60 protein-coding genes, 1 tRNA gene and 1 other annotated feature (1 of these 62 running past the window's edge) are annotated in these 54,869 nt (G+C 60.9%); of the genes, 28 read left to right on the forward strand and 33 right to left on the reverse strand.

Annotation, left to right across the window (positions count from 1 at the left end; translation table 11 throughout):
• The 5 genes from AC13F2_RS10020 to AC13F2_RS10040 form a co-directional block, all read left to right on the forward strand.
• On the forward strand, positions 1–211 hold a 211-nt coding region (locus AC13F2_RS10020; RefSeq protein ID WP_482964524.1), incomplete at its 5' end, for a helix-turn-helix domain-containing protein.
• Between the two features lie 314 nt (positions 212–525).
• Positions 526–579: a sequence feature (sul1 is cis-regulatory element that is thought to sense ions involved in sulfur or methionine metabolism; They are found in Alphaproteobacteria), on the forward strand.
• Between the two features lie 92 nt (positions 580–671).
• Positions 672–2,156, forward strand: a complete 1,485-nt coding sequence (locus AC13F2_RS10025; RefSeq protein WP_103024581.1) for a SulP family inorganic anion transporter — start codon at positions 672–674, stop codon at positions 2,154–2,156.
• On the forward strand, positions 2,156–3,022 hold the full coding sequence (locus AC13F2_RS10030) for a universal stress protein (RefSeq protein ID WP_233457382.1): 867 nt from the start codon (positions 2,156–2,158) through the stop codon (positions 3,020–3,022). The genes AC13F2_RS10025 and AC13F2_RS10030 overlap by 1 nt, the downstream gene beginning before the upstream one ends.
• Before the next feature lies 1 nt (position 3,023).
• Positions 3,024–3,365 carry a TraR/DksA family transcriptional regulator gene (locus AC13F2_RS10035; RefSeq protein WP_103024580.1) on the forward strand — a complete coding sequence of 114 codons (342 nt, stop codon included), beginning with the start codon at positions 3,024–3,026 and terminating at the stop codon, positions 3,363–3,365.
• A 49-nt stretch (positions 3,366–3,414) separates the two neighbouring features.
• Positions 3,415–3,885, forward strand: a complete 471-nt coding sequence (locus AC13F2_RS10040; protein WP_103024579.1) for an NUDIX domain-containing protein — start codon at positions 3,415–3,417, stop codon at positions 3,883–3,885.
• Positions 3,886–3,994: 109 nt separating this feature from the next.
• Here the strand turns inward: AC13F2_RS10040 and AC13F2_RS10045 are convergent, their stop codons facing one another.
• From AC13F2_RS10045 to AC13F2_RS10075, 7 genes are all read right to left on the reverse strand, one after another.
• Positions 3,995–5,296 (reverse strand): APC family permease, encoded by a 1,302-nt coding sequence (locus tag AC13F2_RS10045; protein ID WP_482964525.1) that lies wholly within the window; start codon positions 5,294–5,296, stop codon positions 3,995–3,997.
• 153 nt (positions 5,297–5,449) lie between these two features.
• Positions 5,450–6,199, reverse strand: a complete 750-nt coding sequence (gene arsH, locus AC13F2_RS10050) for an arsenical resistance protein ArsH (protein ID WP_119593915.1) — start codon at positions 6,197–6,199, stop codon at positions 5,450–5,452.
• 16 nt (positions 6,200–6,215) lie between these two features.
• A complete protein-coding gene (locus AC13F2_RS10055) occupies positions 6,216–7,502 on the reverse strand; it encodes an arsenic transporter (RefSeq protein WP_103024576.1) in 1,287 nt (428 codons plus the stop codon).
• Positions 7,502–7,930 carry an arsenate reductase (glutaredoxin) gene (gene arsC, locus AC13F2_RS10060; RefSeq protein WP_103024575.1) on the reverse strand — a complete coding sequence of 143 codons (429 nt, stop codon included), beginning with the start codon at positions 7,928–7,930 and terminating at the stop codon, positions 7,502–7,504. Before arsC ends, AC13F2_RS10055 begins: the two co-directional genes overlap by 1 nt.
• Positions 7,931–8,461 carry an arsenate reductase ArsC gene (locus AC13F2_RS10065; protein WP_103024607.1) on the reverse strand — a complete coding sequence of 177 codons (531 nt, stop codon included), beginning with the start codon at positions 8,459–8,461 and terminating at the stop codon, positions 7,931–7,933.
• Positions 8,461–8,793, reverse strand: a complete 333-nt coding sequence (locus AC13F2_RS10070) for an ArsR/SmtB family transcription factor (protein WP_103024574.1) — start codon at positions 8,791–8,793, stop codon at positions 8,461–8,463. The genes AC13F2_RS10065 and AC13F2_RS10070 overlap by 1 nt, the downstream gene beginning before the upstream one ends.
• Positions 8,794–9,294: 501 nt before the next feature.
• A complete protein-coding gene (locus AC13F2_RS10075; RefSeq protein ID WP_482964526.1) occupies positions 9,295–11,199 on the reverse strand; it encodes a M1 family metallopeptidase in 1,905 nt (634 codons plus the stop codon).
• 180 nt (positions 11,200–11,379) lie between these two features.
• Between AC13F2_RS10075 and AC13F2_RS10080 the strand changes: the two genes are divergently transcribed.
• The 4 genes from AC13F2_RS10080 to AC13F2_RS10095 all read left to right on the forward strand — a co-directional run bounded on the left by AC13F2_RS10080 (position 11,380) and on the right by AC13F2_RS10095 (position 14,880).
• The gene (locus AC13F2_RS10080) at positions 11,380–12,243 is read left to right on the forward strand and encodes a glycoside hydrolase family 16 protein (RefSeq protein ID WP_482964527.1); all 864 of its coding nucleotides are present in this window, start codon (positions 11,380–11,382) and stop codon (positions 12,241–12,243) included.
• A gap of 75 nt (positions 12,244–12,318) precedes the next feature.
• Positions 12,319–13,776 carry a cytochrome ubiquinol oxidase subunit I gene (locus tag AC13F2_RS10085; RefSeq protein WP_375246232.1) on the forward strand — a complete coding sequence of 486 codons (1,458 nt, stop codon included), beginning with the start codon at positions 12,319–12,321 and terminating at the stop codon, positions 13,774–13,776.
• Positions 13,766–14,773: a cytochrome d ubiquinol oxidase subunit II gene (gene cydB / locus AC13F2_RS10090; protein WP_221597387.1), complete on the forward strand. Its 1,008-nt coding sequence runs from the start codon at positions 13,766–13,768 to the stop codon at positions 14,771–14,773. The genes AC13F2_RS10085 and cydB overlap by 11 nt, the downstream gene beginning before the upstream one ends.
• Entirely contained in the window at positions 14,770–14,880 is a 111-nt protein-coding gene (locus AC13F2_RS10095; RefSeq protein WP_234003235.1) for a DUF2474 family protein, read from the forward strand. Before cydB ends, AC13F2_RS10095 begins: the two co-directional genes overlap by 4 nt.
• On the opposite strand, the gene hemF is transcribed toward AC13F2_RS10095, so the two are convergent.
• Positions 14,881–15,738, reverse strand: coding sequence for an oxygen-dependent coproporphyrinogen oxidase (hemF, locus tag AC13F2_RS10100; protein ID WP_482964528.1), 858 nt, complete (start codon positions 15,736–15,738; stop codon positions 14,881–14,883). It abuts the gene before it with no gap.
• Positions 15,739–15,783: 45 nt separating this feature from the next.
• On the opposite strand from hemF, the gene pdeM reads away from it, so the two are divergent.
• The 5 genes from pdeM to AC13F2_RS10125 all read left to right on the forward strand — a co-directional run bounded on the left by pdeM (position 15,784) and on the right by AC13F2_RS10125 (position 20,196).
• Positions 15,784–16,488, forward strand: a complete 705-nt coding sequence (gene pdeM, locus AC13F2_RS10105; protein ID WP_482964529.1) for a ligase-associated DNA damage response endonuclease PdeM — start codon at positions 15,784–15,786, stop codon at positions 16,486–16,488.
• 135 nt (positions 16,489–16,623) lie between these two features.
• The gene (gene infC / locus AC13F2_RS10110) at positions 16,624–17,142 is read left to right on the forward strand and encodes a translation initiation factor IF-3 (protein WP_103024566.1); all 519 of its coding nucleotides are present in this window, start codon (positions 16,624–16,626) and stop codon (positions 17,140–17,142) included.
• Positions 17,143–17,211: 69 nt separating this feature from the next.
• Positions 17,212–17,796 (forward strand): hypothetical protein, encoded by a 585-nt coding sequence (locus tag AC13F2_RS10115; RefSeq protein WP_482964530.1) that lies wholly within the window; start codon positions 17,212–17,214, stop codon positions 17,794–17,796.
• Positions 17,797–17,992: 196 nt separating this feature from the next.
• Positions 17,993–19,300 carry a cystathionine gamma-synthase family protein gene (locus AC13F2_RS10120; RefSeq protein WP_301641630.1) on the forward strand — a complete coding sequence of 436 codons (1,308 nt, stop codon included), beginning with the start codon at positions 17,993–17,995 and terminating at the stop codon, positions 19,298–19,300.
• 113 nt (positions 19,301–19,413) lie between these two features.
• Positions 19,414–20,196, forward strand: a complete 783-nt coding sequence (locus AC13F2_RS10125; RefSeq protein WP_482964531.1) for an ATP-grasp domain-containing protein — start codon at positions 19,414–19,416, stop codon at positions 20,194–20,196.
• 80 nt (positions 20,197–20,276) lie between these two features.
• On the opposite strand, the gene AC13F2_RS10130 is transcribed toward AC13F2_RS10125, so the two are convergent.
• Positions 20,277–20,810 (reverse strand): J domain-containing protein, encoded by a 534-nt coding sequence (locus AC13F2_RS10130; protein WP_482964532.1) that lies wholly within the window; start codon positions 20,808–20,810, stop codon positions 20,277–20,279.
• Positions 20,811–20,965: 155 nt separating this feature from the next.
• Between AC13F2_RS10130 and AC13F2_RS10135 the strand changes: the two genes are divergently transcribed.
• Entirely contained in the window at positions 20,966–21,115 is a 150-nt protein-coding gene (locus AC13F2_RS10135) for a hypothetical protein (protein ID WP_482964533.1), read from the forward strand.
• 62 nt (positions 21,116–21,177) lie between these two features.
• Here the strand turns inward: AC13F2_RS10135 and pal are convergent, their stop codons facing one another.
• From pal to galE, 7 genes are all read right to left on the reverse strand, one after another.
• Positions 21,178–21,687, reverse strand: coding sequence for a peptidoglycan-associated lipoprotein Pal (gene pal, locus AC13F2_RS10140; RefSeq protein ID WP_103024562.1), 510 nt, complete (start codon positions 21,685–21,687; stop codon positions 21,178–21,180).
• A 74-nt stretch (positions 21,688–21,761) separates the two neighbouring features.
• Positions 21,762–23,159, reverse strand: a complete 1,398-nt coding sequence (tolB, locus tag AC13F2_RS10145; RefSeq protein ID WP_234003233.1) for a Tol-Pal system beta propeller repeat protein TolB — start codon at positions 23,157–23,159, stop codon at positions 21,762–21,764.
• The gene (locus AC13F2_RS10150) at positions 23,156–24,016 is read right to left on the reverse strand and encodes an energy transducer TonB (protein WP_247714227.1); all 861 of its coding nucleotides are present in this window, start codon (positions 24,014–24,016) and stop codon (positions 23,156–23,158) included. Before AC13F2_RS10150 ends, tolB begins: the two co-directional genes overlap by 4 nt.
• 4 nt (positions 24,017–24,020) lie before the next feature.
• A complete protein-coding gene (locus AC13F2_RS10155) occupies positions 24,021–24,497 on the reverse strand; it encodes an ExbD/TolR family protein (protein ID WP_482964534.1) in 477 nt (158 codons plus the stop codon).
• Complete coding sequence (tolQ, locus tag AC13F2_RS10160) at positions 24,497–25,195, reverse strand: protein TolQ (protein WP_103024559.1); 699 nt, start codon at positions 25,193–25,195, stop codon at positions 24,497–24,499. Before tolQ ends, AC13F2_RS10155 begins: the two co-directional genes overlap by 1 nt.
• Complete coding sequence (locus AC13F2_RS10165; RefSeq protein ID WP_103024558.1) at positions 25,192–25,656, reverse strand: YbgC/FadM family acyl-CoA thioesterase; 465 nt, start codon at positions 25,654–25,656, stop codon at positions 25,192–25,194. The genes tolQ and AC13F2_RS10165 overlap by 4 nt, the downstream gene beginning before the upstream one ends.
• An 88-nt stretch (positions 25,657–25,744) precedes the next feature.
• Positions 25,745–26,755: a UDP-glucose 4-epimerase GalE gene (gene galE / locus AC13F2_RS10170; protein ID WP_482964535.1), complete on the reverse strand. Its 1,011-nt coding sequence runs from the start codon at positions 26,753–26,755 to the stop codon at positions 25,745–25,747.
• 136 nt (positions 26,756–26,891) lie between these two features.
• Here galE and AC13F2_RS10175 point away from each other — a divergent pair, with 136 nt between their 5' ends.
• Together AC13F2_RS10175 and AC13F2_RS10180 are read left to right on the forward strand one after the other, a co-directional pair.
• Positions 26,892–27,500, forward strand: coding sequence for a DUF4136 domain-containing protein (locus tag AC13F2_RS10175; RefSeq protein ID WP_482964536.1), 609 nt, complete (start codon positions 26,892–26,894; stop codon positions 27,498–27,500).
• Positions 27,497–28,636 carry a M14 family metallopeptidase gene (locus AC13F2_RS10180; protein ID WP_103024556.1) on the forward strand — a complete coding sequence of 380 codons (1,140 nt, stop codon included), beginning with the start codon at positions 27,497–27,499 and terminating at the stop codon, positions 28,634–28,636. The genes AC13F2_RS10175 and AC13F2_RS10180 overlap by 4 nt, the downstream gene beginning before the upstream one ends.
• 9 nt (positions 28,637–28,645) lie before the next feature.
• Here the strand turns inward: AC13F2_RS10180 and AC13F2_RS10185 are convergent, their stop codons facing one another.
• The 5 genes from AC13F2_RS10185 to AC13F2_RS10205 all read right to left on the reverse strand — a co-directional run bounded on the left by AC13F2_RS10185 (position 28,646) and on the right by AC13F2_RS10205 (position 31,563).
• Positions 28,646–28,819 carry a hypothetical protein gene (locus AC13F2_RS10185; RefSeq protein WP_173830077.1) on the reverse strand — a complete coding sequence of 58 codons (174 nt, stop codon included), beginning with the start codon at positions 28,817–28,819 and terminating at the stop codon, positions 28,646–28,648.
• 71 nt (positions 28,820–28,890) lie between these two features.
• Positions 28,891–29,910 (reverse strand): S66 peptidase family protein, encoded by a 1,020-nt coding sequence (locus AC13F2_RS10190; RefSeq protein ID WP_482964537.1) that lies wholly within the window; start codon positions 29,908–29,910, stop codon positions 28,891–28,893.
• Positions 29,907–30,311, reverse strand: a complete 405-nt coding sequence (locus AC13F2_RS10195; protein ID WP_482964538.1) for a cytidine deaminase — start codon at positions 30,309–30,311, stop codon at positions 29,907–29,909. Before AC13F2_RS10195 ends, AC13F2_RS10190 begins: the two co-directional genes overlap by 4 nt.
• 10 nt (positions 30,312–30,321) lie before the next feature.
• A complete protein-coding gene (locus AC13F2_RS10200) occupies positions 30,322–31,050 on the reverse strand; it encodes a glycoside hydrolase family 25 protein (RefSeq protein ID WP_103024553.1) in 729 nt (242 codons plus the stop codon).
• A gap of 9 nt (positions 31,051–31,059) precedes the next feature.
• Entirely contained in the window at positions 31,060–31,563 is a 504-nt protein-coding gene (locus tag AC13F2_RS10205) for a UPF0262 family protein (RefSeq protein WP_103024552.1), read from the reverse strand.
• Positions 31,564–31,702: 139 nt separating this feature from the next.
• On the opposite strand from AC13F2_RS10205, the gene AC13F2_RS10210 reads away from it, so the two are divergent.
• On the forward strand, positions 31,703–33,223 hold the full coding sequence (locus tag AC13F2_RS10210; protein WP_196847771.1) for a replicative DNA helicase: 1,521 nt from the start codon (positions 31,703–31,705) through the stop codon (positions 33,221–33,223).
• A gap of 1 nt (position 33,224) precedes the next feature.
• Here AC13F2_RS10210 and AC13F2_RS10215 read toward each other — a convergent pair whose 3' ends face one another.
• Positions 33,225–34,406, reverse strand: coding sequence for a phospholipase D-like domain-containing protein (locus AC13F2_RS10215; RefSeq protein WP_482964539.1), 1,182 nt, complete (start codon positions 34,404–34,406; stop codon positions 33,225–33,227).
• Between the two features lie 108 nt (positions 34,407–34,514).
• Here AC13F2_RS10215 and rpoZ point away from each other — a divergent pair, with 108 nt between their 5' ends.
• Together rpoZ and AC13F2_RS10225 are read left to right on the forward strand one after the other, a co-directional pair.
• The gene (gene rpoZ / locus AC13F2_RS10220; protein WP_103024549.1) at positions 34,515–34,859 is read left to right on the forward strand and encodes a DNA-directed RNA polymerase subunit omega; all 345 of its coding nucleotides are present in this window, start codon (positions 34,515–34,517) and stop codon (positions 34,857–34,859) included.
• Positions 34,860–34,967: 108 nt separating this feature from the next.
• On the forward strand, positions 34,968–36,041 hold the full coding sequence (locus AC13F2_RS10225; protein WP_196847769.1) for a DUF3667 domain-containing protein: 1,074 nt from the start codon (positions 34,968–34,970) through the stop codon (positions 36,039–36,041).
• Between the two features lie 66 nt (positions 36,042–36,107).
• Here the strand turns inward: AC13F2_RS10225 and ftsH are convergent, their stop codons facing one another.
• The 7 genes from ftsH to AC13F2_RS10260 all read right to left on the reverse strand — a co-directional run bounded on the left by ftsH (position 36,108) and on the right by AC13F2_RS10260 (position 43,113).
• On the reverse strand, positions 36,108–38,066 hold the full coding sequence (gene ftsH, locus AC13F2_RS10230; protein ID WP_482964540.1) for an ATP-dependent zinc metalloprotease FtsH: 1,959 nt from the start codon (positions 38,064–38,066) through the stop codon (positions 36,108–36,110).
• 93 nt (positions 38,067–38,159) lie between these two features.
• Positions 38,160–38,783 carry an exopolysaccharide biosynthesis protein gene (locus tag AC13F2_RS10235; RefSeq protein WP_482964541.1) on the reverse strand — a complete coding sequence of 208 codons (624 nt, stop codon included), beginning with the start codon at positions 38,781–38,783 and terminating at the stop codon, positions 38,160–38,162.
• A 53-nt stretch (positions 38,784–38,836) separates the two neighbouring features.
• A complete protein-coding gene (locus AC13F2_RS10240; protein ID WP_482964542.1) occupies positions 38,837–39,286 on the reverse strand; it encodes a MaoC family dehydratase in 450 nt (149 codons plus the stop codon).
• Complete coding sequence (locus tag AC13F2_RS10245; protein ID WP_482964543.1) at positions 39,286–40,704, reverse strand: aldehyde dehydrogenase family protein; 1,419 nt, start codon at positions 40,702–40,704, stop codon at positions 39,286–39,288. The genes AC13F2_RS10240 and AC13F2_RS10245 overlap by 1 nt, the downstream gene beginning before the upstream one ends.
• Positions 40,705–40,729: 25 nt before the next feature.
• The gene (locus AC13F2_RS10250) at positions 40,730–41,809 is read right to left on the reverse strand and encodes a CaiB/BaiF CoA transferase family protein (RefSeq protein WP_482964544.1); all 1,080 of its coding nucleotides are present in this window, start codon (positions 41,807–41,809) and stop codon (positions 40,730–40,732) included.
• A gap of 12 nt (positions 41,810–41,821) precedes the next feature.
• Positions 41,822–42,973 carry an acyl-CoA dehydrogenase family protein gene (locus AC13F2_RS10255; protein ID WP_482964545.1) on the reverse strand — a complete coding sequence of 384 codons (1,152 nt, stop codon included), beginning with the start codon at positions 42,971–42,973 and terminating at the stop codon, positions 41,822–41,824.
• Positions 42,974–43,039: 66 nt separating this feature from the next.
• Positions 43,040–43,113 (reverse strand) — tRNA-Gln (locus tag AC13F2_RS10260).
• Between the two features lie 189 nt (positions 43,114–43,302).
• Between AC13F2_RS10260 and AC13F2_RS10265 the strand changes: the two genes are divergently transcribed.
• Together AC13F2_RS10265 and AC13F2_RS10270 are read left to right on the forward strand one after the other, a co-directional pair.
• Complete coding sequence (locus AC13F2_RS10265) at positions 43,303–44,520, forward strand: Ppx/GppA phosphatase family protein (protein WP_482964546.1); 1,218 nt, start codon at positions 43,303–43,305, stop codon at positions 44,518–44,520.
• Positions 44,513–45,172, forward strand: a complete 660-nt coding sequence (locus AC13F2_RS10270; RefSeq protein WP_482964547.1) for an RlmE family RNA methyltransferase — start codon at positions 44,513–44,515, stop codon at positions 45,170–45,172. Before AC13F2_RS10265 ends, AC13F2_RS10270 begins: the two co-directional genes overlap by 8 nt.
• 60 nt (positions 45,173–45,232) lie before the next feature.
• On the opposite strand, the gene AC13F2_RS10275 is transcribed toward AC13F2_RS10270, so the two are convergent.
• A complete protein-coding gene (locus AC13F2_RS10275; RefSeq protein ID WP_103024541.1) occupies positions 45,233–45,913 on the reverse strand; it encodes a c-type cytochrome in 681 nt (226 codons plus the stop codon).
• Positions 45,914–46,049: 136 nt separating this feature from the next.
• Here AC13F2_RS10275 and AC13F2_RS10280 point away from each other — a divergent pair, with 136 nt between their 5' ends.
• Positions 46,050–46,943, forward strand: coding sequence for a prephenate dehydratase (locus AC13F2_RS10280; RefSeq protein WP_375247094.1), 894 nt, complete (start codon positions 46,050–46,052; stop codon positions 46,941–46,943).
• A gap of 46 nt (positions 46,944–46,989) precedes the next feature.
• On the opposite strand, the gene AC13F2_RS10285 is transcribed toward AC13F2_RS10280, so the two are convergent.
• Positions 46,990–47,991 carry an isoaspartyl peptidase/L-asparaginase family protein gene (locus AC13F2_RS10285; protein WP_482964548.1) on the reverse strand — a complete coding sequence of 334 codons (1,002 nt, stop codon included), beginning with the start codon at positions 47,989–47,991 and terminating at the stop codon, positions 46,990–46,992.
• Positions 47,992–48,099: 108 nt separating this feature from the next.
• Between AC13F2_RS10285 and AC13F2_RS10290 the strand changes: the two genes are divergently transcribed.
• The gene (locus AC13F2_RS10290) at positions 48,100–49,344 is read left to right on the forward strand and encodes a mechanosensitive ion channel (RefSeq protein ID WP_482964549.1); all 1,245 of its coding nucleotides are present in this window, start codon (positions 48,100–48,102) and stop codon (positions 49,342–49,344) included.
• Between the two features lie 118 nt (positions 49,345–49,462).
• On the opposite strand, the gene AC13F2_RS10295 is transcribed toward AC13F2_RS10290, so the two are convergent.
• Entirely contained in the window at positions 49,463–50,464 is a 1,002-nt protein-coding gene (locus AC13F2_RS10295) for a zinc transporter ZntB (RefSeq protein WP_482964550.1), read from the reverse strand.
• Between the two features lie 69 nt (positions 50,465–50,533).
• Between AC13F2_RS10295 and ispG the strand changes: the two genes are divergently transcribed.
• The 3 genes from ispG (at position 50,534) to AC13F2_RS10310 (ending at position 53,041) form a co-directional block, all read left to right on the forward strand.
• Positions 50,534–51,676, forward strand: a complete 1,143-nt coding sequence (gene ispG / locus AC13F2_RS10300; protein WP_482964551.1) for a flavodoxin-dependent (E)-4-hydroxy-3-methylbut-2-enyl-diphosphate synthase — start codon at positions 50,534–50,536, stop codon at positions 51,674–51,676.
• 44 nt (positions 51,677–51,720) lie between these two features.
• A complete protein-coding gene (locus AC13F2_RS10305; protein WP_247714225.1) occupies positions 51,721–52,272 on the forward strand; it encodes a retropepsin-like aspartic protease family protein in 552 nt (183 codons plus the stop codon).
• Between the two features lie 61 nt (positions 52,273–52,333).
• Complete coding sequence (locus AC13F2_RS10310) at positions 52,334–53,041, forward strand: murein L,D-transpeptidase catalytic domain-containing protein (protein ID WP_482964552.1); 708 nt, start codon at positions 52,334–52,336, stop codon at positions 53,039–53,041.
• A 6-nt stretch (positions 53,042–53,047) separates the two neighbouring features.
• On the opposite strand, the gene AC13F2_RS10315 is transcribed toward AC13F2_RS10310, so the two are convergent.
• A complete protein-coding gene (locus AC13F2_RS10315; protein WP_482964553.1) occupies positions 53,048–54,475 on the reverse strand; it encodes a L,D-transpeptidase family protein in 1,428 nt (475 codons plus the stop codon).
• Between the two features lie 140 nt (positions 54,476–54,615).
• Here AC13F2_RS10315 and AC13F2_RS10320 point away from each other — a divergent pair, with 140 nt between their 5' ends.
• On the forward strand, positions 54,616–54,869 hold the 5' portion of the coding sequence (locus AC13F2_RS10320) for a DMT family transporter (RefSeq protein WP_482964554.1). Its footprint extends 640 nt past the window's final position; the window shows 254 of its 894 coding nt (coding positions 1–254); its start codon is at positions 54,616–54,618; its stop codon lies off the right edge, out of view.

Below are 54,869 nucleotides of genomic sequence, written 5' to 3' on the forward strand. Positions count from 1 at the left end.
GCCCCAGGCCATCGAACCGATCGCCATGCGCGTACCCGAAGCCTGTCGCTATCTCGGGATCGGACGCAGCACACTCTATGTGCTCATTTCCAGAGACGAGATCGAGATCATCAAGATGGGGAGCGCAACCCTCGTGCTCACCGCCAGCCTGCGCTCGCTGGTTGAGCGGCTGCGTCGTCCTGCCGATCAGGTAACGGGGACCACTTTATGATTACGGCGCATCCTGACTTGCTGAAAGCTGTGGTGCTTGCCGCAATCGTGAGCATGCCAGATCATTCCAAACGTCAGCTGGTCTCGAAGATGAAAGAGCGGCGTGCAAACGCAGAAGAAACACTGGCCGCCAGATTGGTGATTGCGCTTTCGCAGCGGTCCTAGGCTTTCTGACTATGGCAGCTACGCGCCCCATCTCGGTCATTCAACGTTCTGTGATCGCTGCCCGATAGCTGCCTTTCGAACGCGCGGACGATGCCACTGCACCCTTCGCACTTGCAACATTTTTGCTTAGCCGCTAAGTGCCCGCAATCCACCGGACCCGGCCGCGCCGGGTGGCTCGGCCCGGCGCCTATCCCCGGGACAACCTTTCAGACCGGCATTCTGGCCGCACAAAGTGTTCGCAGCTGAGCGATGCTTCCGCGCATCGTGCCGGTCGTGTGAGTCGTGTTAGGGTTCACATGTTCGATATTCCCACGCTTAGGCGTGAATGGCTTTCCAATCCCCGGCGCGACATTCTCGCCGGCATCGTCGTCGCGCTTGCGCTCATTCCCGAGGCAATCGGCTTCTCCATCATTGCCGGGGTCGATCCGAGGGTCGGCCTTTACGCGTCGTTCTCGATCGCGGTCATCATCTCGCTCGTAGGCGGGCGACCGGGCATGATCTCGGCAGCCACCGCAGCTATCGCCGTTCTCGTTCTGCCGCTCATCCAACAATACGGCGTCGAATACCTCTTCGCAGCAACGATCCTGATGGGCGTCATTCAGGTCATCGCAGGTTTCCTACGGCTGCACCTGCTGATGCAATATGTGTCGCGCTCGGTCATCACAGGGTTTGTCAACGCATTGGCGATCCTGATCTTCATCGCACAGCTGCCGGAACTCACCGGCGTGCCGATGCTGACCTACGTGCTGGTCGCCGCGGGACTGGCGGTCATCTACATCCTTCCGCGCCTCACGAAGGCCATTCCCTCGCCGCTGGTCGCGATCATCATCCTGACGACGGTAGTCTACTACATGGGCATGGATGTGCGCACGGTGGGCGATATGGGTGAGTTGCCCTCGTCGCTGCCTTCGTGGCTCATTCCCGACGTTCCGTTCACGCTTGAGACGTTGCAGATCATCCTGCCCTACTCGGCAACGATGGCGGCGGTCGGCCTGCTCGAGTCCATGCTGACCGCGCAGATCGTCGACGACCTGACCGATACGGGGTCCGACAAGCGGCAGGAGATGAAGGGCCAGGGCATCGCAAACTTCTTCACCGGCTTCCTCGGCGGGATGGGCGGCTGCGCCATGATCGGCCAGTCGGTCATCAACGTGAAGTCGGGCGGCGAAACGAGACTTTCGACCTTCGTATCGGGCGTCTTCCTGCTGTTTCTTCTCCTGGTGCTCGGCCCGCTGGTCGCGATCATTCCGATGGCATCACTGGTTGCGGTCATGATTATGGTATCGATCGGCACCTTCTCGTGGCGCTCGATCAAGGACATCCGCACCAATCCCTGGCAGTCGTCGGTGGTCATGATCGTCACGGTAGTCGTGGTCGTGTGGACGCATGACCTGGCGCAGGGCGTGCTCGCTGGTGTGATCCTTTCGGGCCTGTTCTTCGCCAGCAAGGTGAAGCGGTTGTTCACGGTCGATACCGACCTGTCCGCCGACGGCACGACGCGGACCTATCGCATTGGGGGCCAGGTCTTCTTCGCTTCTTCCGATCGCTTCGTCGAAGCGTTCGACTACAAGGAAGTGCTCGACCGGGTGGTGATCGACGTCAGCCGCGCGCACTTCTGGGACATCTCGGCGGTGGGCACGCTCGACAAGGCGATCCTCAAGTTCCGCCGCGAGGGCACCGCGGTAGAGGTCCGCGGCCTGAACGAGGAGAGCGCCGGGATGATCGAGCGCTATGCTATCCATGACAAGCCCGGCGCCGATGCGCAGCTGGGAGGACACTGATGGGAGATACAGCAATGGAAAACGTCCTCGCGGCGATAGATGCCTCGGCCTACGCCACCAGCGTTTGCGGTTATGCCGGGTGGGCGGCAAAGCGGCTGTCGCTTCCGGTCGAACTGCTCCACGTCGTCCAGAGACAGGACGCCATCACGGCGCGCAAGGACCTGTCCGGTGCCATTGGCTTGGGCGTCAAGAGCGACCTCATGGAAGAGCTTGTCCGCCTTTCCGAAGAAGGCAGTCGGACCGAGATCGAGAAAGGCCGCGTCATGCTAAAAGCGGGCGAACAGTTGCTGCGTGAATCGGGCATTACGGACATCTCGACGCTTCATCGCCACGGCGGGGTGGTCGAGACCATTCTCGAGCGCGAAGATCACGCCCGCGTGGTTGTCATGGGCAAGCGCGGCGTCGGCCACGAATATGCCTCGGACCATATCGGCTCGATGATCGAGCGCGTGGTGAGGTCGAGTGAAAAGCCGGTGCTGGTCGCATCGCGCGAATATGCAGAACCGGAGCACGTCGTCTTCGCCTATGATGCCAGTCCCGCCGCGGAACGCGCGCTGGAGCGTCTGGCCAACTCACCGCTGTTCGACGGTCTGCCGGTCACCATCGTCATGGCAGAGGCGGATGGCGAAGCGCAGCGTGAGATGCTGACCAGGGCAGAAGCGGGATTCGCTTCCGACCACCCCGTTACCGTCGTGATGGAGCGGGACAAGGCCGAAAAGGTCATTCCCGGCGTCGTTGCCGCCACCGAGCATTCGCTGCTGCTTATGGGTGCCTATGGGCATTCGCCAATACGTCGCATGATTGTGGGCAGCACGACCACTGAAATGGTTCGCACCGTCAAGGCTCCGGTGCTGATGGTGCGCTGACGTGTCGATCGATCCTGCAACGTTCCGCAATCCTTTGCTGCAAAGGCTCGCCGAACTGGACGAGCAGGATCGCATCTCCGCGAAGGATCGCGATCCGGTGACGCTGGACCAGGAGAGCGTGGGCCGACTTTCTCGCATCGATGCGATGCAGGTGCAGGCAATGGCGCTGGCGCAGAAGCGGCGGCGGAAGGCCGAACGTGCAGGCATCGCGGCAGCTCTCCAGCGGATCGAGGAAGGGGAGTTCGGCTATTGCATCGAATGCGGCGACCAGATTGCCGAGGGTCGGCTGCGGAATAATCCGACGGTGATAAAGTGTCTGGAGTGCGCTGCCGGGAGTGCCTGAGACGAGCGGTTTACGGTAGGTTTACCCGAGCCTGTCAGGTTCTCCAACCATGACAGCCTATATCGAAAGCGACGGATTACGGCTGCGCCGCAAGGTGCGGGCCCTTGTATTGAACGAGAACGACGAGGTGCTCCTCGTGCGGCCGCATGGATATCGCGATGGGGAATGGACCCTTGCGGGCGGCGGCGTGGAAGAGGGCGAATCTCCCGTCGAGGCTATGCGCCGAGAGCTAGCGGAAGAATTAGGCGTCGGGCTGGAGGCCGAGTTATCGGAACTGCCGGTAACCAACCGGTTCATTTACTCGGCAGAGCACAAGGTGAAACGCAACCTTGACCATGACGGGCAGGACGCGGTGATGTTCGCGTGCCGTATTGATCGCAGCCACCCGCTCCACTTGCAGGCTGAAGAGATAGCCGACGCCCGCTGGTTTCCCGCAGATGATGCTCTTGCAGCGTTTCCCGTGCAAAAGCAGCGCGACATTTACATCCGCTGCCTCAGCGAGCTTTCTCGCTCTGCTTAACGGTCGGTCGGCTTAATCTTCGGACTGTGAATGTGGAGCGCATGCTCGCCGCGGATACTGGTCCTGATCTCCGAGCAACTCTTGAGCCGGAGCAATTCCTTCATCGCCGTCAGATTGGCTGCTTCCACAGGCGTGGCGCGAAGGTCTTGAAAACCAGCCCCGCGCCAATCAATCCGACGCCCAGCACCCAGATATCGACCGGAACCCAGAAGGCGAGAAAAAGGCACGAAGCGAGGCCCAGGACGGAGATCCATCTCGGATATAGCCGCTGATCGTCGGGCAGGCGCAGCGCCGCGAGGTTGGAGATCGCGTAATAGATCAGGACCGTGAAGGCGCTGAACGCCCAGACCGTCTCGACGCTGCCAATTGCTGCCAGCCCGGTTACGAGCACACCAACCAGTATGACTGCAGAAGCTGGTTCCTTTTCCGCTTCGGTCAATCGGCCGAAGACTGGCGGAATATCGCCTCGTCGCCCCATGGCGAGCACCACGCGCGACAGTCCGAGGATCAGGTTCAGCAACACGCCAAGCATCGCAGTGATAGCGCCTATTGCCACCAACAAGGCAAGCGAACGCGACCCCATGGCGGTGGCGGCGGTCTGGAGGGTAGTTGCCTGCCGGTCCGGCGCGTCCGCAAAAACGGCAGTTCCAACGATGCCCACGACCACCGCCGCCACGCATATGTAGAGGGCCGCCGTCACCGCAACCGTGACGATGATGGCCCGGGGGATCGTCCGATGCGGCTCCCGCACCTCCTCGCCAAGAGTGGCAATGCGACCGTAGCCCGTGAAGGCAACGAACATTAGCGCTGACGCATAGAGGAACGCCGATGCTGGAGATTCTTCACGGTCCGAGAAAAAGGGCGTCCAATTTGAACTACCGGTTGCGAACGCACTCGGAGAACCGAAGAGGATGAAGCCGCCCAGCGCCGCGAGCGTCACCGAAACGATTGCGATATTCACCCAGCTTGAGCGCTTGATTCCAGCGAGCACCAAAAGCGTGAAAAACAAGACCGAACCCATCGCGACCCAAGGCATTGCCGCCGCACCTCCGCCTGCCATCGGCAGCGCATAGCCTGCGAAACCCAGCGCTGCGGTGGCGGCGGAAGCCGATTTCGCACAGAGGAACATCCAGCCTGCGGTGAGCCCGAGGCGCGGGTTGAGGTAGCGATAACCGTATTCATAAGTGCCACCACTCACGGGGTGACTGGCGGCGAGCTGCGCGCTCGACAGGGCGTTGCAGGTCGCAACCAGCGCGGCAAGCGCGATCGCCAGGAGGACCGATGGGCCAGCAACCCCAGCGGCGATACCGATGCTGACGAATACGCCGGTTCCGACCATCGAGCCGAGGCCCATCATGATCGCGCCTCCTATGCCGAGGTCACGCGATAGTCGGTGGCTCGATTCGTTCATCTATATAACCTTGGTATCGTGTGCGAACTCCCAACGGGAGCCCGCGCAGAGAGCGTTGGGTAACTGAAATGGGCGGCGGGATTTCGGTAAACCGCCGGGCCTATGTTACATGATGTCTAGCGGTATTGGCAGCGCACCACTCATCGAACTCCATCAAGATGAGGGGTTCAAGGCAATCGCCGATATGTCCTTTTGTGGATCGATGGCGCGACCTGCTTCCTTGCGTTCCGAGTAGCGGTCGACCAACTGTTCGGCGTGCGGCCGCAGCAGCACCGTGAAGCGGACGAGCTCCTCCATGACGTCCACGATGCGGTCGTAGAGCGGCGAGGGTTTCATCCTGCCCGCCCCGTCGAACTCCTCGTATGCCTTAGGCACGCTGGACTGGTTTGGAATGGTGAACATCCGCATCCAGCGGCCGAGCAGACGCAGCGTGTTGACGGTGTTGAAGGACTGTGAGCCCGCCGACACCTGCATGACTGCCAGCGTCCGCCCTTGGGTAGGGCGCATTCCCCCGATGCTGAGCGGCAGGTGATCGATCTGGGTCTTCATGATGCCGGTGATCTGGCCGTGCCGCTCCGGGCTGCACCACACCATGCCGTCGGACCAGAAGGCGTGCTCGCGCAGTTCGTGGACGGCAGGATGGTCGTCACCGCCGATCTGGTCAGGCAGCGGCAGATCGGAGGGATCGAAGATGCGCGTCTCAGCGCCAAACAGCTGGAGCAGTCGCGCGGCTTCCTCGACCGCGAGACGCGAATACGAGCGCTCCCGCAGGGAGCCGTAGAGCAGCAGGATTCGCGGCGGCGGCTGGTCGGCGCCAAGACCAACGGCAGGGCGGGCATGGATGAAGGCGGGGTCGAGCGACGGGAAGGTGTCGGGATCGGTGAGTGGGCGTAAACGGGACATGAGCGAGCTCCGTAGATCAGGCCAGCGTCAGGCGAAGAGCTAGCGCGGCCAAGGTCACCAGCAGGATCGGCGTGGTCAGCGTGATGCCGACGCGGAAGTAATAGCCCCAGCCGATTTTCACGCCCTTCTGTCCCAGCACATGCAGCCATAGCAGGGTCGCGAGCGAACCGATCGGGGTGATCTTCGGCCCGAGGTCGCAGCCGATTACGTTGGCGTAGATCATCGCGTCGCGAACGGGGCCGGTGGCGCCCGTAGCGTCGATCGACAGCGCGCCGACGAGGACGGTTGGCATGTTGTTCATCCCTGAGGAAAGCACGGCCGCCAGGATGCCCGTCCCGAAGGTAGCGCCCCACACACCGCCCTCTGCCGAGCGTTCGAGCAGTTCCGCTATAGCGGCGGCGAGCCCGGCGTTGCTCATGCCGTAAACGACCAGATACATGCCGAGTGAGAAGATCACGACCTGCCAGGGGGCCTCGCGGATCACCTGGCCGGTCGGAATGACTCGTCCGCGCGCGGCGATCGCGATCAGCGCCAGCGCGCCGACGGCGGCGACCGCGCTGATCGGAACGCCGAGCGGATCGAGGACGAAGAAGCCGACCAGCAGCAATGCCAGCACCACCCATCCGGCGCGGAAGGTCGCTCGGTCGCGGATCGCCTCTGCAGGAAGGCGAAGCTGGGCGACATGGTAGCTGGCGGGAATGTCCTTCCGGAAGAACAGCATCAAAGCCACTAGCGTGGCCGCGATGGCGGCAAGATCGACCGGCACCATGACCAGCGCATACTCGCCGAACCCAATGTCGAAGAAGTCGGCCGACACGATATTGACAAGGTTCGAGACGACCAACGGTAGGCTGGCAGTATCGGAGATGAATCCCGCTGCCATGACGAAGGCCAATGTCGCCTTGGCATTGTAGCCCAGCGCCCGGAGCATCGCGATCACGATGGGGGTTAGAATCAGCGCGGCCCCATCGTTGGCGAAGATGGACGCAACGCCTGCACCGAGCAGCACCACGAGCACGAACAGCATGCGCCCGTTTCCGCGGCCCCATCGTGCGACATGGAGCGCGGCCCACTCGAAGAATCCCGCCCGGTCGAGGATGAGGCTGATGAGGATGATCGCAACGAAGGCGCCGGTCGCATTCCAGATGATGTTCCACACCACTGGAATGTCGGCGAGTGAGATGACGCCGGTGGCAAGCGCCAGCAGTGCTCCGCCGATCGCGCTCCACCCGATGCCGAGCCCACGCGGCTGCCAGATCACCAGCGTGATGGTGGCAATGAAGATCGCGATCGCGAGCAGCATCAGGCGATACGCTTGCCCGCTACGTCCGCGACCTGCTCGCCGTCCTCCTTGGTGAAGGCGCCCTGCTGTGGGCTTGGCAAAATGTCGAGCACCGCCTCGGACGGACGGCACAGGCGGACGCCGAGCGGGGAGACGACGAGTGGTCTGTTGATGAGGATCGGGTGCTCCATCATCGCGTCCACCAGCGCTGTATCGCCCAGGCTCTCATCGCCGAGCCCCAGTTCGGCAAAAGGCGTGCCCTTTTCGCGCAGCACCTCCCTCGGACTTAGCCCGGCGCGCTCCATCAGGCTTTCCAGCATCGCTCGCGATGGCGGTGTCTTCACATAATCGACCACATGCGGCTCGATTCCGGCATTGCGGATCATCGCCAGCGTGTTGCGCGAGGTGCCGCAGTCGGGATTATGATAGACGACGATGTCGGTGGTCATTCAGGATTCCTTGGCCTTGGCGCTCGCGCCTTCTTCGCGGCCGATGGCGGCCAATTTGCTGCGCACAGACATTTCGTCGATGCTCGGGAGCGGCAGCATCAGGAACAGCTCGATCCGGCGTTTGAGATAGCTGAGCGCATCGACGAAAGCCTGCCGCTGGCCATCGCCCTCGACCGTGGCGGGATCTTCTACGCCCCAATGCGCGGTGAGCGGCTTGCCTGGCCATATCGGACAGCTCTCGCCCGCTGCGTTGTCGCAGACGGTGAAGATGAAATCGAACTCGGGTGCGCCGGGCTTGGTGAACTCGCTCCAGTTCTTCGAGTGCAGGCCATCGGTCGGATAGCCGAAGCTCTCCAGCACATCGAGCGACATCGGATGCACCTCGCCCTTGGGTTGGCTACCCGCGCTGTAGGCACGAAAACGACCTCCGCCCATTTTGTTCATCAACGCTTCGCCCAGGATCGAGCGGGCTGAGTTGCCCGTGCACAGGAACAGGACATTGTAAGGTTGGTCAGGCACTGTCGGCTCCATCAGCAGCAATGGGAGAGTTCGGCCACGAGCGGCTCGCAAAGCTCTGCGCGGCCCTCACAACAATCCTTGGCGAGGAACAGCATCAGGTCGCGCAGGACCTCGATGTTCGCGCGCTGGATCATCTGCCGCCCCCGCTTTTCCGGCAAGACGAGACCAGCGCCGACGAGGATCGCGAGGTGACTTGAGAAGGTGCTCTGGGTCAGACCCGAGGCGTCTACGAGCTGGCCTGTGGAGAGCCCGTCGGGCTCGCTGCGCACGAGACGGCGGAACGCATCAAGCCGCGTTGGGTGCGCCAGAGCAGAGAGTACATCGAGTGCCGAGGTCGACTTCATACATCGGCAATTATCGATGGATTGATCGGCCGTCAATTCCCATCGATATTTGCCGATGAATAGAGGGTGGATTCGACGGAACTGCGCAATGACACTTCGCGGTCCGGACGACCGGATGCGGCTTTCTAAATCCCATAACCAGACTGTCTGCTGCCGGCCCCGTTCCAGCCATTTCGCGTATCGACGTTGCACCGAGAAACAAACCTGTTCGAAGCTTGCTCATCCTTGCAATCGACGACGGATAGCGGTGGAAAATTCTGGACATTCAGTGCCGCAATGAGGCATTGTTTAACCGTCGAACATCAATGACGACTTGGACGTGTGGTAACGACTGTGGGTACGGGCTAGGCGGCTGAAGGATAAGAAAAAGATTTCAATTCATTAGGTTGAGACCTAAGAAATCCTCCGTCTCCGCCACCACCCTGCAAGACCCGATCGCTCTTGGCGCTGCGAAACCACCTCGCGGAAGGGTGGCCCGTCCCGAAGGACGAGCCTTCGTCTTCAATCCGCCTTCACTATCCGGTCAACTCCGGCGCGTGTTACCGCGTGATAGCTATCGCGTGTTTTGGCGTAGATGCGCCGCGCGATCGGCTGGCCCCATTCGCCTTCGTCCCACAGGACCTGAAACAGCGGGCGCACGAATTTTGCCCGGCCGACCTCAGCCAGAAACTCCTCTGCTTTTGGAACTGCGGGCTCGTATTGGTTCATCAGTCCAAGTTCGAGCCAGAGGAACAGGATCTCGTTGTTTCCAGCCTCAGACAGACCGAGCGCGCTGTCGAGTGCGGCGAGTTGTTCGGCACTGCGTGTTTTTGGAATGTTGTCTAGGAACCGCATCTGCTCCGCCGCGCTCCAGCCGCTATAGGCGGCAGGGATCGACCCATCGGCTGTGTAAGCCGATACGGCCGCATCGACTTCAGCGAAAGCGGCAGGATCAGGGCGCACGACATTCGATGGCAAGCCTGGTTCGAAAATCCACTCACGAAGCTTTAGCGCTTGTGCTTCGGCTGGCGAAACAACGAGGTTTGCAAGCATGTCTTCATAAATGAGTTCGCTCGTAGCAGGCTGGAAAGCGTGATTGTCGAACCACTGGCGCAACCAGGCATCGAAGCGTTCGCGGCCTATTGTGCGTTCCAAGGTCCGCATGAAGAAATGGCCCTTGTCGTATGTGATCGCACTACCGAGTTCGTCGGCACCGGGTTCGTGATGCAATGCACTACCAGGCGCGTCCATGCCGACTTCGGCCAAAGTCTCTTCGATCGCAGCGAATGAAAGAGCGGCCTCCTGCTCGGCGCGCTTCTTGCCGTAGACCGCCTCGACGATCCGGTTTTCGAAGTATGAGGTTACGCCTTCGTTGAGCCAGCTATCTTCCCAGACGGCATTGGTCACGAGGTTGCCGGACCAGCTATGCGCCAATTCATGGGCGACGAGGCCGTTATTCGAACGGTCGCCTGCAATGAAAGTCGGTGTCAGAAAGGTCATGACCGGATTTTCCATTCCGCCATAAGGGAAGGAAGGCGGAAGCACGATCATGTCGTAGCGGCCCCAACGATAATCGCCGTAAAGCTGCTCGGCAGCGACAACCATGTCTTCCGTATCGCCAACCTCTTTCCATGCGCGATCCAGCGTTGCAGGCTCTGCCCAGACGCCTGTACGCGGCCCGATCGCTTTGAAATCGATATCGCCGGCCGCGATAGCCATCAGATAAGGGGGGACCGGCTTGTCCATCACGAATTTGAACACGCGGCGGCCATCGCCGAGATCTTCGGGCTCACCCTGCCGCACGCCGCTCATCACCACGTCGAGCGGCTTAGGTGCGGTGATGCGCGCCTCCCAAGTCTGACGGATGCCGGGGCTATCCTGAGTTGGAATCCACGTGCGATTGAGAATGGCCTGACCCTGGCTGAACAAGAACGGATGGACGCCGCCCTTGGTCTGTTCGGGGCTCAACCATTGTAGCGCGTCCGCATCAGCAGGCGCACGGTACTCGATGCGCAGCTTTTGCGCGCCGTCCAGCGCGATTGTCAGCGGCGCGCCCTTGCCTCCTTCGAAGATCGTCTCGCCGATCTGATATTGAAGCTCACGCCCCGCACCATCGGTTACACGGGCGATCTCCAACCCGTTCGAGTCGAGCACAATCTCTTCGGCGCCGGGCTGTGCGAGCACATCGAGTTCAGCGGTGCCACTTACGCGTTTAGCATCGAAATCGAGCGCCAGATCGAGCGCAACGTGGGTAACTCGCGCTATCTGGGGCTTTGCATACGTCGCGCTGTCGACGGCATCCGGACGGGTCAGAATCGGTGAAACCAAACGATCCGATGCAGAGTTGGCCATGGGCGGTGCGGTCTCCATCGTAGTGCAGGCGGTGCTGGCAAGTAAAAGGGCGAGCGGGGCAGCTAGGCGACGCATGGGGAAACTCCGGTTTGTTATGGTACCGGATGCGCGATCCGGCCTCTTTTCGGTTCCGGGACTTTATTGCCGATCTGTCGAATGCGCGCCAGCCCTGCAGCCGAAATCATATCAAAGACACTGGCCAAATCCCTGATCCCATGCGATGAGAACGTTAACAAACAACGAGGGAGAGATGTTGTGATCCGAACTGCACTCATATGCGCAGCGGCAGCCTGCCTTGCTGCATCATCGCTGGCGGCGCAGGAGCCAAGCGATGATCGTACGCTCGTATGGTCGGATGAATTCAATCAGGCCGAACTCGATCGCACGAAGTGGGGCGTTATCGGCACGGACTTCTGGGTCAATAACGAACAGCAGGCTTATGTGGATGACTCTGCCGTACTGTCGATCGTCGATGGGGTGTCAGGCGCCGATGGAGGCGCACTCATTCTACGCCCCGTATTCAAGCCGGGCGTAGATCCCCATCCCGAACGCAAAGCGGATTTTCTATCCGGCCGGGTGGAAAGCCAAAACAAGTACGAATTCACATATGGCCGTGCCGAAGCCCGCATCAAAATGCCAGACGCCGATGGCGTTTGGCCAGCGTTCTGGCTACTCGGCAACGATGCTTGGCCCGGCACCGGCGAAATCGACATCATGGAATATGTGGGCGAGAAGGACTGGGTTGGTGTCGCCCTGCACGGCCCTGGTTACTCCGGCGAAACTCCGCTGGTGAACAAGTTCTACTTTCCCGAAGGTGAAGATGTAACGGGCTGGCACGTCTATGCGGTTGAATGGAAAAAGAATGAGATCCTGTTTCAGATCGATGGCCGCACCCTGTACCGCGTGACGCGCCCTATGGTCGAAAATTACGGAAAGTGGGCATTCGACAATCCCAAATACCTGATCCTGAATTTCGCGATGGGCGGGGCCTATCCGTTCAAGACAAACGGCATAGAAAAACCCTATAACGGCGTTCCGCAATCTACGGTCGACAAGGTCAAGTCGGGCGAAGTGGCGATGCTCGTCGATTGGGTCAGGGTTTACGCGCCTGAAGAATAAGGTTGCGTTGCGCGCAACATGAGGTGCGTGCACATAGCTGGAAATGATTGGGGCGACCGGCTAGGGCGATAAACCATGTTCGATGGCTTTGACGCTTTGCTGCTCGCCCGGATCCAGTTCGCCTTCACGGTGAGCTTCCATTTCATATTTCCGGCCTTGTCGATCGGGCTGGCGAGTTACCTCATGGTGCTCGAGGGCTTGTGGCTGAAAACCGGCAAGCAACTCTATCTCGACCTGTTCAAATACTGGCTCAAGATCTTCGCAATCACTTTCGCGATGGGCGTCGTGTCCGGCATCGTGATGAGTTATCAGTTTGGGACGAACTGGGCCGTGTTTTCAGACAAGGCCGGCCCGGTAATCGGGCCATTGATGGCTTACGAGGTGCTTACGGCCTTCTTCCTCGAAGCGGGTTTTCTCGGAGTCATGCTGTTCGGTATGAACAGGGTTGGGAAAGGCCTGCACTTCGCGGCCACATTCATGGTCGCGTTCGGCACCTTCGTATCTGCATTCTGGATCCTCTCGGTCAATAGCTGGATGCAGACCCCGGTCGGGTTCGAGATGGGCGCCAATGGGCAGTTCCTGCCCGGCGAGAGCTGGTGGGATATCGTATTCAGCCCGAGCTTTCCCTATCGCCTGGTCCATACGGTGCTGGCTGCCTACCTTACCACCGCGTTCGTCGTTGGTGGTGTCGGCGCATGGCACCTGCTGAAAGATCGGACGAATGCGCACGCACGCAAGATGTTTTCGATGGCCATGTGGATGGCGGCACTCGTGGTGCCGATCCAGATATTTGCGGGCGACATGCACGGCCTCAACACTCTAGAGCATCAGCCACCAAAGGTGATGGCAATGGAAGGGCATTTCGAAAGCCATCCGGACGGTGCCCCGCTGTACCTCTTCGGCATTCCGGATCAGGATGCACAAGAACTCAGATATGCCATCGGCATCCCCAAACTCTCGTCGCTCATCCTCAAGCATGATCCGGACGCGCCGCTGGATGGGCTGGACACTGTTCCGCGCGACGAACAGCCGCCAGTGGCTGTGGTTTTCTGGACCTTCCGCATTATGGTCGGCTTGGGATTCGCCATGCTTGGCGTAGGCCTATGGAGCCTTTTCGCCAGAATGCGGGGCAAACTATACGACTGGAAATGGTTGCACCGTGCCGCCCTGCTCATGGGGCCGAGCGGCTTTATCGCTGTCATCGCCGGCTGGGTCACCACCGAAGTCGGCCGGCAGCCGTGGGTGATTTACGGTCTTTTGCGAACAGCCGATGCGGCCAGCCCGCTTGATGCCCCGGCAGTCGGGGCATCCTTGCTCGCTTTCGTTATCGTCTACTTTACGGTTTTCGGCGTGGGCGTCTGGTATATCCTGCGACTGATGAAGGCACCGCCTCATGCCGGGGAAAAGGGCGTGAAGCGAACCGAGAAGGGGCCCGTGCGGACCGCCGGTATCACACCCGGGCCGACGCAAAATCCGGGTCACAATCCCGACACCCTCCCTTCGAACCACGAGGAGGCAGACGATGGCCGTTAACGTCGATCTCACCGTCGTCTGGGCTTTTATCATCGCCTTCGCGGTTTTCGCCTATGTAGTCATGGACGGCTTCGATCTGGGGATCGGCATCCTGTTCCCAAGCTTCGAAGTCGGACGCGAGCGAGACCGGGCGATGAATTCGATCGCACCGGTGTGGGACGGGAACGAGACGTGGCTTGTGCTCGGCGGCGGCGGCCTGTTCGCCGCGTTCCCGCTCGCCTACGCCGTAATTCTTCCCGCAACCTACCCACTCATAATTGCCATGCTACTGGGGTTGGTGTTTCGCGGCGTGGCTTTCGAGTTCCGGTGGCGCGACCCTTCGCATCGACGCCTCTGGGACTTCGCCTTCACCGGCGGCAGCCTGGTGGCTGCGATGGCACAGGGGATGACCCTTGGCGCGCTGCTGCAAGGCATTGATGTCGTCGACCGGGCCTACGCGGGCAGCTGGTTCGACTGGTTCACCCCATACACGCTCCTTACCGGGATTGGCACGGTAGCCGGTTACGCTCTGCTCGGCGCTTGCTGGCTGGTATGGAAACTCGATGGCGAAGCGCAGGCGCACGCCCGCACGCTGGCGAAGCGCGCAGCATGGGCTACTCTCATCCTCATGGGCGGTGTAAGCGTCTACAATCTCGGGCTACGACCCGAATATGCAGACCGCTGGCTGACCGCACCCGAAATCTATTTCGCTGCTCCTGTGCCGATCCTGACAGGACTTATAGCGCTCGCACTGCTTCGCTCGCTGTCGGTGGAGCGTCATTCAAAGCCATTTTGGCTCAGCCTTGCGCTGTTCTTTTTCGGCATGGCAGGACTGGGCGTTACCATGTGGCCGTACGTGGTCCCACCGGGGCTTACCATATGGGATGTTGCCGCGCCCGAACGCAGCCAGATATTCATGCTGATTGGCGTCAGCATTACCATGCCGCTGATTATCGCCTATACCGCCTGGGCCTATTGGGTGTTTCGTGGCAAGGTCGGAGACGAAGGCTACCATTGACGCAGGCTCCTCTCTGGAAGCGCCTCGCCTGGATGGCAGCGATCTGGCTGGCGAGCGTAAGCGTCCTCGGCGCGGTCGCTTACGTCCTGCGCTTTTGGCTTAGCTGATCAGCTCCACACCGCTTCGGGCGGCAGGCTCATCAGAATGGCGTCGATATTGCCCCCGGTCTTCAGTCCGAACAAAGTCCCGCGGTCGTAGACCAGATTGAATTCGGCGTAACGGCCGCGCCATTCCAGCTGGGTCTGCTTGTCTTCAGGTGTGAATTCGGTTTCCATTCGGCGGCGGACAAGCGAGGGAAAAACATCGAGAAAGGCCTCTCCCACGTCCTTCGTGTAAGCGAGATTGCGTTCGAATGCAGCCTCGTCTTCGCATTCCAAGTGATCGTAGAAGATGCCGCCAACCCCGCGATGCACACCACGATGCGGGATGTAGAAATAATCTTCGGCCCATTTTCTGAAGCGTTCGTAATAGGTTGGGTTATGTGCTGAGCAGGCGGCACGAAAACGCGCGTGAAACTGTTCCGTATCCTCTTCATACGGGATCGGGGGATTCAAGTCCGCCCCGCCTCCGAACCATGCCTTCCCTGTGGTCAGGAAGCGCGTGTTCATATGTACCGCGGGAACATGTGGATTGGCCATATGGGCTACCAGACTGATACCCGTCGCAGTGAAGCCGGGGTTTTCGGCGCTGGCGCCATTGATCGTACCTGCAAACTCGGGCGCGAAATTTCCGCGTACAGTCGACACGTTTACGCCGACCTTTTCGAAGACCTTGCCTTTCATCAAACCGCGCGTACCGCCGCCAGGATCTGAATTGCCTTCTTCCTCACGGCTCCAGCTGTCGTATCGGAAACTCGCCTCCGAACCTGCCTCGCGCTCGATCGCTTCGAACTCGGTGCATATGCGATCGCGCAGGTTTTCGAACCATTTGCGGGCGGCGTCGGTTTGCTGTGTCCAGTCGGTCATGCCAAAGGCCTTGCCATCGCACTTTGGCTACGGCAATAGCGCGCTATGGTTCCCCTTTCGTTCGCCGGTGAGGAATGGCTCCTGACAGAGGGCCGCGCGCTGTATTGGCCGAGTGAACGCGCACTACTAGTCGCCGACCTGCACCTCGAGAAAGGGAGCTTCTTTGCAAGCCATGGGCAGATGATCCCGCCTTACGATAGCAGAGAGACACTGGAACGTGTTGCAATCGCCATTCGCGAAACAGGCGCGCGCCGTGTTATTACGCTTGGGGACAATTTTCATGATTCCGACGGATCTACGCGGCTCGAGCCTCATGCCTGCGGGATGCTGGAAGCTTTGACGAAGGCCGTCGATTGGGTGTGGATCACGGGCAATCACGATCCGCACATGGATGCGCGATGTGGCGGTGTTCTGGTGGAAGAACTCGAATTGGGGGGCGTTGTCTTGCGCCACCGAGCGCACAAGGGTGAAACCCGACCTGAGCTGTCGGGCCATTACCATCCGCGTCTGCAACTCAAGATCCGCCATCGCAACATCCGTCGGCCATGCGCTGTCGTAAGCGCGAACGACGGGGGGGACGGGAAGCCATCCGGTCGGATGATATTGCCGGCCTTCGGCGCTTATACGGGTGGAATGAATGCGGCCGATCCAGCCATCCTTGCGGCGCTTCAACCGGCCGAGCGGATCGATGCCGTGGTACCCGCAAAAGGCCAGTTGGCCCGGTTCAATTTGTGGAATCGCGCTGCTTAAGCGCAACGCCGCAGCGATAAACTGCGCCCCATTCGCATAACACACTTCCGAATCCTCGGAACAATGCCTACATGCGCCCTTTCTAGTACGGCCACCAAAGGAGATTGCCCCATAGCCCGTCCACCCCGCCGTAGCATGCAGATGCCCGTCAAAAGCGGCCCTCGCTACGATAACATGATCAATGTGCCGAAGGTCCGCGTGATCGATCACGAAGGTGAGAACCTCGGCGTTATGTTCACCCGCGAAGCTGTCGAGCAGGCCAACGAACTCGGCCTCAACCTCGTCGAAGTGTCCCCCAACGCGGACCCGCCGGTGTGCAAATTCCTCGACGTCGGCAAATATCGCTACGAGGCGCAGAAAAAAGCGAACCTCGCGCGAAAGACGCAAAAGACGCAGGAAATCAAAGAGATCAAGATGCGCCCGAACATCGATGATCACGATTACGATGTAAAAATGCGCAACGTCGTCAAGTTCCTCGAGAACGGTGACAAGGTGAAATGTACCCTGCGTTTCCGTGGTCGTGAAATGGCCCATCAGCAACTCGGCATGGACCTGCTCAACCGCGTTCGTGACGATGTTGAAGAAATCGCCAAGGTCGAAGCCTTCCCGCGTCTGGAAGGCCGCCAAATGGTCATGGTGCTGGCTCCCAAATAGTCAGCCGACAACGCAATCAAAAGCGACGAACCGGGGAACGCGAATGGCGTCTCCCCGGTTTTTCTTTGCATGAAACAAGCGTCCATTCTCGCCATGGCCTGCAGCTTCGCGCTAACGGCTTGCAACCAGTCCGAAACAGATCAGGACAGTCCGACGACCACCCCGGCAAGTGGATCTTCCGTGGAGGTCGCCCTTCCTGCTCCGACCCAGGCTACTGGCCAGGTGACAGGTGGAGAGAACGATGGTTCGCCAGACCTCTCCCCCGCCCCCCTGACTCCCGAAGCGGAACGCGGTGAAACAGGCGCCCGCAACGTCCTGCTGTCCTTTGCCCGCGCCATTGAGCTGCGCGAGTTTGATCAAGCGTGGGAAATGCTTGATGATGGTGATCAGCAAAGGTGGAGCAAGGCTCAATGGCGCGCCTTATTCGCCGATCTCGGCAAGATCACGGTCGCAGTCCCAGATGGCTCCATGGAAGGCGCGGCCGGATCATCCTATTACACCAGTGAAGCGACAATAACGGCAACCGACAAGGATGGTCGTCCCGTTCGATATGAAGGACCCGTCGTCCTTCGCCGCGTCAACGACGTCCCCGGCGCCAGTGCCGCCCAACTGCGCTGGCATATCGACAGCGTCCAGCTCGACTGGACACACTAGACTGTTGCAGATGCAATCCCGATCCTGCTCGCCATGCGCGGGCCTAGTTGAACGCGCTCACGAAGCAAACTAGTGGGATCGCTACAAGCGACGGTTGGCGGAGAAGCGTTCCTGCGGAGGTTAGGAGCGGGTGCCGCTATCCATTCGATCAGCTCCCGCCTTCCTGGGAGCGTGTTTTAGGAAGGATGCTCCCATAATGAGCGATCACGATATCGACCCCACCTCGCCCCGCATGGCGCCCAAGCCGGAAGTGACCAAGATCGGCGGTCGCGAACTTAAGCCCAGCACGCTTATGATGGGTCACGGCTTCGACCCTGTGCTGTCGGAAGGTAGCCTCAAACCGCCGATCTTCCTGACGTCGACCTTCGCTTTCCCAAGCGCGGCCGATGGGAAGCGCCATTTCGAAGGTATCACCGGCAAGCGTCCAGGCGGTTCGGACGGCTTGGTCTATTCGCGCTTCAACGCACCCAATCAGGAAATCCTCGAGGATCGCCTCTCCGTTTGGGACGGCGCCGAAGACGCGCTGAGTTTCTCGAGCGGCATGACGGCGATCTGTGTCCTCATGCTGGCCTATGCCAATCAGAACGATGTCATCGTGCATTCCGGTCCGCTTTATGCAGCGTCTGAAGGCTTCGTTGCCAAGGTGCTTGCACGCTTCGGCATCACCTATGTCGATTTCCCTGCCGGTGCCACGCGCGAAGACATCGACGCAGTGCTCAGCAAAGCGAAGGATCAAGCCAAATCGCAGGGCGGCAACGTCTGCATGGTGTATCTCGAAAGTCCCGGCAATCCGACAAATGCTCTTGTCGATGTCGAAGCCGTCCGTGCGGCCGTCGACGAGGCTGGGCTCGAATGTCCGATTGCCATCGACAACACCTTCCTTGGTCCGCTTTGGCAGCGTCCGCTCGACCAGGGCGCGGACATCGTGGTCTATTCGCTGACCAAATATGTCGGCGGCCATTCCGACCTCGTCGCGGGCAGCATCGCCGGAGCGAAGAAATGGATGGACCCGGTCCGCATGCTTCGCAACACGATGGGCGGCATCTGCGATCCCAACACCGCATGGATGCTTCTGCGCTCGCTCGAGACGGTCGAACTTCGCATGCAGCGGGCCGGAGACAATGCAGCGCGTGTTTGCGATTACCTTGCCAAGCACCCCAAGGTCGAAGGCCTAGGCTATCTTGGCATGATAAAGGATGCCCGCCAGCAGGATATCTATGATCGCCATTGCAAGGGCGCCGGCAGCACTTTTTCACTACTGCTAAAAGGCGGAGAGGCCGAGTGCTTCCGCTTTCTCGACAGTCTGAAAATCGCCAAGCTCGCCGTCAGCCTTGGCGGAACAGAAACTCTGGCAAGTCACCCGGCTTCGATGACCCACCTTTCGGTCGCGGAAGGACGCCGCGCGGAACTCGGAATTTCCGATAATCTGGTACGGATCAGTATCGGGATCGAGGATCCGGACGATCTGATCGCCGACTTCGAACAGGCGCTGGAGGCAGTCTGACACGCATCGGTTTTCTCGCCTGCGCGGAAACGCTTCCCAATGGCGGCCCCCGTCGCGGAGATGCATTCGAACATGATCTCGAGGTCGGCGCCCTGCGACCGGCCTTCGAGACCGTGGGGCTCACGCTGGTCGAGATCGACTGGCGGGCCCCGCTCGAATGTTTCGACGACATTGCCCTGGTGCTGCTCGGAACAGCATGGGACTACCAGGATCACGCTCAGGATTTTCTTGCCAAGCTGGATGTTCTTGCGGATCGCGGCGTCCGAATTTGCAACTCCCCCGACATCGTTCGCTGGAACGCGAACAAGCGGTATCTGGAAGAATTGGCCGAAAGAGGCGCGACGACGGCCCCAACACTCTGGCTCGACGATGTCGATCGTGCCGGCATCATCCGCGCGATGGATGAATTCGACACCGATCGCATCGTCGTGAAGCGACAGATTGGTGCTGGGGCTCTCGGCCAGCATAGCTTCAGCCGAACTGAACTGCCCCGAGAAGATTGGGCCATGAGGCATGCCTGCATGGTACAGCCCTTCCTCCCGAGCATTGTACAGGAAGGCGAATATACCTTTGTCTTCATCGAAGGGTGTTTCAGTCACGGCGTGCTGAAGCGCGCAAGCGAAGGGGACTACCGGATCCAATCGCTCTACGGCGGCATCGAATGCGATTATGTGCCGAGCGAACAGGATCTCGCGACAGCAGAGGCAGTGGTAGCTGCGCTACCCTTCGACCGCCCACTTTACTGCCGCATCGATATGGTCCGGCTCGCTTCAGGCGAACTTGCGGTCATGGAAGCGGAAATGATCGAACCCTATCTCTACCCCGTGCAGGGACCGCAGTTGGGTGAGAAGATGGCCAAAGCGATTCTCGCACGCGTGATGACTGACCTGCCCTGAAAGAAGACGCCAGGAACCGAACCGTACAGTTACCTTGCAGTCAGGAAACACCACTCAGCTTGGCGCCGAGCGCTAACGTATTAGCCCCGCCATTCGCGGCGCTCTTCCGCCGATTTCAGCACTTCGTAAGCCAACTGCAGCTTCTGGAACTCTGCCGCGGCCTGCTTGTCGCCCGGCTTCACGTCGGGATGCACCGTTTTGGCTTTTTCCCGCCACGCTTTCTTTATCGCACCGAACTCGACATCGGCTTCGAGTTCGAGAACTTCGAGCGCGCGCATTTCATCCGCGCTGCGCGAACCATCGCCGCTGCCGGTCCAGCCATAATGTTGGGCTTCGGCATAGCCTGCGTTCTCACTGCGCTCGGTCTGCGCGCGAGCTTCCTTCTCGGCTTTGTCGAGTCCTTCGAAATAGTCCCACTTCTGATTGTATTCGGCAGCATGCTTCTGGCAAAACATCCATCGTTCTGGGCTGTTTGGCGCCTTCGGGGCAGGACAATTGCCAGGCTCTTCACAGCCATGCCGGTCGCACAGCCGCACGGTGGTAGCGTCGCGGGCGGAGCCATATCCGCGCCAGCGCGGAAATCCCCAATCGTTGGACCTACGCGGTTTAGCCACGGCGAATATATGTCGTTTGTCGATTGGGCATCGCGGTCAATCTAGGGGCGCTGGCAAAAGGTACAAGATCGGTTAATTCAGTTTCATTATAAAATGTTGCAATGCAACCAAGCCAATTTATATGATTGGCAGCAACGCATCGAACGGATGATACAATGAGCAGACAGCTGACGATTTCCGCACTGGCGGCGTCGATATCGATGGCATTGTTCGCACTAAGTGCAGGTTTCGGCGCATTCGCCATCGAAAATCCGGCGCACATTGCCGGCAAAGCGCCGCTAATCGAACTTTACGCCGGTCATTAACCCGGCATTACAATTCAACCGGATGTAAAAGGGCTCCCAACTCGGGAGCCCTTTCGTCTTAGTCAGTTGATCGTGACCGTCGCTGCGCGGCGGTTCTGTGCCCAGGCAGCCTGGTTCGACCCCAGGGCAACCGGACGTTCCTTGCCATAGCTGATCGTGCGGATGCGGTTGGCCGGGACGCCGACCGAAACGAGATAGTTCTTTGCGGCATTTGCGCGGCGTTCACCCAGCGCGAGGTTGTACTCACGCGTGCCACGTTCGTCGGCATGTCCTTCGATGGTGAAGTTCACCTGCGAATACTGGCTGAAATACTGCGCCTGACGCTGCAGTTTGGCCTGGTCTTCGGCATCGATATTATATTGATCGGTATCGAAGTAGACGACCGTGTTCTGCTGTCCCACTGCATCGATGAAATGCTGCTGCGAACCAACACCCGGACCAGAGGGTGCCGGTGCCGGAGCCGGCGCAGTTTCTGTCGGCGGCGGCGGAAGTTCTTCCGGTGCTTTCTTCTGGCAAGCGGCAAGCGCGATGGTCGATGCAAGCATCAGGCCGGTGGCAACACGAGTATTCATAGGCTGTCCCCTTTTAAACAGCTTGGTTGATCGTTATCCGCCAAGGATCCATTCCCTGTCATAACTCAATGCAGTTATGGCAGAATCGGTCCCCAAGCCGGATCGGATGCATCGACGGGCGTCGGGAGCTGGCGTAGGTTTTCACCCGTAAGATCGACTTGATACAGCGCTGCCTTGCCGCTGTTGCGTTCGGTACGGAAGAACTGGATGATGCGGCCGTTCGGCGCCCAGGTCGGGGCTTCATCCTGCCAGCCATTGGTCAACACCCGAACATTGCCGCCGGATGGCGTCATGACCGAAATGTTGAACGTGCTTGAGTTGGTGAAAGCGATCTGGTCGCCGCGCGGGCTCCACTCCGGGGTCGCGCAGCGCGAGCCGCCGAAGCTGATCCGGCGCTGGTTCGTCCCGTCGGCATTCATGACATAGCATTGCTGTGCGCCGGACCGATCGCTTTCGAAGACGATCTGGCGGCCATCGGGCGAATAGGAACCGCCGATATCGATGCCTGGCGTGTCGGTCAGGCGAATGCTCTCGCCCCCACGTGCCGAAACGCGATAAATATCCGTATTGCCGCCCACCGCCATCGAATAAAGCAACCAGTTTCCATCCGGGCTCCAGCGCGGGGCGAACGTCGGGTTGTCGCTCTGCGTGATCAACGTCTGACGACCGGTTCCGATGTCATAGACGTAGATGCGCGGATTGCCGTCGACATAGCTGAGATAGGACAGCTTCTTGTAGTCTGGCGAATAGCGCGGCGTCAGCGCCGTCGAACGACCGGTCGTAATGAACCTGTGGTTGGCACCATCGCTATCCATGATGGCCAGGCGTTTGCTGCGATTATCCTTCGGTCCGGTCTCTGCGATATAAGCAATCCGGCTGTCGAAGAACGGGCTTTCGCCAGTCAGACGCGAATAGATAAGGTCGGAACACTTGTGCGCCGCACGCCGCCAATCTGCCGGGGGAACCACCCAGCCTTCACGAACGAGTTCGCTCCGCAGCGCCATGTCGTAGAGATAACAGCCGACCGTAAGCTTGCCGTCGGTGCGTCCGCGCACATAGCCGTGAACGAGCATTTCTGCCCCGCGGTTCGACCAAGTCGGAAAATTCGGCGAAGTGATTTCGTTGAACGTGGGTTGCGGAAGGGAATCAGGACCTGTTGGCTTGAATAGCCCGTTGTTACGCAAGTCGGCCGTGATCACCCGGGCCAGTTCCTTGCCGAGAGCTGCCGTTCCCGACGAATTGGCAGGTGTAGATACATCGCGATCGGTCGCGAAGCCCGGAATGGCTATACCAAGATCGTCGAGATTACCCTCGAAACTGACCGATCCCGAAAGGCCTTCGCCCTCATCGATGGTTTCGACCACTCCTCCTTCGGGAAGCGGCTGCCCAAGATCCTGGTTCTGAACCGCCTGATCCTGGGCGGAAAGGGGGGCGGCGAGAAGCGCCGCGGCGGCAAAGAGAACATACTTCACTGGGCCAATCTCCAGTCGAAATCCACGGTGATGACTTTCCATGCCTCATAATACTCTTGAGGCAGATCGAAGGGTGCAGCCAATTGAACGGCTCTTACAGCTTGCTCTCCATGTCGGCCGGCCTGAGCGCGGTTGGTGTCGGTGACACCTCGCTGCCCGGCGACGCTCGGGGCACCGGCCAGCGAACCATCCGGATTGAGGCTGAAGCGTACCTTGGTGACAATCTTTTCGACATCGGGACCGCTCGGCGGCTGCCAGTGTGGCCGAAGCTGTCGGGCGACAGCCTGAAACAGCGAAGCCTTCGTGCTGGCACCGATTTGCGATGCCGGGGCTCGCGTTTCGTTTGTGCGGCTGCTGTCCCCGGCCCCTTCAAGGAAATTGTCGCCCAGACGCGAGCCACCACTGCGCTGGCTGGTCTGGCGTTGAGGCTGCGGTTGCGGCTGCGCGCGCGGCGGTTGTGCCTGGGGCTGCGTCCGTTGCGGTTCCGGCCGACGCGCCCTTGGCGCTTCCGTACGAGGTTGCGGCGATGGCGCCCGCGTTTCGCGCTGCGGCTGCGGCGCCGGAACCGGACGTTCCACCTGAGGCGGCGCAGGTTGTTGCTGCTCCGGTGCCGGAGCCGGATTGACGTCCATGGTCGGCGCCGTCGAGGCGCGACTTTCCGTTACCGGGTCGGGCGCCGTTGCTTCCATGCCGACATCTTCCGCCAGACTAACGGTCATTCGCTGCGGTGGATCGATAGCTGGCGCCGGAAACAGGCCTTGCACGATAAGAATGGCGAGAAGCGCGACATGGAGAACGACCGCGACGATCAGCCCGGTCCGCTCCTCTGCTCTGATGCCCACTCTCTCCATCGGCATGCGGCTATTCCGCGCCAGATGAACGGTTGTTGACCGATGCAGGGGTTGCGCTGTTTGTGATCAGCGAAATCCGATTGAGACCCGCACGGTTCAATTCTCCCATCACTGCCATCACCCGCCCGTAATCCAGCGCGCGATCGGCACGCAGAGTGATGTCGGGACCTTCCCCGCCCGCACGAGGCAGACTTTCGAGCGCCTGCGGCAAACCGCCGAGTTCGACCGGGGCGTCGTCGATATAGACATAGCCGGCCTCGTCGATGCTGATGGTCACCTGCTGCTGCTCATTGGAAAGCTGGGCGGCGCGGCTGTCGGGGAGGTTTATCGGCACCCCGGCCGTCAACAGCGGCGCAGTGACCATGAAAATGATCAGTAGAACCAGCATGACATCGACGAACGGGGTGACGTTGATCTCGCTCATTGGGCGACGGCGACCGCCGCGCCCGCGCCTCGCACCGCGAGATGAGGCTAGCCCCATCGCCATCAGCGCGCCTCCAGCTGGCGGCTGAATGTTGCGTTGAGCTTGTCTGCGAAGCGCTGCAGACGCGCTTCGTAACGATCAACGCGGTGGCTGAAGCGGTTGTAGGCGATGACAGCCGGTATTGCGGCGAACAGGCCGATGGCGGTCGCGAACAGGGCTTCCGAGATACCGGGGGCGACGACGGCCAGCGAACTGCTTTCCTGCGCGCCGATCTGGAAGAAGCTGTTCATGATGCCCCAGACCGTACCGAAGAGGCCCACGAACGGCGCAACCGAACCAACGGTTGCGAGGAAATTCAGCCGCTCGGCGATCTCGTCGGTTTCATGGGCGATCTGGCTGTCCATGGCGGTCGTGATACGGCCCCGAAGCGCTTCGGGATCGCGCACCGCCGTCTTGGTTGATCGGCGATATTCGGACACGGCGGCCTGGGCCACGCGGGCAACCGGGAGATCCTTCTTCCCGCGTTCGGACGCGAAGCTGTCGAAGCTGTCTGCCTGCCAGAACTCGCTCTCGTATTCGATGGTTTTGGTGCGCAGCTTGGCGACGCGCAGGCTGAAGCTGACTATGATCATCCATACCCATATGCTGGCGAGCAGCAGACCGGTCATGACCAGCTGGACGACGATGTCGGCATCGAGAAAGAGACGGATCGGATCGAGCCGGGTCGGTGCCGCGGCGGCCAATAGTGTAAGCGAGCTCATTGTTCCCCTTGTTCGGCAAATTGCGCGAAAGCCGCGCGCCATTCCTCAGGCTGGCGTTTGGGCCGGCCTTCGGGTGAAACGAAGCCGACGCGCAAATGTGCCTCAGCCAGAAGTTCGCGCTGTTTACCCGCCAACCTGAACGCAAGCTGGTGCATGCGGCAGGAGGCCGCCTTCAGCTCGGTACAGCGCGTTTCGATGAGCACATCGTCATCCAGCCTGGCGGGGCGCAAGTATTTGAGATTTATCGCCGAAACGGCGTACGCCCCCTCCCCCGCCTCGATCGCGGCGCGCTGATCGATATCGAGGCGGCGCAGCAGATCGCTGCGGGCCCGTTCGAACCAGCGCAGGTAATTGGCGTGGTAGGTGATCCCGGACAGGTCCGTGTCTTCGTAATAGACGCGCACGGCATAGAGGTGGGTATCACCTTCGAGCGTTCCGTCCGGGAGATTGGGCAGTGTCATGGGCAAGGGCGCCCTTTAGACGAGGCAGGAGTCCCGCGGCAATGGAGAACGACGAACCGACGTGCTGGCGCGGCCAAGCGGGAATCCATCACTTTCCGCGCAGGTCGGAGAGCTTGCGTTCCCATTGCAGCGCATGCGTGATGATATCGTCGAGATCGGCATATTGCGGCTGCCACGGCAGGACCGAGCGGATGCGCGAAGGGTCCGAAACCAGTTCGCCCGGGTCCCCCGCACGACGCGGCACCAGATGTCGATCAAACGTATGATTGGTCACCCGAACAACGGCATCGAGCACTTCGAACACCGAAAAACCGCGCCCGTAACCGCAGTTCATAGTCAGCGAACGGTCGGGCTCGCTGATGAGAGCTTCGAGCGAGAGCAGATGAGCGGCGGCCAGGTCGCTGACGTGGATGTAGTCGCGCACGCCTGTGCCATCGCGCGTTTCGTAATCGGTGCCGAAGACGGACACGCTGTCCCGCTTGCCCGTTGCCGCTTCGCAGGCGACCTTGATCAGATGTGTTGCCCCAGCCGTCGACTGGCCGGTGCGCCCCTGAGGATCGGCGCCCGCGACATTGAAATACCGCAGCGCGCAATAGTTGAAACCATGCGCTGCGCTGGCATCTGCGAGCATCTGTTCTGTCATCAGCTTGGACCAGCCGTATGGGTTGATCGGCCGTTTGGGGCTGTCTTCCGACACCGGTGAGATCTCGGGCGTGCCATAGGTCGCAGCAGTGGAACTGAAGATGAAATGCCGGATGCCGCCCGCGACCGCCGCGTCGATCAGCGCGCGGCTTTTGACGGTGTTGTTATCGTAATACTTAAGCGGATTTTCGACCGATTCCGGTACCACGACGGACCCTGCAAAATGCATGATGGCGGCGATGCCCTGTTCTGCGAAGATGCGCGCCAACAGGGACGCATCGGCAATGTCGCCTTCGTAAAGAGGCACATCGTCAGGCACGGCAAAGGCAAAGCCGGTCGACAGATTGTCGATCACCGCCACCGGCCAACCAGCATCGCGCAAGGCAAGGACCGCGTGACTGCCGATATACCCGGCCCCGCCGGTCACCAGGACCGGCACTTTTCGAACGTCGTTCATGGCGCGCGGAGTTAGCACAAGATCAGGACGCGGCAACGCTTCACGCGAGCCTCGACGGTTCGCGGTGCAGATTTGCCTGCCCATGCGTTGCAGGGAAAGACAGAAATCTCAGACAGACGTGAGAAGGATCGCCCACATGAAACCTCTACCCATTGCTCTTGGCTTTGCCGCTGCACTGACGCTCGGCGCCTGCACCACCACGCCCACGGGCCCCGTCGAGGTGACCCGGTTCGTTGCCGCCGATCGCACGGCCGAGCTGGGCCGCGGAAGCATCTTCGTCGAGAGCGCCGCCGGGCTGGAGGGCGATAGCCTGACGCTGTCACCCTATAAGGCGGCCGTTGCCGACGAGCTGCGCCGTCTCGGCTATACCGAAAGTGCGCGCGAGGGCGCAGGTCAGGTCGCGCAGGTTTCAGTGGAACGCTACATGCTCGGCAGCGGTGGACGCCGCAGTCCGGTCAATGTCGGCGTGGGCGGTTCCACGGGCAGCTACGGGTCGGGCCTGGGACTTGGGATCGGCATCAATCTGGGCGGCGGACAGAAGGATCGGCTGGGTACGGAAATGGCCGTAACCATCCGCGACAAGGCAACCGGCGAGAGCATCTGGGAAGGCCGGGCCGATTTCCAGGCGCCTGAAGATTCGCCCCTTGCACGCGGACCCGCGAACGCCCAGACGGTCGCCTCCGCGCTGTTCCGGGACTTCCCCGGCAACAATGGCGAAACAATAGAAGTAGAGGTTTCCGAGTGAGTGATATCCGGATCGATTCCGCGTTCGACAGCGGCAATATCGAAGTGCTGTCGGTAAACGGCGCCAGCGCCAGGCTGGCGATCCCGAAAGACACGAACAGCGATTTCAAACAGTGGTTTCACTTCCGCGTATCGGGCGCGGCAGGCCGCGAACTGGAACTGAACATCACCGGGCTGGAAGAAAGCGCCTATCCCGGCGGCTGGCCCGGTTACGATGCCTGCGTGTCCGAAGATCGCGATTACTGGGGGCGCGCCGCGTCCAGTTACGACAAGAATGCGGACGGCGGTACGCTGACGATCCGTTATCTGCCGGCCAGCGACGTGGCGTGGTTTGCCTATTTCGCGCCCTATTCGATGGAACGCCATCACGATCTGATCTCGGAAGCGGCCGCTTCGGAAGGCGTCGACTACGTTCACCTCGGCACCACGCTCGACGGGCAACCGATCGATTGCCTCGAAATGGGCGAAGGCGAGTTCAAGGTATGGCTCTATGCCCGCCAGCATCCCGGCGAAACGCAGGCGGAATGGTGGATGGAAGGTGCGCTGGAAGTGCTGACCGACCCCGCCGACAGCGTGGGACGTCTGCTGCGCGAGAAGTGCCGCCTGCATTTGGTGCCCAACTGCAACCCCGATGGTTCGAAGCGCGGCAATCTGCGCGTCAATGCCGCCGGTTCGAACCTAAACCGCGAATGGGCCGAGCCCAGCGCGGAAAAATCGCCGGAAGTGCTCGCCATTCGCAACCGGATGGACGAAACGGGCGTCGATTTTGCCATGGATGTCCACGGCGACGAGGCGATCCCGGTCAGCTTCCTCGCTGGTTTTGAAGGCATCCCGAGCTGGACCGACCAGCAGGGCGATGGATATTACAGCTATGAGGCGATCCTCGACCGCCGCACGCCGGATTTCCAGACCGAACAGGGCTATACCAAATCGGCCCCCGGCAAAGCCAATCTGGCGATGAGCACCAATCAGGTGGCCGAACGTTTCGGCGCCACGTCGATGACGCTGGAAATGCCGTACAAGGACAATCCGGCCAGTCCCGAACCCGAGCAGGGCTGGAGCCCCGAACGCTGCAAGATGCTGGCGCGCGACTGCCTGGCCAGCCTGCTCGAATGGCTGGAAACCCGCGAGGGCTGAGCGAAATGCTCAGCCTTCGAGGATTTTCTGGGCGACCTCTTCGATCGAGCCGGTAACGAGAAGCGGCTGGCCACCGACGATCCCGACGGTGGTCTGGCCGTTCTCGGCCGCGCGCAGCCACGCGATATTCGAAGCGACGACGAGATAGTTCCCGCCGCGCGAATTGAGGGCAACGAATTTCATAATCGGGGGGTCTCCTGATGCAGCGGGAATATCCTGCATCGCTCAAGGAGCGGTTAACGGGGGTGCCGTAATCAGGCCACGGCGGAATCGAGCATCCGCAGGGTTCGCGCCGTAGCATCGAATTCCACGTCGATGCCGACCGGCAGGCTCAACTGGTTACCGACGTGGCCGGTGTCGAAACCGGCAATTGCCGGTTTGCCAAGCGCACCAAGGTATTGGTCGACGACGTCGTCGAGCGTGAAGGTATCGCTGCCCGGTGTCGGGGAACCGCAGCGGGTGCACTGGCCGAAGATCACCCCACCCACACGGTCCAGGATTCCGCCAAGCTTCAACTGCTGGAACATGCGATCGACGCGATAGGGGTCTTCGTTGATGTCTTCCACGAAGAGGATCGCACCGTCGAAGTCGGGCAACCAGCCCGTGCCCATCAAGGTCGACAATATGGTGAGATTTCCCCCGAGGAGGCGCCCGCGGGCCGTGCCGCCGGTCAGCGTGCGCGCCGGGCGACCGATGCCATCTTCCACATCCGCCCCGCCGAGGACCGGCGTGCCCGCGGCAAATGCGATCTGCCACAGGCTGTCCCAGCTTTCCTTCTGCCAGCTGCTCGCCCCATTGGGTGCGTGCAGGGTCGCAAAGCCCGCCCGGGCAGCGATGGCAAGATGCAGCGCAGTCGTATCGCTGTAGCCGATCAGCAGCTTGGGGTTGTCACGAATCCCGTTCCAGTCGAGCAGGGGCAGGATGCGCGCCCCGCCCCAGCCCCCGCGTATGGCGAAAATGGCGCGAACATGGGGATCGGCGAACATTGCATCGAGATCGCTTGCCCGTGCGGCATCGGTCCCCGCAAGGTAGCCATATTGTTCGCCCACATGCTGCCCCAGCTTCGGCACCAGCCCCATGCCGGTGATCCAGTGGATGGCACGGTCCAGTTCGTCCGGCAGGGTCAAGGCGCTGGCAGACGCGACCAGCCCGACCGTATCGCCTGCCCGCAGGCGTGGCGGTTTGCGGCCAGCTTTCGCAGACAAGGAACCCGGCATGAGCGCCGCCCCCGCCAGCCCACCCAGCAGGCCAAGCGCGGTGCGGCGCGCGATCATGCGAGGCTCGCAGGGCCGAATGCGTGCGGCAGCAGATCCGACAGGCGCAGCCTGCGCACTTCGTCCGGGCCGACGCAGAGAATTTCAGGATCCGTCCCGCCAAGCTGCGCAAGTTCGTTGAGCACCTGGCGGCAACGACCGCAGGGTGTGATCGGTTCTGCGCCGGGACCGGTCACAGCGACCGCTTCCAATCCGCCGCGCGCGCCATCGGCCATGGCCTTGGACACCGCGACCGTTTCCGCACACAGGGCCAGGCCGTAGCTGGCGTTTTCGATATTCGTTCCGGTCACGATGCTGCCATCTGCAAAACGTAGCGCCGCGCCGACGGGAAATTTCGAATAGGGCGAGTAGGAGTGCTGCGCAGCCTGGCGCGCGGCATCGATAAGTTCCTGGTCGGTCATCGTTCAGTCCTCAGGGCCGGACAACGACCCAGCGCAGCGGTTCCTGCGCAGCTTCGGTCTTGTACCAGCGATTGGCGGTCCACATCAGCCACGGTCTGCTTGCGTAATCGGGTTCGACCCAGCTGCGGGTAAGCCATAGCTGACGGTCGAACCGGCGCGACGGCGCATAGGCGGCTTCGAATTCTTCTACCGGCGCGAGGATGGCGGGTTTGCCGCTATGCGCCTCGATCTGGTTGACGAGCGTGGTCAGCTCGCTCTGCACCGCGGCATCCGACACGCGCGACGGGCACTGGTCGGCCGTCGTTTCCAGCAGAATGACCGGAGGCAGGAGATCGCTGTCGCGCGGTACCATGGTGACGAAATTGGCCGACTGGCCATCGGCCACGGCGCAGGGATCGAAACGGTGCGTCGCCCCCACCGCGAGCCCTGCGGTGCGTGCACGGGCGAGGTTCTGCCCGAAGGCGATATCCTTGCGCCCGGCCCCGTCGCTTGCTTCCAGATAGACGAATTTGGCGCCAAGGCCCGCAATGGTGCCGAAATCGACCGCGCCATCGGCGGCGCCCACCAGTGCGCCCTGATCGGGCCAGACCGCTTCGTCCGGCCGCCAGCTGCGACCCTTGTGCCAAGCATAGGCACCGGCGACGAGCAGCAGGACCAGCACCAGCAGCACGATCTTTCCCACCCGCGGGAACAGTCTTTTCGCCCCGGCCCTGCGCCGTCCGCGTCCGCGCTTAGCCATACTTACCCCTCAGCCCTTGATATGCAGTACGCAGATGAGCGTGAAGAGGCGCCGCGCAGTGGCGAAATCCGTTTCGATCTTGCCCTCCAGCCGCTCAACCAGCAGCTCTGCCGCGCGATTGTGAATGCCCCGGCGCGCCATGTCGATCGTCTCGATTTCCATCGGCGTCGCTTTGCGAATGGCCTGATAATAACTGTCGCAGATGGCGAAATATTCGCGGATCGGCCGCCGGAAGCGCGCCAGACCGAGCAACAGTTCTTCCAGCAGCTGATCGTCCTGATCGGCGATCCGCATCAGCAGGCGCCCATCGCGAACCGCAAGGGTCAGGCGATAGGGCCCGGCTGCGCCGCGTTCCGCCGCGCGCACCGGCTTGAACAGGTTTTCCTCGATCAGATCGAAGATGGCGATCCGCCGTTCCTGCTCGATATCGGCATTGCGCCAGATGATCGTCTCTTCATCGAGCTCGATATGCGCGATGCGATGGTCGCCCGGAGAAGATGCTGAATCGGTCATGCCTGCACGCTGCTTTCGCAGAGATAGGCGGGTTGCGGCAAGGGGCTCGCGAAGTGTCCCCACTATCCACAGGGCGAAATGAAAATTTAGCGGCCTAATTTCCTTGTCACCACGACCCCGCGGCAGGCATCAGACGCGCATGGCCGATACCGATCTCCTCTTCCGCACCGACGATTCGACCGATGCCAGATCGGCGAAAGGTCCCGTGCTGCCCGCCAACCTGGAAGCGGAAGCGGCCTTTCTCGGCGCCGTGCTGATCGACAACAAGGTGATCGAGGAACTGACCACGCCGCTGATGGCGGATCATTTCCACGAGCCGGTGCACCAGCGTATCTATGAACGCGTGCTCAAGCTGCTGGACCGCAATTCGGTGGCGACGCCGGTTACGCTCAAGCCCTATTTCGAGAGCGACGAGGCGCTGAAGCAGCTGGGGGGCACGACCTATCTGGCGCAGCTGACGGCCGACGGCCAGGGCCTGCTGCACCCGCGCGAACTGGCCGACCAGATCTATGACCTCGCGCTGCTGCGCGAACTGGTGAGTGTGGGCCGCAATCTCGTGGAAGGGGCGCTGGACACGTCGGACGAGGTCGAACCGCTGCGCAAGATCGAGATGGCCGAGGCCGATCTCTACCGCGTGGCCGAAGGCGCCACGACGGGCAGCGAGGCGCAGACCTTCCGCAAGGCGGCGTTCGGCGCGCTGGAAGTGGTCCAGGCGGCGATGAATTCGGGGGGGCGCTTTTCGGGGAAGACCACCGGCCTCGACACGATCAACGACAAGACGAGCGGCCTGCACAATTCGGACCTCGTGATCCTTGCCGGTCGCCCGGCCATGGGCAAGACGTCGCTCGCCACCAACATCGCCTTCAATGCGGCGCGGCGACTGATGGACGATCTGAAGACGGGAATCGAGGCCGACAAGTCGCCCGGCGCGGGCGTTGCCTTCTTCAGCCTGGAAATGAGCGCCGACCAGCTGGCCACGCGTATCCTGGCCGAACAGGCGGAAATCTCGAGCGAAAAGCTGCGTTCGGGCAAATTGAGCCGGGAGGAATTCCAGCGCCTGTCCTTTGCCAGCCAGGAGCTGACCGACCTGCCGCTTTACATCGACGACACCCCGGCGCTGACCATCGGCGCGCTGCGGACACGGGCGCGGCGCCTGAAGCGGCGCCACAATATCGGCCTGGTGATCGTCGACTATCTGCAGCTGCTGCAGGGTTCGGGCCGTGCAAGCGACAACCGGGTGAACGAAATCTCGGAAATCAGCCGCGGACTGAAGACGCTGGCGAAGGAACTGCACGTTCCGGTGATCGCCCTGTCCCAGCTTTCACGCCAGGTCGAACAGCGCGAAGACAAGCGCCCGCAGCTAGCCGACCTGCGCGAATCGGGTTCGATCGAGCAGGACGCCGACATGGTGTGGTTCATCTTCCGCGCCGAATATTATCACAACGCGACCAAGCCCGACACGCCCGACGAAACCAGTTCGGAAGAAGTGCGGATGAAATACGCCGAATGGGAAGCGCGTCATCTAGAACTGGTCAACAAGGCAACCCTGATCGTGGCCAAGCAGCGGCATGGTTCGACCGGCAATGTTCCACTGCTCTTCCACAGCGAGTTCACCAAGTTTTCCAGCCCGGAAGTGCGGAACTACGAGGAATACGAGTAGGTCAGATCCCCAGGTTCAGGCGCCTGGTAACGGTGTAGTCGATCACCGATACCAGCAGCCAGCTGAGGTTCCAGCGAATGCGGTTCCAGACCGTCGCGCGCTGCTTGTGAAGCGGTATCGAAATGCGTTCGGACGCCTCGATGTGCCAGCTGATGAAGTCGCGCATGCGATCAGCCAGGGCGGCATCGTCCACCTTCAGCACCAGTTCGAGATTGATGTAGAGGCTGCGCATGTCGAAATTCGCGCTGCCGAGATAAACCGAATCGTCCAGCACGATCAGCTTGGTGTGCAGCTTGCAGGGCGCGAATTCCCAGATCTGTGCCCGTTTCGAAAGCAGATAGCCATAGAGCGAGCGGCTGGCGCCGATCGTGGCGCCATTGTCCGATTTGCCGGCCATCACGAGGCGCGTCGCGCCTTTCTGCGCGATCCGGCCCATCCTGCGCAGCAGCTTCCTGGGCGGGCTGAAATAGGCCATGAACATGTCCAGGCGATCGCCGGACACGAGATCGTCCGACACGCAGCGCGCCCAGCTGGATAAACCGCGTGTCGGCCCGCCGACGAGCCATGTCGTACGGGCCTGTTTCCATTCCCAGTCGCGGACCGTGCGCGCGATTTCCCGCGCGTGCTGCTCTTCACGTTCGGTCCATTGGCGCAATTTTGAATACCAGTCGTTAAGGCCTTCGACCGCAGATCCTTCGATCACGATGCCGAGATCGTTCCACCCGTTTTCGGCCGGAGGAGCAAAGTAATCGTCGGCAATGTTAAAGCCCCCGAACATCGCTTTCCTGCCATCTGCGATGACCATTTTCTGGTGGTTGCGGATGAGATAGCGCCGGGTCCACTTAGCCGAGAAACACAGGAATTCGCCGCCCGCTTCTGCCAGAGGCTGCAGAAATGCATCGGTCGCATCGGCACCGAAACGATCCACGATGAGGGTGACCCGGACCCCACGCCTTGCCGCCGCAACGAGCGCATCGCGAAACTGCGTGCTGACCGTATCCTCGGCAAATATGTAGAAGCAGACGTCGAGACTTTTCCGTGCGCCCGCGACGAGATCGAACAACGCCTTACGCCGGGCCTCCCCGCCCGGATAGAAAGCGAGATGCTGGCCCGCTGCATCCATTTCGAAAGGCTCCGGATCGGTAAAGTCCGCGCCGGGGCTGGCCGTTTCGATGTCTCCCATACTTCCGGCCTTACTCGCTTGCTGACGGGTGGCAATCCTTGACTGTCGGGGCCCGAACGCTTAAGTGGCGCACTTTCCCGGAATCACTTGATTTGCATCGGAGTGCCAATGGCGCGCGTTACTGTCGAAGACTGCGTAGACAAGGTCCCCAACCGTTTCGATCTCGTCCTGCTGGCTGCCCAGCGGGCGCGTGAGATTTCTGGTGGTGCGGAAATGACCGTCGATCGCGATCGCGACAAGAACCCGGTCGTTGCCCTGCGCGAAATTGCCGAACAGACGGTCAAGCCGAAGGAACTGCACGAAGCTGCAGTGACCAACCTGCAGAAGATCCTTCCGGACGACGATGACGAGATGGATGAAGTGGGTTCGCTGAGCCAGTCCGCCGAAGCACTGCGGATCACCGCTTCGGCACCGACCCGTTCGACCTCGATCGGCGCCGACTACGACGGCTGATCCGAGCAGGCTTGCTGAAAAATAGTGGAAAGGCCGCCCTCTGGGCGGCCTTTTTGCGTTGCAGCAAGGATGGCGCTGGCCTTATCCTGCAACCGGACAGGAGGGCATATGAGCGAGTTCGGCGACGCATTCGGTACTGCAGTCGAAGGCGGCCTTTTCGCCAAGGCCGTGGGCCGCGGAAGCAAGGGTCTGCCAGAAGCTGCAGAGCTGCAGGCTGGCCACTTCGACGAAGGGGCATGCCTCAATTGCGGAACAGCGCTGACGGGCAATTATTGCCACGCCTGCGGCCAGAAAGCGCATCTGCACCGGACGCTGGGCGCCTTCTTGCATGATCTTCTGCATGGCGCCCTGCACTTCGAAGGCAAAACCTGGAAGACCCTGCCAAAGCTGGCGCTAAAGCCCGGCCAGCTTACCCGTCGCTACATAGAAGGCGAACGCGCATCCTTCGTTAGCCCGATGGGCCTTTTTCTGTTCTCCGTCTTCCTGATGTTCGCGGTTTTCCAGATTGCAGGGATCGGACTTTCTACCCCGGCGCAATTCGGTTCTGCCAGCCGCGACATCACGCACGCAATCGAAAATCTTGAACGCGAGCGCGCCGACTTGCGCGCCGAGCTTTCGGCAATGGAGCCCAACGATCCCGAGCGTTCCGAAACGCAGGCGGATCTGGCCCGAGTGGAAGAACAGGTGACAACGCTGAACTCGCTGCCGGTTATGGGCGCCGGCGCGAAGGGACAGACGCAATGGAAATCCGGCATCGGGTGGTTCGACAAGACGATCAAGAAGTGGAACGATAACCCGAACCTGATGCTCTACAAACTGCAGAGCAACAGCTACAAATTCAGCTGGCTGCTGATCCCGCTGTCATTGCCGTTCGTCTGGCTGCTGTTCTTCTGGAAGCGCCGCTTCCGCGCCTATGACCACGCGATTTTCGTCACATATTCGATTGCGTTCATGTCGCTCCTGTTCATCGTGATTTCGATCCTGGTGAAGGTCGGGGCGCCCGAGTGGTTGTCGGCAGGTCTGGCGTTCATCGTGCCGCCGATCCACATCTACAAGCAATTGCGCCACGCGTATGATCTGAGCCGCTTTTCGGCTTACTGGCGACTGGCGTTGCTGCTGATCTTCATCACCATCATTGCCAGCCTCTTCATCCAGCTGGTGTTCTTCCTCGGCGCATTCTGACGACGCGAAAGAAAAAAGGGGCGCTCGCGAGAGGAGCGCCCCTTGTGATTGGGTTGGCTACGGCCTTCAGGCACCTTGCGGCGCAGTGCCCCCGCCGAATTTCCTGCCGGCCTTAGGGACAGCGGCCCCCGCCAGCGGCTTGATCGGGACGGAGCTCTTGGGTTCGTCCGGCCGGTCGATCTTGCCATCTTTCATCAGCTGATCGATTTCTTCCCCGGTCAGAGTCTCGTATTCGAGCATAGCCTGGGCAAGCAGGTGCAGCTTGTCTTCCTGATCGGTCAGAATTTCCGTTGCCCGCTTCAGACCGTTTTCGACCAGATCCTTGATTTCGGCATCGATCAGCTTGTTCGTTTCAGCACCGCCCATGGTACGCGCGGTCTGTCCCATGCCGAGATAACCTTCCTGGCTCTGTTCGTATTGCAGGGGACCGAGCTTGTCGGACATGCCCCACTTGGTGACCATATTCCGGGCGAGATCGGTGGCGTACTGAATGTCGCCGCTGGCACCGCTCGATACCTTGTCGTGACCGAAGATGATCTCTTCTGCGACGCGGCCGCCCATAGCGACCGCCAGGTTCGCGTGCATCTTGTCACGGTGGTAGGAATAGCTGTCCCGTTCAGGCAAACGCATGACCATGCCCAGCGCGCGGCCACGCGGAATGATCGTTGCCTTATGGATGGGATCGGATGCCGGCTCGTTCAGCGACACCAGCGCATGGCCGGCCTCGTGATAGGCGGTCATCTTCTTCTCATCCTCGGTCATGACCATGCTGCGGCGCTCCGCACCCATCATGACCTTGTCCTTGGCGTCTTCGAATTCCTGCATGGCGACAAGCCGCTTGTTGCGGCGCGCGGCAAGCAAGGCCGCTTCGTTACACAGGTTGGCGAGATCCGCCCCCGAGAAACCGGGTGTTCCGCGCGCGATCGTGCGAGGATTGACGTCGGGCGCCAGCGGCAGCTTCTTCATATGAACGGCGAGGATTTTCTCACGTCCGTCGATATCCGGCACCGGCACCACGACCTGACGGTCGAAACGACCCGGACGCAGCAGTGCAGGATCGAGCACATCGGGGCGGTTGGTGGCGGCAATGATAATGATGCCTTCGTTCGCCTCGAACCCGTCCATTTCGACCAGCAGCTGGTTCAGCGTCTGCTCGCGCTCGTCGTTCGAATTGCCCAACCCATGGCCGCGTGAACGGCCAACGGCATCGATCTCGTCGATAAAGAGGATGCACGGGGCATTCTTCTTCGCCTGTTCGAACATGTCGCGCACGCGGCTAGCGCCGACGCCGACGAACATTTCGACGAAGTCTGACCCTGAAATGGTAAAGAACGGCACGCCCGCCTCGCCCGCAATGGCGCGAGCCAGCAGTGTCTTACCGGTACCGGGCGAGCCGACGAGCAGCGCACCCTTGGGAATCTGGCCGCCGAGTTTGGAGAAGCGCTGCGGATCCTTGAGGAATTCGACGATTTCTTCGAGCTCTTCGCGGGCTTCATCGATGCCGGCGACATCGTCGAACGTAACCTTGCCCTGGCGTTCCGTCAGCAGCTTGGCTTTCGATTTTCCGAAACCCATCGCGCCGCCAGCGCCGCCGCCCTTCTGGACCTGTCGCAAGGCGAAGAATGCGATACCGAGGATCAGCACGAAAGGCAGGATCTGGATCAGTGCGTAGAGCAGGATATTGCCATTATCGGCTTCCGCACCCGAATAGCGCACGCCATTGTCTTCGAGCAGCTGCGGCAGCGATGTATCGTTGGCCACGGGAATGGTCGAAAACTGTTCGCCATTCTTCATTTCACCCACGATCTGCGTTTCGGAAATCTGCACATTGGCAACCGAGCCTTCGGCGACCTTGTCGCGGAAGTCGGAATAGAGCAGCTGCGTGCCATTGCCGCTGCTGCTGCCACCAAAGAACGAGACGACCATCAGCAGGGCGAGAAAAATGCCGCCCCAGATCATCAGGCTCTTCACCCAAGGGTTGGGTCCGTTGCCTTCGGGCTCGGGGGGAGAATTCTGCTCGCTCATTCGCGGGTTCCTTTCATTCCCGAGTATGTAGGATACCACAGGTGAATGGCAAGTTGACCCGTGCCCGCAATTTTACGTGTGCCGCAGCACGGTTCACAGGAACGGCAGACCGCCGCCATCGCCCGAAGAATTCAGGAACATGTAAACGCCCGCTCCGGCCGCAATGGCGGTGAAGACAAGCGCGGCAAGGACGAGCGCACCGTCCCGCACGGTAAGAGCCAGTCCCAACACCGCGATGGCGAGCATGGGGAAGGAACTGGCGAAGGGCAGAAATTCGAGTGGGGGCACCGTACAGCACAATACGATGATAAGGATCGCGACCAGTTTGATAGCGATGCCTTCGGTCAGTATTTCGAGGCGACCTTCGCTGTGCCGGTCGAGAAATTTGCCGATACCGCGAAGTTTGCCGACCGCCTTGTGAAGTTTCCTGGAGCCGACCGCCCGATTCTGCACGAACTGCGGCATCCAGACATGGTCGCGCCCAATGAGGAGCTGAACCGCTATCAGCGCGATGAACAGCGCGAGAGCGGTTGGCAGTCCCGGTATGCCGCCGATCGGCGAAAGTTCGAGCAAGGCCGGAAGCATTATGAAGGGACCGAAGCTGCGTTCGCCGAAATCGTCCAGAACATCCGCGACACAGACCTTGTCGCCGTGCGAAGCAAGCTCGTCGAGCTCGCTGAGCACTTCGGTTACGCTGGATGGTTCGTGATGCGCCAACTGCAACTCCCTCGCACACGAAACGCCCATACGGCGAAAAGGTTACGCGCGGATCATCCCGCCTTCTTCAGCAAAGCGGAACGTTCGCAGCGGCATACCACTTCGCCGCGCTGGTTCACGGCTTCAAGCATGAAGGTGACGATCCCCGTGTCCGGCCGCGATTTGCTTTCGCGCAGAGCGATGACTTCGCTGGTTGCATGAAGCGTGTCGCCGATGAAAACCGGCTTGGGCATGACCAGCTTGTCATAGCCAAGATTGGCGACCAGCGTGCCGAGCGTGGTATCCCCCACGCTCAACCCCACCATCAGCGAAAAAGTATAGGTCCCGTTGACGAGGATCTGTCCAAATTCACTCTCCTTGGCCGCTTCCACATCGAGATGAAGTGGCTGGGGATTGTGGGTCATCACGGTGAAGAAGAGGTTGTCCGCTTCCGTCACCGTGCGCCGTATTTCATGCGTCAGTTTGTCGCCGACCGTCCATTCATCGAAGTGCCTGCCTGCCATCAGCTGTGACCCATGACGGCTTTCACCTCGAGGAAGTCGTGGAAGCCCCATTCACCCCATTCGCGGCCATTGCCCGATTTCTTGTAACCGCCGAAGGCCGCGTTCATGTCGTAACCGCCATTGATCGCGACCCGCCCGGCACGGATGCGCTTGGCGAGGCTGCGGGCGAGTTCGATATCTTCGCCGGTGATCGCGCTGGCGAGGCCGTATTCGGTATCGTTGGCGATGCGAATGGCATCATCGTAATCGTCGTAGCCCAGAATGCAGAGCACGGGACCGAAGATTTCTTCGCGAGCGATGGTCATGTCGTTATCGACATCGGCGAAGACGGTCGGCTTGACGAAATGACCTGTTTCGAGGCCCTCCGGCTTGCCGGGACCGCCAGCGACCAATGTCGCGCCTTCCTCGATGCCTTTTTCGATCAGGCCCTGGATCTTGTCCCATTGGGTACGGCTGACCACCGGTCCGATTGCGGCATTCCCCTTGGGATTGCCGGGAATGACACCCTCTGCCGCTTCCCTGGCGGCAGCCTTGGCTTCTTCCATGCGCTTGTGCGGCACGAGCATGCGCGAAGGGGCGGTACAGGTCTGGCCCGAATTGCCCATCATCGCGACTGTGCCCTTGGCGACCGACTTTGCAAACACCCCGTCATCGAGGACGATGTTCGGGCTCTTGCCACCCAGTTCCTGCGCCACGCGCTTGACCGTATCGGCCGCGTTCTTGGCAATCAGCACGCCGGCACGGGTCGAGCCGGTAAAGCTGACCATGTCGATGTCGGGATGACCCGAGATCGCCTCGCCGACACCTGGACCGTCGCCGTTGATCAGATTGAAGACACCGGCAGGCACACCAGCCGCGTCGAGGATTTCAGCGAATATGTAAGCGTTGAAGGGTGCAATCTCGCTGGGCTTGAGGATCATGGTGTTGCCCGTCGCAAGCGCCGGGAAGACCTTGCAGGCGATCTGGTTGAGCGGCCAGTTCCACGGAGTGATCATGCCGACGACGCCGATCGGTTCCCACACGTGAAGCGTCGGGCCATCCTGGCGTTCAAACTCGAAGCCTTCGAGAATCTCGATGGCCTTTTGGCAGTGGCCGGCCAGCAAGCCCACATGCGGGCCGTTGGCGAGGCTCATCGGGGCGCCCATTTCGTCGCTGACGGCAGTGGCGAGTTCTTCCTTGCGGCTTTCGATCTCGGCCTGGATCGCGCGCAGCAGCGTCAGCCGTTCTTCCCTGCTCGTCTGGCTGAAGCTTTCGAACGCACGGCGCGCTGCCGCCACGGCCTTGTCGACATCGGCCTTCGTGCCGAAGCTGATCTGGCCGATCGTTTCTTCGGTCGCCGGGTTTTCGACGTCGACGGTGTTTGCAGCCTCGGGGGCGACCCATTGGCCATCGATGTAGAATTTGGTGCAATCGCGCATGGGAATCTCTCCTTTGCGCGGTTCACTAGCCTCCTTCGGACCAGCGCGCCACCACTGCATCGCCATCCTGAACGCTGTCGCGGATGGTTGCGGGCGTCCGGTCGAAACGCGGCGCAGGTGCCGTATGCCAGCGCCCGCCATGTTCGACGAACGCACCGCGCGCCTTCATATGCGGATGGTCTTTCGCGTGATCGAGCGGGACGACCGGCGCAAAACAGGCATCGGTTCCTTCGAGCAATTCACACCATTCGTCCTGCGTTTTCGTGGCGAACAGATCCGCAAGATCCTCGGCGTAGCTGTCCCATTTCGAGGGATCCATCTGCGCTTCCCGCAGGTGATCGGGCGCATCGGCACGCTGAAGCAATTCGGCATAGAATTGCGGCTCGATGGCCCCCACGCTGATTTCCTTCCCGTCCTTGCAGGTATAACAACGGTAGAAATGCGCAGCCCCGCCCAGCAGGCCCGCCCCGCGATCGACCGTCCGCAAAGCGCTGTGCGGTTGGCCGTAGAAGAAGCTCATCAAGCTGGTGACGCCATCGACGATCGCCGCATCAACAACCTGACCCTTGCCGCTGCTGGTCCGTTCGAACAACGCCGCGAGGATACCCATGGCGCAATACATCGAACCGCCGCCGAAATCGCCGACGAGGTTCTGGGGCGGCACCGGCAGTCCTCCGCGCTTGCCGATCCCATCCAGTGCGCCGGTGATGGCGATGTAATTGAGATCATGCCCGGCTGCTTGTGCCAAGGGGCCGTCCTGTCCCCAGCCGGTCATACGGGCGTAGATGAGAACCGGATTTGCCGAGAGCAGATCATCGGGTCCGAGACCGAGCCGCTCCATCACTCCGGGACGAAAACCTTCTATCAGCACATCGGCGTGCTTCAGCGCTGTCCTGACGAAGGCCTGGCCATCCTCGCTCTTCAGATCGACCGCGACCCGGTGGCGCGCGCGTTCGACGACGGGATTCATCGGCTGATGGCCGGACCGTTCGATCCGCACGACTTCCGCCCCCATGTCGGCCAGCATCATCGCGACGTGGGGCCCCGGGCCGATGCCCTGGAATTCGACGACCTTGAGGCCGGTCAGCGGACCGTTGCTCGGCATATTGTTCTCTCCCTAGAAGCTTTTCGGCAGATCCAGCACATGCGTTGCCACATGGCTCAGGATCAGATTGGTGCTGATCGGCGCGACCTGGTACAAACGCGTCTCGCGAAACTTGCGCTCGACATCGTATTCCTCGGCGAAGCCGAAGCCGCCATGCGTCTGGATGCACATGTCGGCCGCAAACCAGCTCGCCTCGCTCGCCAGCATCTTGGCCATGTTCGCCTCCGTACCAGCACCTTCCCCCGCGTCGAACATACGCGCGGCCTTGGTCACCATTTCGGCAGCTGCGGAAAGCTGGACGTACGCGCGCGCAATAGGGAACTGGATGCCCTGATTTTCGCCGATCGCGCGGCCGAAGACATTGCGATCCTTCGCGTAAGCCGAAGCGCGGTCGATGAAGAAGCGGCCATCGCCAATGCATTCGCTGGCGATAAGGATCCGCTCGGCATTCATGCCGGAAAGGATATAGCGAAAGCCCTTCCCCTCCTCCCCGATCAGCGCGCTGGCTGGTACGCGCAGATCGTCGAAGAACAGCTCCGTCGTCGCGTGATTGAGCATGGTCCGCACGGGCCTCACGGTCAGCCCGTTGCCGACCGCCTCGCGCATATCGACCAGAAGCACGCTCATGCCATCGGATGGCTTGGCGCATTCATCACGCGGGGTGGTGCGGCATAGCAGCACCATCAGGTCGGAATGCTCGGCGCGGCTGATCCAGATTTTCTGACCATTGACGATGTAATCGTCGCCCTCCCGACGAGCGAAGGTCGAGATACGGGTGGTGTCGGTACCGGCACCCGGCTCGGTCACACCGAAGGCTTGCAAGCGCAATTCCCCGCTCGCGATCTTGGGAAGATAGGTGCGCTTCTGTTCTTCCGACCCATGCTTGAGAAGCGTACCCATCGTGTACATCTGCGCATGGCAGGCCCCGCCGTTCGAGCCTGAACGATGGATTTCTTCCAAGACGGCGCATGCCGCTTCCAGGCCGAGGCCGGATCCGTCAAATTCTTCCGGTATCAGGACCGACAGAAACCCTGCCTCGGTCAGCGCAGTAACGAACTCGGTCGGATAGGCGCGCTCACGGTCGAGCTGTTGCCAGTACTCGCCTGGAAACTTCGCACATAGTCGCCGGACCGCATCGCGGATTTCCGGAAAGGTCTCGCTCAAAACTCCGTCTCCCATTGCAACCTGTCTGGCGCGGGAATTCGGCTTTGGCAACGGTGATGGGAAGAATGGATGCCCCGTGAGGATTCGAACCTCAATTGACGGAGTCAGAGTCCGTAGTCTTACCATTAGACGACGGGGCATCAGCCGCGGGGGCAGCAAGAATCGCATGCTGCTCCGGGACGGGAGGCCGCGCATCTAGTTTCGTCGCGGAACAAGGTCAACCCCGTGCGAGACGGGTGCCCTTGCCCTGCCAACTGTTCACCGCTAGCATCTCGGTCAAGTCCCCGCGTACGGTGGTTTATGCGGGAGGAAAAAAGAAAGCTCTCGAAATGGCGGATCATTCTCCGCCGGACACGACAAGAGGGCACGGGACACAACGGGGCGGCAAGTCCGGCAAGGTAGCCGATTTCCGCTACAAGCGCCCCTCCCGGCCCGAAGCCAAGCAAGGCGACAGGCGTAATGCGCCGCGCCGCGATGGCGGTTTTGTATCCCGGCCAACGTCCAAATTGCCCGATCAGACGGGGCAGCTTCCGCGCAAACAGGCCTATGCTGCGCTGGATCTTGGGACCAACAATTGCCGCCTCCTGATAGCGCGCCCTTCGGGCGAAAATTTCACCGTGATCGACGCTTTCAGCCGCGTCGTAAGGTTGGGCGAAGGTCTCGCCGCAAGTGGCAAGCTTTCCGATGAAGCAATGGAGCGCACTCTGGCCGCGCTGCACGTTTGCGCGGAAAAGCTGCGCCGCCGCAATGTTCGTCTGGCGCGATCCGTAGCGACGGAAGCCTGCCGTAGAGCATCGAACGGGCCGGCGTTCATCAGACGCGTGAAGCGCGAAACCGGCATCATGCTCGACATCATCTCAGCCCAGGAAGAGGCCCGGCTCGCGGTTCTGGGATGCCACGTCCTGCTGGAAGAAGGTAACGGCCCGGCTATTATCTTCGATATCGGCGGCGGCTCCACGGAGCTGGTACTGGTTCAACCGGGCGAAAAGGTGCCCCGCATCCTCGACTGGCTGAGCGTGCCCTGGGGCGTCGTGTCGCTTACCGACACGGTCGACGGATCGGACGAGACGCACGACCTGCGGCTCGATCGTTACATGAACATGCGCCGCACGGTGGGGCGCAGCTTCGCCGAATTCGCCGAACGCATCCGCGATTACACGCGTTCGACCGAGCCGATCCGCCTTTTGGGTACGAGCGGCACAGTTACCACCCTTGCCAGTCTACATCTGGAACTGCCCCAGTACGACCGCCGCGCGGTCGACGGCCTGATCGTTCCGTCGATCGCCATGCGCGATATTTCCAACCGCCTCTCACGCATGAGCGGCCCGGACCGCAAACGCTTGCCTTGTATCGGCGACGACCGAGCGAATCTGGTCATCGCCGGATGTGCTATTCTCGAATCCATTCTCGATATCTGGCCGGCAGAGCAACTCGGTGTTGCCGACAGGGGAATTCGCGAGGGTATCTTGCGCAGCCTGATCGCCGCCGATGTAGAAGGGGACCGCAGCCGCGCAACTGTGCAAAGAATGCGAGAACAGGATGTCTAGGTCAGGAAAAGACCGTGAAACGCGCGTGCGAACTGCAAAAAAACGCACCGCGAGTTCGACCCGGTGGCTGCAGCGGCAACTCAACGATCCTTACGTCAAACAGGCCAAGGCCGAAGGTTATCGTAGCCGTGCCGCTTACAAACTGATCGAGCTGGACGAGAAGTTCGGTTTGCTGAAGGGCATCGAACGGGTCGTAGACCTCGGTATTGCGCCGGGCGGATGGAGCCAGGTCGTGCGCAAGGTAAAGCCCAAGGCGCGTGTGGTCGGCATCGATCTGCTGGAGGTCGAGCCAATCGAAGGCGTTACCATTTTCCAGATGGATTTCATGGATGACACTGCACCGGCAGTCTTGGAAGAAGCCCTGGGCGGCAAGGCCGATCTGGTAATGAGCGACATGGCCGCCAATACGGTCGGCCACAAACAGACGGATCACCTGCGAACGATGGGCCTAGTCGAAGCCGGTGCCTGGTTTGCGGTCGAAAATCTGGCGCCCAACGGCACATTCCTCGCCAAGGTTCTGGCTGGCGGTACCGATAATGATCTGCTGACGCTGCTCAAGAAACACTTCAGGACGGTGAAGCATGCCAAGCCCCCGGCAAGCCGGAAAGGCTCGAGCGAATGGTATGTCATCGCGCAGGGGTTCAAGGGCTGAGGCACAAATGAAAAGGCCCCGCAGAAGCGGGGCCCTTACTTACCGTAGACTGTTCCGGGCTTATGCGCCCGGCTTGACCCCGCCAGCCTCCGTAGCGGCATTGTCCGCCGCAACCGGTTCATCGGCTGCCATCGCGCCCGCGGCTTCCGCATCGGTGGGCGTTTCGCCGCCAAGGTCCACAGCATCGTCAGCTTCGTCGGCCTCGGGAGCTACAGGGGCCGGCTTGGCCGGAGCACCGCCATTGGCTGCCAGGTATTCCATGACGTTGGCGCGATCTTCCGGCTTGGACAGACCAGCAAAGCTCATCTTGGTGCCGTTGGCGAATGCACGAGGGCTGGTCAGCCAGGCATCCATATTTTCCCAAGTCCAGGTTCCGCCATGATCGCTAAGCGCGCTGGAGAAGGCGAACCCGCCGTGCCCCGTGCCGATCGTTTCGCCCATGACGCCGTAAAGGTTCGGACCGATGCCATTGGCACCGCCCTGTTCGATGGTGTGGCAAGCCGTGCACTTCGCAAAAACCTTTTCGCCGGCTGCCGCATCGGCACTGGCAAGCAAGGTGCCGAGATCGGGCCCGGCATCGGCACCACCATCTTCGGCTACGCCCTCGATGAAAAATCCCGGCTCTTCGACATGCGCATGCTTATCCGCAGTGAAATACATGCCTGAAACGATGGAACCTCCGAGCGCAACGATCCCTGCAAAGAGGACCCAGCCCGCGGCGGTGTTGAAACGATCATCCATTACGTAAAATACCCGGCGAAAATCGGTTGGTCTGATGGTTGCGCGCCGCTCTAGTGTGCAAGGCGGGCTTTCGCAAGTGCGCAAGCAGCAATAGCGCTTGATGCGCGAGAAAGGCCGCCTTAACGCGCCGGACATCATGCGTCAGTTCGCCAAACCTGCCCTCGCCCTTGTCGATTCGATGCGCTCCGCTGCGGCGGAGCAGCCCGGACAGGCGATTGCTTTTGGAGGGGCGCCGGGTTCCAATTCGCATCAGGCGGCGATGCAATTTGCACCCGATGCACTGCCCCTGCCCTGTTTCAGCTTCGAAGATGCGCTGGACGCGGTTGAAAATGGCGTAGCGGGTTGCGCCATGATCCCGATCGAAAACAGCCAGCATGGCCGGGTGGCCGATATTCACTTCCTGCTTCCCGAAAGTGGCCTGTCGATAGTGGCAGAACATTTCATGCGCATAACGCATTGCCTGATGGCACTGGGCAAGGGACCATTCGAGGCCGCCTATAGCCATCCGCAAGCGCTCGGCCAGTCTCATAAATTCCTGTCAGACCGCGGGATCGTCGGCCTCAGCCATGCTGACACGGCAGGTGCCGCTGCCTTCGTTGCGGAAAGCGGAAAGCCCAATGTCGCTGCGATCGCCCCGTCATTGGCAGCAGACCTTTACGGCCTCGATATCGTGGAGCGGGAAGTCGAAGATGCTCCCGACAACACGACCCGCTTTGTCGTTCTGGCCAAAGATGCACTGGATCCGGCAAGCCTTGCCGGCGCCCAGGCGATGACCACCTTCATTTTCGAAGTGAAGAACATTCCCGCCGCGCTCTACAAGGCGCTTGGTTGTTTCGCGACCAATGGCGTGAACATGACCAAGCTCGAAAGTTACCAGAAAGGCGCCAGCTTCGCGGCCACGCAGTTCTTCGCAGATATCGAGGGCGCACCAGGCGAAGCGCGGGTCGATGCGGCCCTCGAAGAGCTGGCCTTCCAGACCAATGGCGTCAGACTGCTCGGCAGCTATGCGCAAGTCCGCAAACGCGGGTAGAGACCGACTTCACCCGGTTTTAATCCGCCGCTTCAATCGCGACACCTCATTCGTCGGCGTAGATCGCCACTTCGGACAAACCTCCACTGGTCGCACGACCGCGGTACATGCCGCTGGTATTCATCGAGAATAGCGCGTCGCCGCTGCGATCCACTACGATGACGCCGCCGTCACCGCCCATTTCTCCTACTTCTGCGATGACCGTATCCGCCGCGAGTTGCGCGTCCTCACCCCCGAGGTCAATACGCGCGCAAATCATCCGGGCGACGCCAGCGCGTATGAAGAATTCACCCCACCCTGTCGCAGACACTGCACAGCTGCGATTGTCGGCATAGGTCCCTGCGCCGATGATGGGTGCATCGCCGATGCGACCCCAGCGCTTACCGGTCATTCCGCCGGTCGACGTACCTGCCGCCATATTGCCATCCTGGTCGAGAGCCACTGCCCCGACGGTGCCGAACTTGACGTCGACGTCGATCGCCGAAAGCTTTTCTGCCTTCATGCGTTCGAGCGATTCCCGCCGGCGCTCGGTTTCGAACCATTCGCTGGGCATGTTTTCGATCCCCTGCTCCGCCGCGAATGTCTCCGCGCCTTCGCCGGAAAGCATGACATGGGGGCTGTCGGTCATCACCTTTCGCGCAAGCTGGATCGGATGCCTGATCCCGCGCACCCCGGCGATTGCGCCTGCATCGCGTGTGCGCCCGTCCATAATCGATGCGTCCAGCTCGATATCGCCGTCCCAGGTGAACACCGCACCGCGCCCGGCATTGAATAACGGATCGTCTTCCATAGGCTCAATTGCGGCCTGGATCGCATCCATCGCCGTGCCGCCTTCCCGTAGGACCTTGGCGCCGGCGTCGAGTGCCTTGCGCAGCGCTTCGCGATAGGCTGCATCCTGTTCCGGCGTCATGTTATCGCGCGCGATGGTCCCGGCACCGCCGTGGATGGCGATCGACCACCGCCCATCTTCCTGTGCCGCTGCGGGCATGGACAGAACGATTGAAAATGTGGCCAGCAAACGGGCCAGGGGCGCGAAAAATCCACTCATGGGAATGGGATAGCAGCCGCAGTTATCCACTCAACCCCTCGACCGATTTTGTTCACGCGGCTCGGCATGATACGCTCGTCCGACCGAGCACCAACGGGGAGAGGCTTGATGATTTTCGACCGTTATCGTTTCAACGAACAGTTGGCGATGGATCTGGGGGAGAAAATTCTTCTCGCCCTGATCGCGCTTGTCGTGACCTGGCTTGCCGCACGCGCGGCTAAATGGGCATTCGCCAAGCTCGTCGACACTGTGGATTTCTTCAGACGCGGAACCGGTAACGGCCAGTCGCTAGGAGAATCCCTTGGGAAAATCGTCAGCCTACTGATCTGGCTGTTCGGCCTGCTGGTCATTCTCAACATCCTCGATCTCGGCGGCGTGTCCGGACCGATCGACAGCCTGCTTCAGAATGTCGTGGCATTTCTGCCTAACCTTCTTTGGGCAGGACTCATTTTCTTCATCGGCATGATGGTCGCACGAATTGCGCGCGACCTTGTGATCACGACCTTGCAGACCGTCGACTTCGACAAATGGGCCAATCGCGGTGGGGTCGACAATGTCACCGGCAACCCCGCCATCAGCAAAACCATCGGCACGATCGTCTACGTCCTGATCGCAATTCCCGTGGCTATTGCAGCGCTTGAGCAGCTCGGTATCGAATCGATCAGCAACCCTGCATCGCGCATGCTCGAAATGATCTTCTCGGCCATTCCCAACATCATCGGCGCCGCCGTTCTGCTGGGCATGGGTTATCTGATCAGCAAGTTCGTCGTGCAGATCCTGAAGGAAGTTCTTCCGGGGCTTGGCGTCGATAGGGCATTGGCGGAAAGCGGTCTTATCACCGAGGGCACCACAGCATCGGCAATCATCGCCCGCGTCGCCCAGGTTGCGATCCTGCTGTTCTTCGCCATCGCGGCGACGAGGCTGCTCGGCTTTCCCGAACTGACGGCGATCCTCGACCAGCTCCTCGAATTGGGCGGAAGGGTCATCTTCGGAGCGGTTGTCATCGCCTTTGGCTTCCTGATCGCCAATCTGCTTGCCCGTCTCATTGCGGGCGATGCAGGCGGGACGACCGCGGCGACCATCGTGCGGTGGGCAACCATCATCCTGTTCGTCTTCATGGGCCTGCAGTTCACCGGCATTGGCGGTATGATCCCGGCCAATGCGCTGACGATCCTGATTGCCGGCGTGTCTGTCGCAGGCGCTCTGGCCTTCGGCCTTGGCGGCCGCGACTGGGCCGCACGGAAGCTTGAGCAGATGGATAACGATCTGGGCGGAACTGGTTCTGCACCAACGCCGACACCGCGTCGCAAGGCTGCGTCGAAGTCGACCGATCCCTTGCCGCCGGGCGCCTGATCCAGCCGACCTTTCTGGAATATGCGCAAAGGACGCGGAGCCAACCACTCCGCGTCCTTTTCCTATTCAGTCTCGTCGGAAAACAGCTGGTATGGCGTCACCGGATTTCGCATCACCATCAGAGCCAGCGCAGGCGTCGAAAGACGACGAGCAGCCCAACGAAGAGCAGCGCGCACAGAGCGACGACTGCCCAGAAAGCCTCCGGGTTATTCATGCCCGGCATGCCTCCCACGTTGATGCCGAGGAGGCCAGTCAGAAAGCTCAGTGGCAGGAAGATGCCCGCCACGATCGTAAGCATGTAGGTTGCGTGTTCGCTGCTGGCGAGGCTGCGCGCGCGCAGTTCGTCCTGCAGGACAACCGCGCTCTCCTTGCTGATATCGATATCGTCCAGATAGCGACGCAGACGCGCGATGCTTTCGGCTATCTCGCGCCGATCGTGATCCTCGAACCAGGCTGGTGCATCGCGGCTGATCTGTTCGAGTGCCTCGTGTTGCGGGGCCATGTGCCGCTTGAGGGCGAGCGAATTGCGACGAATGCTCGAGATCTTGGTGAGCATCTGATCCGCGTGCTCGTCGGGATCGTCGTCTTCCAGAAGATCGAGAACCTCGTTCATATCGACGATGGACTGGCTCATGCGGGTGATGAGCAGTTCGGCCAGCAGCGTGATGGTGGCGCCCGCGTCTGGCGGGCCTTCACCGCGATCGAGCAACGATACGATTTCGCGCGGTGTCTGGAGGGGATGACGGCGCAGCGTCACCAGCCGCCTTCCGTCACACCAGAACTGCATGGAGATCATGTCTTCCGGCTCCGCGCCCGGGTTGAAGTTGATCCCCCTCAGCGTGCCGACCAGATTGGTGCCTTCGCGAAACGCGCGCGGCCGGGTCTGGTCGCTGGTCAGCAGTTCTGCGGTGGGCTCGGGAATCCGGAGATGATCTTCGAGCCAGTGCTTCACGCCGTCCCGAGTGCGGCAAATGTGGATCCAGAGCACTTCATCGGGAGTGGACGGTTGCCAGCTCTGGACCTCGTCCCAGTGGATCGTCCGTGCGCTGCCCGTTCCATCGAGCACACGCCCGAACAGCAGGGGAGTATCGTTGTCGGCGGCATCGGTTTCCTGACTCATCGGCCCATCATGCAACATGGAGCCGCTGCTGTCATTGCCCCTTAATGATCGGTCGACTATATCCGTGTCATGTCCTCCGTACGCCCATGGCGCGATATCGTGCGCCGCCAGTCCCGCCAGATCATGGTCGGCAATGTCCCCGTGGGGGGCGATGCGCCGATCACCGTGCAGACCATGACCAACACGCCGACCGAGGATGTGGGCGCGACGATCGACCAGATCCGCCGCTGCGAGGATGCCGGCGCGGACATCATCCGCGTGTCATGCCCGACGGCGGAAGCGACCGAACATTTCGACAAGATCACCAAGGCGGCCAACGTTCCGATCGTTGCCGACATCCATTTCCATTACAAACGGGCGCTGGAAGCGGCGGACAAGGGCGCAGCGTGCCTGCGCATCAATCCCGGAAACATCGGTTCGTCCGAACGCGTCGCCGAAGTCGTCCGCGCAGCCAAGGCCAATGGCTGCGCGATCCGCATTGGCGTCAATGCGGGCAGTCTCGAGAAGGACTTGCTCGAGAAATATGGCGAACCGTGCCCCGAAGCGCTGATCGAGAGTGCGCTCGACCATATCAAGCTGTTGCAGGATCACGATTTCCACGAATTCAAGGTGGCCGTCAAAGCGAGCGACGTGTTCCTGGCAGTGGCGGCTTATCACGGGCTCGCAGATGCGGTGGATTGTCCCTTGCATCTGGGCATTACCGAAGCGGGCGGTCTCGTCGGCGGGACGGTGAAAAGCTCCATCGGGATCGGCAGCCTCCTGTGGGCCGGTATCGGCGATACGATCCGCGTTTCGCTTTCGGCAGAGCCCGAGCAGGAAGTGAAGGTCGGCTACGAAATCCTCAAGAGCCTGGGCCTGCGCACCCGCGGCGTGCGGGTCGTTTCCTGCCCCAGCTGTTCCCGCCAGGGCTTCGATGTGATCCGTACGGTCGAAACGCTGGAGAAGCGGCTCGAGCATATCAAGACGCCGATGAGCCTGTCGGTGCTCGGCTGTGTCGTGAACGGCCCGGGCGAGGCTCGGGAAACGGATATCGGCATCACCGGCGGCGGTAATGGCAAGCACATGGTCTATCTGTCGGGCGTCACCGATCATCATGTGAAAAGCGACGACATGCTCGACCACATCGTCCGGCTCGTCGAAACCAAAGCCGCCCAGATCGAGGCAGGCGAAGCCGTAGCCTTCGATCCGCATGCCAAGGAAGCGGCGGAGTAACCCGCTTTACCCGAAATTAAGCTTGATCGGCCAATCTTGCGTTTATGCGTGAGGCCGCCCTTCTTGCCGTTGCAGTACTGGCTTTCGTCGGCAGTGCCTTCGTTCCCGGAGGTGCGTTCGATGCGGCGACGCACAGCGCGAACCCCGAACCCGCTGACAAAACCGCGACCGGGAATTTCGCGGGTGAGCAGCCGATGCCCGAAACGCTCGACTACGCATCATGGGTGGCTGGCACGACGGAACTCGCCCGCGCAGGCGATGGACATTTCTATGCCGATGCCATGGTCAACAATTCGCGGATCCATTTCCTGATCGATACGGGGGCCAGTGTCGTGGCACTGACTGGCGCCGATGCGCGCGCGGCAGGATTGCACTGGTCGGCTGCCGATGTCCGGCCCATCGCACGCGGCGCATCCGGTCCGGTTTTCGGGGTCGCACTCACGCTCGATCATATTTCGCTGAACGGGCACGAGGCGAATAATGTCAGCGCGATCATTGTGCCCGAAGGCCTGGACACATCGCTCTTGGGTCAAAGTTACCTTTCCACCATTCAGCCGGTTCGGATAGAACACGACAAAATGGTGCTTGGCGAATAGGTCTTTCGTTCCGGCGCAATGTTCATGGCGCGGCCAGAACCGTGCTGATAGGGTGACCGACATGAAACGACGGGACCTTCTCAAAGGATCGCTGGCCGCCGGCGCAGCCATAGCCCTGCCGAGCCGACTGTTTGCACAGTGGAATCCCACTGCCACGCGCGATGCCAAGCTTATGGACATCGCCCGCGAAGAACTGGCCAGGGTCGGCGGAAATATCTGGCGCAAGGATATCGTCGCCATCGCAGATTTCGGACTGCATTCGGCCCGGCGACGCTTCCATTTCGTAGACCTCGAGAACGAACGGGTGGCAAGCTATCACGTCAGCCATGGCACGGGTTCGGATAGCGAACACGACGGCTGGCTGAAACGGTATTCCAACATAGAAGGCAGCGAAGCATCGAGCCGCGGCGCGTTCATGACACGCAGCTGGTATGTCGGCCGGTATGGCACTTCGATAAGGCTGGACGGCCTCGACCCGACCAACTCCAACGCCCTCCCCCGTGCGATCGTCATGCACAAGGCGAATTATGCGACGCCTGAGCATGTCGAACGATACGGCCGCCTCGGGCGGTCAAACGGATGTTTTGCCATGGGGCCGGACCAGTTCGACCGCGCGTTGATCGATCTTGCCGGGGGTCGCCTGCTGGTATGCGGCAGTTACGGTCTAGCAGAAGACGGCACCACCGTTACGCCGCCGATCGCACAATACGATCTGCTGCGTAACGAATATGGCGGAACCTACGAACGGACCAATCCCGGCGCGTTCTAGGCGGCGTCAGCTGGTCTGCAGGTCGTCGACGATTTCGACCACTTCTTCACTTGTCTGACGTGCACGATCGCTCTGGCGCGGAGCGTCCAGTGCCGCGAGAACCGGCGCGTCACGATCATATATGTCGGCAAACTTGGTCAGGTTTCCGTTCACATCCACCCCGTAGGTGAAATAGGTGATGTAGACCGGCCACTGCTTCGCCATCGGATAGCGCGTGTATTCCCTGCCGGCGGTGATTTCAGATACTTCCTGCTGGATTGCCGGCAATTCGTCACGATTGGCGGCATTACCGAGCATCGACATGGTCATCGCCAGTTCGCGAGCGCCCTGCACCCGGATACAGCCGTGACTGAGGGCGCGGCTGTCCTGATTGAACAACGCCTTGGCCGGTGTATCATGCAGGAAGATCGCGTGTTCGTTGGGCATATCGAGCTTCATCAGACCGAGCGAATTGCCCGGTCCCGGCTGCTGAACGACGGTTACCCAGCCGTTGGCGCCCTTGGTCGCTTTGTAACCGTTGGCACGCGCCCATCCCGGATTGTTGAGTACCTTCGCACCCAGACCTTCACCCTTCACGATGGACTGCGGAACCGTCCAGGTTGGATTGAAGATCACGGCCTCGACCATTTCGGCCAGCTGAGGCGTCGCAGTACGTCCGGGCTTGCCCACTACGACGCGGTAGTTCTTGATGATCTTGTTATTCACCGTGAGGCGAAGCTGATATTCGGGCACGTTGGTCAGCAGATATTGCTTGCCAAGATCGCGTCCCAGCCAGCGCCAGCGATCCATGTTGGCGCGGATCAGCTTGCGCTTCGCCGGATCGGTCGTTCTGGCGAGTTCTTCCTTCAGCCGCGCATAGTCGGGCGATACCGGGTTGAGTGCGGTCAGCGTCCCGGCAATGTCTCCCGTCTCAACAGCCGTCAGGAGCAAGCGATCCGAAGGCAGGACGTCGGGATCGGGATCCACGACAAACCACTGACGGCGAGCGTCCATAGGGGTGCGTCCGTCGCGCAGGTCTTCCACCAGCCATACGAAAATCTCGCTGGCTGTTTCATTGAGCGCGGTGCCGGGACCGTTTGCAATCGCTGCGGAAAGCTCGTCGGCACGATAATCGGCGGGCGACAGGCCCTCGGCCTCCACCGTAGGGATGAACGCGAGCAGTTTTTTTGCCTGCGGAACGGACCATTCGCGAACATAGACAGGAAGCTGCTGGACGATTTCGCGCGACGATGTGCGGATATCGTCGAAGCTTTCATCGACACTTGGCGTAGCAGGCTGCTGCGCGGCTTGGGTGCGGTAATCGGGAAGCTTTTCCGTCACCTTGGCCGGTTCGGGAGGGACGAGGTTTTCCGGCGCGTTGTCCTGAGCCAGGACAGAAGTCGCGCAAAGGGCCGCCCCCATTGCAGTGCCGAAAATCAAACGAAAACGTGTCATAAGTCCTACCAGATGCGCCCCGCGCCGTTCAGCGCGTGTGGCCGGATAATAGCCCAATGCACAGGGCTAATCCAATATCCCTTCTTTCGCAGGCCTGAATTGTCGGTGACTATAGCAGAAAGGGCGCATAGGGCGTGGCGATGAACCGGGACCATGCCTTGCTGCCAGTCTTTGCGGCTGCGTTCGCGGTTGCCTGTCTGTCCCTGATGGACGCGTTCATGAAAAGCGCCGCTCTGGCGGTGGGTGCGCTGACGGCGGCATGGCTGCGTTCGGTCATTGCAACCGGCATTGCGCTTCCGCTGTGGCTCGTGCGCGGCCGCGCCCGCTGGCCGCGTCCCGAGGTACTCAAACTTCATCTGCAGCGCTCGATCATAGCGACGTTCATGGCGCTGAC

The organism is Qipengyuania sp. L-5Y (assembly GCF_056859455.1).

Excerpts from the sequence above, each read along its gene's own strand:
- AC13F2_RS10070 (WP_103024574.1), bottom strand. The coding sequence starts at position 8,793 with ATGAAGTCGACCTCGGCACTCGATGTACTCTCTGCTCTGGCGCACCCA.
- AC13F2_RS10285 (WP_482964548.1), bottom strand. The coding sequence starts at position 47,991 with ATGAGTGGATTTTTCGCGCCCCTGGCCCGTTTGCTGGCCACATTTTCA.
- rpoZ (WP_103024549.1), top strand. The coding sequence starts at position 34,515 with ATGGCGCGCGTTACTGTCGAAGACTGCGTAGACAAGGTCCCCAACCGT.
- AC13F2_RS10055 (WP_103024576.1), bottom strand. The coding sequence starts at position 7,502 with ATGCTGCTCGCGATCGCGATCTTCATTGCCACCATCACGCTGGTGATC.
- AC13F2_RS10280 (WP_375247094.1), top strand. The coding sequence starts at position 46,050 with ATGCGTCAGTTCGCCAAACCTGCCCTCGCCCTTGTCGATTCGATGCGC.
- AC13F2_RS10045 (WP_482964525.1), bottom strand. The coding sequence starts at position 5,296 with ATGAACGAATCGAGCCACCGACTATCGCGTGACCTCGGCATAGGAGGC.
- AC13F2_RS10155 (WP_482964534.1), bottom strand. The coding sequence starts at position 24,497 with ATGGCGATGGGGCTAGCCTCATCTCGCGGTGCGAGGCGCGGGCGCGGC.
- cydB (WP_221597387.1), top strand. The coding sequence starts at position 13,766 with ATGGCCGTTAACGTCGATCTCACCGTCGTCTGGGCTTTTATCATCGCC.
- AC13F2_RS10065 (WP_103024607.1), bottom strand. The coding sequence starts at position 8,461 with ATGGAGCCGACAGTGCCTGACCAACCTTACAATGTCCTGTTCCTGTGC.
- pal (WP_103024562.1), bottom strand. The coding sequence starts at position 21,687 with ATGAATACTCGTGTTGCCACCGGCCTGATGCTTGCATCGACCATCGCG.
- AC13F2_RS10265 (WP_482964546.1), top strand. The coding sequence starts at position 43,303 with ATGGCGGATCATTCTCCGCCGGACACGACAAGAGGGCACGGGACACAA.
- AC13F2_RS10200 (WP_103024553.1), bottom strand. The coding sequence starts at position 31,050 with ATGGCTAAGCGCGGACGCGGACGGCGCAGGGCCGGGGCGAAAAGACTG.
- AC13F2_RS10115 (WP_482964530.1), top strand. The coding sequence starts at position 17,212 with ATGAAACAAGCGTCCATTCTCGCCATGGCCTGCAGCTTCGCGCTAACG.
- AC13F2_RS10225 (WP_196847769.1), top strand. The coding sequence starts at position 34,968 with ATGAGCGAGTTCGGCGACGCATTCGGTACTGCAGTCGAAGGCGGCCTT.
- AC13F2_RS10165 (WP_103024558.1), bottom strand. The coding sequence starts at position 25,656 with ATGACACTGCCCAATCTCCCGGACGGAACGCTCGAAGGTGATACCCAC.
- infC (WP_103024566.1), top strand. The coding sequence starts at position 16,624 with ATGCAGATGCCCGTCAAAAGCGGCCCTCGCTACGATAACATGATCAAT.
- tolQ (WP_103024559.1), bottom strand. The coding sequence starts at position 25,195 with ATGAGCTCGCTTACACTATTGGCCGCCGCGGCACCGACCCGGCTCGAT.
- galE (WP_482964535.1), bottom strand. The coding sequence starts at position 26,755 with ATGAACGACGTTCGAAAAGTGCCGGTCCTGGTGACCGGCGGGGCCGGG.
- AC13F2_RS10215 (WP_482964539.1), bottom strand. The coding sequence starts at position 34,406 with ATGGGAGACATCGAAACGGCCAGCCCCGGCGCGGACTTTACCGATCCG.
- hemF (WP_482964528.1), bottom strand. The coding sequence starts at position 15,738 with ATGACCGACTGGACACAGCAAACCGACGCCGCCCGCAAATGGTTCGAA.
- AC13F2_RS10315 (WP_482964553.1), bottom strand. The coding sequence starts at position 54,475 with ATGACACGTTTTCGTTTGATTTTCGGCACTGCAATGGGGGCGGCCCTT.
- AC13F2_RS10250 (WP_482964544.1), bottom strand. The coding sequence starts at position 41,809 with ATGCCGAGCAACGGTCCGCTGACCGGCCTCAAGGTCGTCGAATTCCAG.
- AC13F2_RS10025 (WP_103024581.1), top strand. The coding sequence starts at position 672 with ATGTTCGATATTCCCACGCTTAGGCGTGAATGGCTTTCCAATCCCCGG.
- AC13F2_RS10175 (WP_482964536.1), top strand. The coding sequence starts at position 26,892 with ATGAAACCTCTACCCATTGCTCTTGGCTTTGCCGCTGCACTGACGCTC.
- AC13F2_RS10310 (WP_482964552.1), top strand. The coding sequence starts at position 52,334 with ATGAAACGACGGGACCTTCTCAAAGGATCGCTGGCCGCCGGCGCAGCC.
- AC13F2_RS10190 (WP_482964537.1), bottom strand. The coding sequence starts at position 29,910 with ATGATCGCGCGCCGCACCGCGCTTGGCCTGCTGGGTGGGCTGGCGGGG.
- AC13F2_RS10290 (WP_482964549.1), top strand. The coding sequence starts at position 48,100 with ATGATTTTCGACCGTTATCGTTTCAACGAACAGTTGGCGATGGATCTG.
- AC13F2_RS10270 (WP_482964547.1), top strand. The coding sequence starts at position 44,513 with ATGTCTAGGTCAGGAAAAGACCGTGAAACGCGCGTGCGAACTGCAAAA.
- AC13F2_RS10305 (WP_247714225.1), top strand. The coding sequence starts at position 51,721 with ATGCGTGAGGCCGCCCTTCTTGCCGTTGCAGTACTGGCTTTCGTCGGC.
- AC13F2_RS10135 (WP_482964533.1), top strand. The coding sequence starts at position 20,966 with ATGAGCAGACAGCTGACGATTTCCGCACTGGCGGCGTCGATATCGATG.
- AC13F2_RS10275 (WP_103024541.1), bottom strand. The coding sequence starts at position 45,913 with ATGGATGATCGTTTCAACACCGCCGCGGGCTGGGTCCTCTTTGCAGGG.
- AC13F2_RS10210 (WP_196847771.1), top strand. The coding sequence starts at position 31,703 with ATGGCCGATACCGATCTCCTCTTCCGCACCGACGATTCGACCGATGCC.
- AC13F2_RS10185 (WP_173830077.1), bottom strand. The coding sequence starts at position 28,819 with ATGAAATTCGTTGCCCTCAATTCGCGCGGCGGGAACTATCTCGTCGTC.
- AC13F2_RS10240 (WP_482964542.1), bottom strand. The coding sequence starts at position 39,286 with ATGGCAGGCAGGCACTTCGATGAATGGACGGTCGGCGACAAACTGACG.
- AC13F2_RS10075 (WP_482964526.1), bottom strand. The coding sequence starts at position 11,199 with ATGCGTCGCCTAGCTGCCCCGCTCGCCCTTTTACTTGCCAGCACCGCC.
- AC13F2_RS10295 (WP_482964550.1), bottom strand. The coding sequence starts at position 50,464 with ATGAGTCAGGAAACCGATGCCGCCGACAACGATACTCCCCTGCTGTTC.
- AC13F2_RS10085 (WP_375246232.1), top strand. The coding sequence starts at position 12,319 with ATGTTCGATGGCTTTGACGCTTTGCTGCTCGCCCGGATCCAGTTCGCC.
- AC13F2_RS10120 (WP_301641630.1), top strand. The coding sequence starts at position 17,993 with ATGAGCGATCACGATATCGACCCCACCTCGCCCCGCATGGCGCCCAAG.
- ftsH (WP_482964540.1), bottom strand. The coding sequence starts at position 38,066 with ATGAGCGAGCAGAATTCTCCCCCCGAGCCCGAAGGCAACGGACCCAAC.
- AC13F2_RS10205 (WP_103024552.1), bottom strand. The coding sequence starts at position 31,563 with ATGACCGATTCAGCATCTTCTCCGGGCGACCATCGCATCGCGCATATC.
- AC13F2_RS10150 (WP_247714227.1), bottom strand. The coding sequence starts at position 24,016 with ATGCCGATGGAGAGAGTGGGCATCAGAGCAGAGGAGCGGACCGGGCTG.
- ispG (WP_482964551.1), top strand. The coding sequence starts at position 50,534 with ATGTCCTCCGTACGCCCATGGCGCGATATCGTGCGCCGCCAGTCCCGC.
- arsH (WP_119593915.1), bottom strand. The coding sequence starts at position 6,199 with ATGTCCCGTTTACGCCCACTCACCGATCCCGACACCTTCCCGTCGCTC.
- AC13F2_RS10030 (WP_233457382.1), top strand. The coding sequence starts at position 2,156 with ATGGGAGATACAGCAATGGAAAACGTCCTCGCGGCGATAGATGCCTCG.
- AC13F2_RS10245 (WP_482964543.1), bottom strand. The coding sequence starts at position 40,704 with ATGCGCGATTGCACCAAATTCTACATCGATGGCCAATGGGTCGCCCCC.
- AC13F2_RS10195 (WP_482964538.1), bottom strand. The coding sequence starts at position 30,311 with ATGACCGACCAGGAACTTATCGATGCCGCGCGCCAGGCTGCGCAGCAC.
- arsC (WP_103024575.1), bottom strand. The coding sequence starts at position 7,930 with ATGACCACCGACATCGTCGTCTATCATAATCCCGACTGCGGCACCTCG.
- pdeM (WP_482964529.1), top strand. The coding sequence starts at position 15,784 with ATGGTTCCCCTTTCGTTCGCCGGTGAGGAATGGCTCCTGACAGAGGGC.
- AC13F2_RS10040 (WP_103024579.1), top strand. The coding sequence starts at position 3,415 with ATGACAGCCTATATCGAAAGCGACGGATTACGGCTGCGCCGCAAGGTG.